Here is a 41,702-nt window from a genome sequence, read left to right as displayed (position 1 = left end):
CTCCCACGGCTTCCGCCGTGCCACGGGCCACCCCCACAAAGACGGAATCACTTCCATCTCCACCGTGCCACAGGAAGATCATTCTGCAAGGACCCCTGAGGACAAGCACCTCGAGCGGCGAGCGGGTCGGCAGGCGCACACCATGGGGCGCCCGGTAGGACGCCCTCACCGGGCCTGCGGCGATCTCATCAACCAGACCGCGTACGGGGTGCGGGCGAACGGTCGGTCCAGCGAGGCTGCGCTGACTCCTGCGTCCTGTTCGAGCGGCACTACCAGCAGATCATTCAGCAACACGAGGCCTCGACAGGCGGCAGCGAGCCTCTCACGACCCGGCGATGCTGCCGAGATCGAGGCCATTGCCGACGCGATGATCCGCCTCTTGGTGGGTACGCCGCTGCGCTCCGATGGCCAGTCGACCATCAAGTCACTCGAGGGTGATTGCAGTGGTTGAGGGGTGGGTGTGAGTGGCCTGCAGGAGTGTGGCGGCGCCGCGGACGGCGGCGGTGTGCGGGGCGGGCACGGGCTTGATGGAGGCGTGCAGTTGCTCGGTGAGGCGGTGGGTGATGTCGGGGCGCAGCGCGCCTCCACCGGCCAGGAGCACGCCTCGCTGCAGGGCGTCATGCGTGTGGGTGGTGGGGTCTTGTTCCAGCATGGTGGTCACCATCGCGATGACCGCGTCGGTGATCTGCGTGGGCGGGGTGAGGCCGTCCAGGTCGCTGGTGCCCAGAGTGGTGCGGCGCGCGTCGGTCACGGTGCCGTCGATGAGAAGGACTACGTCGGTGACGTGGGCGCCGATGTCGACCACGAGCAGGGGCCGGGTCAGGTCGGCGTCTGCGGCTACGGCCACGGCTCGTGCGGCGGGGACCGTCAGCACGCTGTGCGGCCGCAGGGCCTCCACCGCGGTGCGGGCCTCGGTACGGAAGGCGACTCCGCCGAGGACGGGGGCGGCCAGGATGAGCAGGGGGCGGGTGAGGCGGGGCAGGCGGTGGTCGAGCAGGCGGGCGGTTCCGGGCGTGTCGACAATGGCGCCGCGCCGGATGGGATAGACCGTGCCGTCGCCGAAGGTCACCGTCGGCACATCGAAGATCACTCCGCGGCCGGACATCCAGACGCGGGTTCGGGCGCTGCCCAGATCGAGGGCGATGCCGCAGCACTGCCGGCACCAGGGCCACGGCCGGTGCCGGGCATAGACGGAGCGTGGGCGGGGTGTGGTGGTCACCGGCGGCCCTCCCTGACATGGCAGTGTGCGCAGTAGCGGGCCTGCCTCACGACCATCAGGCGCTCGCGGTCCATGGGCCGGTGGCACCGGTGGCAGGCGCCGTAGGGGCCTTGGTCCATGCGTGTGAGAGCCGCTTCCACGTCGGCGAGGACCATGCGGGCGGAGGCGGCGAGCTTGACGCGGACCTCGGTCTGGGAGGCGGCCTGCCGGTCGAGCAGCGCCTCGATGCGGGGCGCGGCGGCGGCTGCGAGCTGCCGCAGCTGTTCCTGGCGGAACAGGCGCTGTTCGTGCAGGTTCTCACGCGGCGCGGCGAGGTCCTCGATCGACGCGGTCTGGTTGCGGTCGCCGATGATCTGCTGGTTCACCACTTCACCCCTTGGGCAGGGCAGGAGACGGAGACTGGAGGGCCGGTTTGGTCAGGTGGCGTTGCGCTGGCAGGCAACGCAGAACCGCGTGTAGGGGAGGATTTCCAGACGCTCGACCGGGATGGGCCTGGAGCAGCCCTGGCAGATGCCGTAACTGCCGTCCTCGACACGGATGAAGGCGAAGTCGATCTCCTTGAGGGCCCGCTCGATGATGTCTTTCTGCGCCGACATCAGCTGTTCCGCCGTGTCCTGCCCGGCCTCGTCGATGGCCTGCAGCTGCGTCAGCCGGGTGCTGCGTTCGTGTTCCAGGCGCTGGCGGGCCTCGTGCGCCGTCAGACGCTCGAGCCGGGGCGTATCGAGCGACATGGTGGGTCCTTCCTTCGGGCGGGTGGCGTACGGAGAGGGGTGCAGGGGGATGAGGCCCAGCTTGGGGCGATCGGCCGGGGATCACGGTGGGTGGGTCATGCCCTCACCGTGGCCGACGCGCCGCGCGAAACCCATCGGGCGCGATACCCATCCGCGGCCTGATCGCGGCCCTCCAGGGCGTGCGCAGGCCAGGGGGCGGAAATGGGCATTGGAGCCCATCGACGGATCCAGCGGGACGCGGGCAGGCTGGCCGCAGGCCGGTCGAGGGCAGTGGTCGCAGCTCATGACCGGGGTACGTGGTGACCGACAGTAGAGACAGAGCCATGTGACCAAGAGGAAGGCGTCATCGCGGTGTCCCTGTTCTGGCGGATCTTCGCTCTCAACGCCGTGGTGCTGGGGACCGCGACGGCGCTGCTGCTGTGGGCTCCCGTGACCGTTTCCGTACCGGTCCTGCTGACCGAGGCGGTCATCCTCGTGGCCGGCCTGGTGGTCATGCTGATCGCCAACGCGGCCCTGCTGCGGATCGGCCTGGCCCCGCTGGACCGGCTCACCAACCTCATGACCACCGTCGACCTGTTGCGCCCCGGGCAGCGGCTGCCGGAGCACGGTCGCGGCGGGATCGCCGAGCTGATCCGCACGTTCAACGCCATGCTGGCCAGGCTGGAGCACGAGCGGGCCGCCAGCAGCGCCCGCGTCCTGCTCGCGCAGGAGGCCGAGCGGCGCCGCATCGCCCAGGAACTCCACGACGAGGTCGGCCAGAGCATGACCGCGGTCCTGCTGGCGCTGAAGCGGGCAGCGGACGAGGCGAACGAGCCCCTGCGCGGTGAGCTGCACCAGGCTCAGGAGATCACCCGCGAGAGCCTGGACGAGGTACGCCGCCTGGTACGCCGGCTGCGGCCGGGCGTCCTGGAGGATCTCGGCCTGGTCAGCGCCCTGACCTCGCTGACCACCGATTTCGCCACCCACACCGGACTGCGCGTCGTGCGCCGCTTCGGCGCAGCCCTGCCCGCGTTGGATCAGCAGACCGAACTGGTGCTGTACCGCGTCGCCCAGGAGGCCCTGACGAACGCGGCCCGCCACGCCGAGGCCGGCCGGGTGGAGGTGAGCCTGCGCCACACCGACGGCGCGGTGGTGCTGGCCGTCGCGGATGACGGCCGCGGCACCGGGGTCGCACGGGAAGGTGCGGGGATCCGCGGGATGCGTGAGCGGGCGCTGCTCATCGGGGCCACGCTGGACGTCATCTCCCAGCCGCAGGCCGGTACGCAGGTCCGACTGGCCGTGCCCGTTTCCAGGAAGCAGCCATGACCACCACCGACACGTCCACGATCCGTATCCTCCTGGCCGACGACCATGCGCTGGTGCGGCGCGGTGTGCGGCTCATCCTCGACCGGGAGCCGGACCTTCAGGTCGTCGCCGAGGCCGGTGACGGCGCGGAGGCCATCGCCCTGGCCCGCGCCCACGAGGTCGACCTGGCCGTGCTGGACATCGCCATGCCCCGGATGACCGGTCTGCGGGCCGCACGCGAGCTGAGCGGGCTGAAGCCGGAGGTGCGTGTGTTGATGCTGACCATGCACGACAACGAGCAGTACTTCTTTCAGGCGCTGAAGGCCGGCGCCAGCGGTTACGTGCTGAAGTCCGTGGCCGACCGCGATCTGGTCGCCGCATGCCGGGCCGCCATGCGCGACGAGCCGTTCCTGTACCCCGGCGCGGTCACCGCCCTCATCCGCAACTACCTGGACCGCGTCCGCCACGGCGAGGAACCCCCCGACCAGGTCATCACGCCCCGCGAGGAGGAGGTGCTCAAGCTGGTCGCCGAGGGGCACTCCTCCAAGGAGATCGCCGAGATGCTCTTCATCAGCATCAAGACCGTGCACCGGCACCGGGCGAACCTGCTGCACAAACTCGGCCTGCGCGACCGCCTGGAACTCACCCGCTATGCCATCCGTGCCGGCCTCATCGAGCCGTGACCTTGCTCGGCTTCTGACTGCCTCAAGGTTTCCGGTCCCAGCCAGGACCTCAAGGCCCCGGCAGACCCGCTCCCGCCCAGCCACCGAAGAGACAAGAAGGGGACGGCGCATGGCACGCTCCTTGCACACCGTCCCCCGCGCGGGCGCCCTCGCCCCAGCAGCGATGCTCGCTGTCCTGCTTGCCGTCCTCACCGGTCTGATCGGCCCACCAGCGCAGGGCAGCACCTACGTCACCGACGGCGTGGCGCCGGCTTCCGGTGCCGTACATGTACGGGCCAGCAGCGCACCGTCCGCAGACGACGGGCACCCCGCCGCCTGCGATGTGCTGGTCCGAAGCCCTCGCGATACCCCCGGCGAGCGTCTTTCACCGCCGACCACCGCCACCCTCGCCTCGTCCTGCAGGGCCTACAGCCCGCCGTCGTCGCAACACACGCCCCTGTCGGCGGTGAGCCCGCCAGCCTCCACGCACCCGGCGGGCCGTCACCAGGGGCGGGCACCGCCTCCAGTCCCAGGCACCTGAACCTCTCCCCTTCTTTCCGTTGACCGCAGCCACTGTCCTGGCCGCGGTGTGCCTGCCGGAGGCCCACTTTGACCCGCGCCCTGCGCATCCGAGGGCTGCTCGCCCTCGCTGCTGTTGCCCTGTCGCTGTACATCGCCCTCACCGTGCCCGTCCACCTCGGACTCGATCTGCGCGGCGGCACGCAGATCGTGCTGGAAACCCGCCCCACCGCCACCGCCGACGCCGACAGCGAAGCCACCGACCGCACCCTGGAGGTACTGCGCGGGCGCATCGACGCACTCGGCGTCGCCGAACCCACCCTCGCCCGCTCCGGCAGCAACCGGATCGTCGTCGAACTGCCCGGCGTACAGGACCCGGCCAAGGCCGCGGACGTGCTCGGCCGCACCGCCCAGCTCACCTTCCATCAGGTCCTCGGCACGGCCACCAGCGCCAACGACACTGCCGAACCGCTGCCCAAACGGCCCCGCCAGCAGGTTCTGCCCGACGAGTCCGGCCGGCTCCTGCGCCTTGAGGCAGCCGAGCTGACCGGCAAGGATGTCAAGGAGGCCACCGCCCGGTTCGACCAGCAGGGCGGCGCCGGATGGCAGGTCACCGTCGACTTCAAGGGATTCGGCCGCGACGGCTGGGCCCGCCTGACCGGCCAGGCCGCCTGCCACCCGGCGGGCGACCCGTCCCGAAGGGTCGCCATCGTCCTGGACAACAAGATCATTTCATCGCCGCAGGTCGACGCCTCGGTCGGCTGCGGCTCGGGCATCAGCGGCGGCTCCACGCAGATCACCGGATCCTTCAGCGCCGACGACGCCAAGGAACTGGCCCTGCTCATCAACGGCGGCGCCCTGCCCGTACCCGTCGAGACCGTCGAGCAGCGCACCGTCGGCCCCACCCTGGGCGCTCAGGCCATCACCGCCAGTGCCTGGGCCGCCGCCGTGGGCACCGCGCTGACAGCGCTGTTCATCATCACCGTCTACCGGCTCCTGGGCGCCCTGGCCACCGTGGCACTGGCCTGCTACGGCCTGATCTCCTACGCCGCCCTGGCCGTCCTCGGCGCCACCCTCACCCTCCCCGGGCTCGCCGGCTTCGTGCTGGCCATCGGCATGGCCGTCGACGCCAACGTGCTCGTCTTCGAACGGGCCCGTGAAGAGTGCGCCTCCCGCCTCCGGCCCAGCCCGCGCTCCTCGCTGACCGCGGGATTCCGCGGCGCCTTCAGCGCGATCGCCGACTCCAACATCACCACCCTCATCGCCGCCGGCCTGCTGTTCTTCCTCGCCTCCGGGCCCGTGCGCGGCTTCGGCGTGACCCTGGGCATCGGTGTCCTCGCCTCCATGTTCAGCGCCTTGGTCATCACCCGCGCCCTCGCCGAGTATGCGGTCTCCCGGCCCTGGCTTCGACGCCGCCCACACCTGACGGGCATCGCCCACACCGGCACCGTCCGCGACCGCCTCACCCGTACAAACCCCCACCTGATGCGCCGTCCCCGGCGGTGGCTGGCCGCCTCCGCCACCGTCCTGGTCCTGGCGGCCTCCGGGATCGCCGTGCGCGGCCTGGACTTCGGTATCGAGTTCACGGGCGGTCGCCTCATCGAATACGCCACCGCCACCCCCGTCGACACCGACCGGGCCCGTGCCGCCCTGGCCGACGCCGGCTTTCCCCGTGCCATCGTCCAGACCTCCGGCGACAACCAGCTCACCGTCCGCACCGACCAGCTGACGAATGCACAGGCAGCCAAGATCACCGAAACCATCAGCACTCTGACCAGCGACGCCGACAAGCTCCGCGACGAGGCCATCGGCCCAAGCCTCGGCAAGGAACTACGCCAGGGCGCCCTCATCGCCCTCGCCGTCGCCCTCGGCGCCCAGCTGCTCTACCTCGCGGCGCGCTTCCGTTGGCTGTTCGGCACCTCCGCGGTCGCCGCCCTCGCCCACGATGTGGTGATCCTCATCGGCATCTTCGCCTGGCTCGGCAAACCCATCGACGGCGTCTTCCTCGCCGCACTGCTGACCGTCATCGGCTACTCGGTCAACGACTCCGTCGTCGTCTTCGACCGCATCAGGGACCTGAACCGACGCGACCGCGCGGCACCCTTCGCAGCCATCGCCAACCGAGCACTCCTGCAGACCCTGCCCCGCACCGTCAACACCGGCATGGGCGCCGCCTTCATCCTCACCGCCCTGGCCGTCCTCGGTGGCGACTCCCTCACCGACTTCGCCCTCGCCCTGCTCATCGGCGTCGCTGTGGGCACCTACTCCTCCATGTTCACCGCGACCCCCCTCGCCATCGAACTGCACAAACGCGCGTAGGCAGGGCTTGCTGCAGCGGGTGGCCCGGACACTGACGTGATTGCAGGGGAGCCTCGCTGATGTCGCGCAGCGCGAGGATGCCGCGCATCTTGGCCAGCCTCGCGCTTTCTTGAGCACGCTCGTCCATACCTTGATCAAATAAACGGAGAGTGCTTCTGACCTGCAACGATGGGACTTGTCTGGGGTCCTGTCAGCTACACGGAAAGAAGCACTCTCCAGGTGAGCAAGCGTATCGGGTTGTACCCGCGTTTCCGCGTCGAGGGCGGTGGCAGAGGGGCGGTCTCGCAGGCCGGGGCCGTGCTGTTGGTCGAGACGGTCCGCAAGTCCGGACCGGACCCGCGATATCGGCGGCAATGGCGCCGGACGGTTCACGACCCGGGCAAGGTCCTGCTGGATGTCGCGCTCGCGACGGCTCTGGGCGGGGGCTGCCTCGCCGGTGTCGCCATGCTGCGGGCCGAGGCCGACGTGTTCGGCCCGGTGGCATCAGAGCCCACGGTCTCCCGGCTCATCGACGTCCTCGCCGCAGCCGGGCCGAAGGCGCTCACCGCGATCCGCATGGCGCGAGCCGAAGTTCGCAAGCGGGTATGGGAGTTGGCCGGTGAGGACAGTCCGGCCGCCGGTGACAGCGTGATCGTGGACATCGACGGCGTGCTCGTCCTCGCACACTCCGAGAAGCAGGACACCGCGAGTGATCACATCACTACCACCCAACTCGCCCTGGCCCAACTCCCCGAACACCTGCGACGGGGACGACAGACACTGATCCGCACCGACTCCGCCGGCGGCACCCACGCCTTCCTCGACTGGCTCTCCCGCCGTGGCCAATGGCTGTCGTATTCCGTCGGAATGACCATCACCGACGCCATCCACCAGGCCGTCCTGCAGGTCCCGAAGAAGGCGCGGACACCGGCCTACGACGCCGACGGCACCGAGCGGCCCGACGCCTGGGTCGCGGAGGGCGCCGACATGCCCGACCTGAGCACGTGGCCGAAGGGCATGCGGCTGATCGTCCGCAAGGAACGGCCGCATCCCGGCGCCCAGTTACGCTTCACCGACGTCGACGGGCTACGGCTGACTTGCTTCGCGACCAACACGAAGGGTGGCCAGCTCGCCGATCTCGAACTGCGTCACCGCGGGCGGGCCCGCTGCGAGGACCGCATCCGAGGCGCCCGCGACACCGGCTTGCGCCACCTGCCCCAGCGCCGAAAAAGGACCGCACCTCGCAAACACAGAGTCCCCGTCAGCACACCAACGAGGACTCATGAACGTTCTGCGTTTGACGATGGCCCGCCACGGGGCTGCACTGGATTCATGGGTGCTGCGCGACTCCGTTCCAGGGAGAGCAGCGATGACGACCATGGAAACGTTCAACCTTCTGCAGCCGTACAAGATCGCCGAGGAGACGTTCGTCATCCCGTGGGCTCTCGAGGCCCCGCCGGTCGGCCACTTCCCGATGAACTCGATGGTGATCCGGGGAGCAGAACCGGTCCTCGTGGACACCGGGGCGCCCGCCGTGCGCTCCCAGTGGCTGGAGGCAGCCTGGTCCGTCGTGGATCCCCTGGACGTACGGTGGATCTTCCTCACCCACGACGACCGCGACCACGCCGGCAACCTCCTGGCGGTCCTCGCCGAATGCCCGAACGCGACCCTGCTGACGACATGGTTCTCCATCGGCCGCATGGCCGAGGAGTGGGAGACCCCCGTCAACCGGTGCCGCTTCATGACCGACGGCGACACGATCGACGCGGGCGACCGCACCCTGGTCGCCAAACGACCGCCCCTGTACGACAACCCCACAACCCGCGCCCTCTTCGACCCGAAGACCAACGTCCTGTGGGCCGTCGACACCTTCGCCACGAACGTACCCACCCCGATGCCGGACGTAGCGGCGCTGTCCGCGGACGAATTCCGCGACGGCCAATTCTTCGGCGGACGCCTGGTCTCGCCCTGGGTCGCGTTGCTGGACACCCAGAAGTTCCGGACGGTCGTGGACGACTTCCAACGTCTGAACGCCGAGGTCATCGCCGGCTGCCATTCCCCGGTCCTGCGCGGCCCCAAGATCTCCGAGGCCTACGACCTCCTCCGCCAGCTCCCCGAGATCCCTCCGTGGGCAGAGTTCACCCAGGCCGACCTGGACCAGTGGATGGCGGTCGCCGAGAGCTCGGTACCACCGGAACAACCGCGACCGTCGGGGACGTGACTGTGGCCGTGGCCCTCTAGGTGTGTTGTCCGGACATCTTGGTGTACGGCCCAAGGAATTGTCCCGGTGGGATCGGACTGGTGCCCCGCGATTCCCGCCACGACCAGGCCCGCTGCGATGAGCAGCCCGTTCGGCAGCACCATGCTCGTGACCAGCATGGCCAATCTGCTCGGCGGCGAACTGTTCCCGGCCCCGATCGTCGTGTGGTGGAACTTGGTCGCGGCACCCGCGCCGAGATCGACGCCGCCCCATGCCTCATGGGGGACGGCCCAGGACGACCGCTTCGGCCGCTTCCGATCCACCCTGCCGCGCATCCCCGCAACGGCCCCGTACTGGCAGCGGACCGGAGAGAACCGATGACCGAGCCGCTGGCCGGCAGGCGTTCGGACTCATGGGGAGGTGGTCCACCGGCGGGCGGTCTGCCGCCATTCGGTCTCCCATGCGCGCATGCGGCGATGGTCCAGGGCGCGTGCGGTGAGGCGGTAGGCGAGTGCGGCAGCGGTGAGCACCGTGATGGCGGTGAGGGCGCCGACGCCGACGGAGCGGTTGCGGATCTCATCCGGGGGCGTGGGCGGCTCGGTGAGCGTTCCTTCGGCGTTGGTCCACACCCGTACGCGGTGCCCGGCCGGAAGACCGGGCTCGACATCGGTGGTGGCGGTGCGGGCGGTGCCGTCGGGTGCGGTGTAGCGGACCTTGACCGGGTACTGGGTTTCTCTGGCCTCTGCTGAGCCGGGCTCTGGGTGGCCGGGCGCGTCGCTGAGGAGCACGGCCGTGGTGTGACGTCCGGTGCGGGCCTGCTCAGAGGCGGTGGCCGTGAGCGCGTCGTGCACGGTGGTGCCGACCGCCCACGCGGCCAGGGGGGCGGTGATCACCACCGTGATGGCGAGGATGAGGCCGATCCATGCCTCGAACAGGTCGCTTGGGCGGCGCAGCGGGTTGCGCCGCCAACGCCACCAGAGGACGGGGCGTGTGGGCGGCGGCTGAGCTCGCGGAATCGGGTCGGGCACGTCGCCTCCAGCCACGAGTCGGGGGAACGGGGCTGCCGGAACCGCTTGGGAGCAGCTCCATCAGGGGGTGGGGTGCAAAGGGGATCCCAGACAGGGGTGGTGCTGGGCGGAGCGCAGGGCCTGGGCGGCTCCGCGCACGGCGGCGGTGTGCGGCTGGGGCACCGGCTGTACCGGGGCGTGCAGTTGCGCGGACAGCTGGGAGACCAGCTCCGGGCGCAGGGCCCCGCCCCCGGCGAGCAGCGGCCCGCGGTCAAGGGCGTCGACGAACTGCGGCAGGGGATCGTCGCGCATCATGTTCGTGATCACGGCGGTGATGTCGGTGACCAGATCCGCCGGGCTGCTCTGCTCCAGGTCGCGGGTGCCCATCGCTTCCCGGCGAGCGGTAAGGATCTCGCCGTCGGCCAGCAGTGCCACCTCGGTCAGGTGGGCGCCGAGGTCGATCACGAGCAGCGGGCGGAACGGGTCAGCGCCTGTGGCCAGGGCGATGGACATGACGCTGTCGAGAGCCAGCACGGTACGCGGGCGCAGCACCTGAAGGACGCCCACGGCGGTGGTGTAGTGGTGCCGGCCGCTGAGGACCGGCATGGTGAACGCGATCACAGGCTGAGCGTTCTTCGGGATGCGGTGGGCAAGCAGGCGGGACAGCATCCGCGCGGTACCGGCCGGATCGACGATGGTGCCGCGCTGGACGGGGTGGGCGGCGAGGTTGTCCGGGTCGGTGACGGTGGGCACGTCCATGATGCCGTGGCGGCCGGCCGTCCAGGCACGGGTGCGGGCGCTGCCCAGGTCGATGGCGATCGCGGGGCAGCGTCGGCAGGCCGGCCACGGCCAGCGGCGAACTGCGGCGATCATGAGCGGGCCTCCCTGATCCGGTGGCAGCGCCCGCAGTAACGGGCCTGCGGCACGATGCGCAGCCGCGCCGGCTCGATGGGGTGCCGGCACCGCTGGCAGCTGCCGTACGTGCCCTGATCCATGCGCTCCAAGGCGGCTTCGACATCGGCGAGGACCATGCGGGCCGAGGCGCACAGCTTGATGTGGACCTCCAGCTGGGAGACCGCAGCCTGTTCGCGGGCGCGCTGGGCCCGGGCGGGAGCGCACTGCCAGAGCTGGGCGAGCTGGTCCAGACGAAAGGCACGCTGCTCGTTGAGGTTCTCCCGCAGCGCAGACAGTTCGGCCGCGCTCAGGTCCGCATTGGTGACGGTACCGACGACCTGCTGGTTCACGACTTCACCCCTTCAGGAAAGAAGCAGGGGGCGGGGCGCACAGAAGGCTCCGGCCGCAGCCGGAGCGGGCTGGCGACGATGGGCCCGTGCCCCTGTGGCACCGGGAAGGCCGCGCTGATCAGCCAGCGCGCTGCTGCTGGCAGGGCACGCAGCACCGCGCGTACGGCAGGATCTCCAGCCGCTCCGCCGGGATCGGCCTGCCGCACCCCTGGCAGATGCCGTACGTGCCCTGCTGCAGCCTGGCGAAGGCGGCGTCGATCTCCTTCAGCGCCTGTTCGATCGCTCCCCTCTGCACGACCTGCAGATCATCGGCCTCCGGAGCACCGCCGGAGGCTTCGTCGACGGCCTGCAGCTGGGCGAGACGGGCGCTGCGCTCGTGCTCCAGGCGCTGGAGTGCCTCAGGCACACTAAGGCGTTCGACAGCGGAACCGGCGCGGGCAGCGGAGTCCAGCGACATCACGAAACAGTCCCTTCCCACATCAGCCGAGCAGGGAGACCACCGCGTTCACCGGCACTCTCCCCTTGGCCTTCCACCCTCATCGCCCCGGCGGCAGAAGGCCATCGGGCGCAGGCCCCATTTCGGTGGGGGCACGCAGTGCAGACGGTCCACCGTGTGCCGGGCCGGCACGGTCCAGATGGGAGCCTGGAACGGATCGACCTGCCCATGAAGCTCGAACCGGCCGGTCCGCCGGGTGCCACGGCGCAGGACGCCGGGTACGGCACGAACAACACCTCGAGACTCACCCCGGTCCGGCCCGCTGGAGAACGACCAGCCCTCCCATGAATGGCCCGCGCCCAGGCCGGCGTGAGCAGGCCGGCGAACCTGCTGCTCGTTGTCCGGGGTGAACCATGACCGCCTCCCCCGATCGACGGCCGCGTCGTTACTGAGGTTGAACTCGTGACGTCGCATGGTTGCTCAGGTGGGTCGGATGGTCAGGCCGGTGTCGGCGAGGCAGCCGTCTATGAGGTCACTGCGGTACGGGATGTGCCGTAAGCCGCGTCGGATGCGCTGGACGAGGTGTTCGGGGGTGCTGAAGGCGACGTTGGAGAGCCAGCTGCGCCGCAGCAGTGACCAGATCCCTTCGACGGGCTTGAGGTCGGGTGCGTAGGGCGGCAGGTAGTAGATGGTCAGCCAGTCCCGGGCCGTGGCCCACTCCCGCAGGTCGGCGGCCTTGTGGACGTTGAGGTTGTCCCAGACGAGCACGATCGGGCAGCCGAGCTGCTGATGGGCGGCGATCAGCAGGTCCCGGTAGTCGCGCCAGGAGAATCTCTTGCGTCCGTCGTGGCGGCCGTCGTCCCGGCGCGGCCGGTAGATCAGCCGGGACCGGTGGCCGGGCTTGTAACAGGTCAGCGCCGCGATGGAGACCCGTCTGCGGGAACGGCCTCGCACCCGCACCACCGGGATCCGGCCGCGCTGTGACCAGGTCTTCGCCTGCTGCGGCGTCATGGAGAATCCGGCTTCGTCCTCGAAGACGAGCCAGGCGCCAAGGGCCGCCGCGAGTCTTCGCGCAGGGCCAGACCTCCTTTACCCAACCGGCCACCGCCTCGTCATCCCGCTCAATGGCGCGTCGGGCAGGGACCTGGCAGGACCAGCCGTTGCGCACCAGCAGTTTCCGCACGCCCTGGATGGTGTACGTCACATGGAAGCGCCGGCCGATCACCGTCTTGATCCGCGCGAGCGTCCACCGCTGGTCCTCCCAGCCGTGCGCGGCAGGCCCCCTGGCCAGCTCCGCCTCCAGCTGGGCGAACTGCTTCTCGCTCAGCCTCGGCAGCGACGCAGGCCCCTGTGACCGCAGAGTCCGCGGGCCGCCCTCGTCCCACATCTGCCGCCATCGCTGCACGGAGCGGACGCTGACCCGCAGATCCTTGGCGATCACCGAGCTCGCCTCGCCTTGGGCGAACCGCTCGGCAGCCTTCAGCCGTAACTCCTCGCGGAAGTGCTGTCGTTCGGCGGTCAGCCCGCCCCCTTGTGGGGGCCTTGCGGAAAAATACGAACCCGCAGGTCAGGCCCTCACCGGAGCGAGCCCTCGGAACGCCCCTCTTCGACTCTGGGAACGCAGCCGACGTCCTCGCAGGTCAGCCGGGATGCGCAGAGACGAGATACGGCCATCCGCGCATCCACAACCCGGCAGCCGTCCGCAGCAGGTCGATCCGGAGACGTTCCGCGCATCAGCGTGCGGGCCCACACGCCACAGGGCCGGCGCGTAGGCATGACGCAGCGTCACGCCTCGTCGGCGTCACCGCCTGCGGCGTCGTCGCCGTCGGGAACACCGTCGTTGAAGGCGATGGTGAGCGGCGTGGTGCCACCTCCTTGCGCAGCTCGGCGGTTTCCCCCGAGGCCCGGGCGGCCTGGGATGACGCGCTTCCAGCGTGATCCCAGGTCTCACTGTGGTCCTGCCGGATCAGAGAGACCGCGTTCGCGAGCTGTTGCCCCAGCTCACATGTCCTCCACCTGCGTCCCGAGACCGTCGACCGACTTGCCGATGCTGATCTTCGTGTCCACCAGCAAGGTGACGATCTCGTTGCTTCCTCGTGCCACAGCCCCTCGAGGATGCGATTGATCGACTTCGCTGCGTAGTTCGCCTGCGGGGCTGCCGACATGCGTGCCAGTGGCTGAACATCATCGACGGGCTGGCTGAATCGTGTTAGGACGTTCGAGCCGCAGCAGAAGAGGGGCGCCCCCCGGGCCCGGCCCGCACGGGACTCCTCCTGGCGTGTGCTGCTGTGGGGGATACCTCAGTGATCGGCCGGACGATCTCGGCCTCCGGCCGGTATACCGCGACGCGGCGGCCGAGCTCAAGAAGGCCATGGGCGCCCTCTGACGCGGACGCCTGTTGCGGCTGTGGCCCATGTCAGCGCTTCGCCTCCCGCGCCGCCTGCGCGAACGAGATCATGTCCGGAGAACTCAAGAGCGTAGGAGTACTCCGCCGCGGGCTCGGGAGTGGCGCCCCAGCCCGGACGGTCGTGCCGACGATTGATCCACACCGACGGCAGACCATGTCGCTTGGCAGGCACGTGGTCGTGGAAGAGGCTCTGCGCGACATGCAGCACCCGCTCGCGTGGGACTCCCATCTCCTCCAGCGCCTCGTCAAGGGCCTCGAAGTGGTTCGGAGCCGGCTTGTACGCCTTGACGTCCTCGGCCGTAATGATCCGGTCGAATTCAACGCCCAGACGGTTGTTCGACCCCGGGAAGCCCGCCCGGTGAACGTTGGACAGGATGATGAGCTTGTAGTCCTCGGCCAGGAGGGCGAGCGCTTCGGCCGAGTCGTCGAAGGCCGGCCAGTCCGGAACAGAGTTGCCCAGTCGCTGCGCCCACTCCTCGCTCACGGGCCGTCCGAGCTTGTCCCCGGTGCGTCGGAACGCCTCGGCGAGAACCGCCGAGTAGAGGGCATCGGGCATGTCCACTGCGGCCTGGGCCTCGTTATCCGCGTAGGCGAGCAGCAGTTCCTCGTCGGAGAGGTCGAGAGCAGCTAACAATCGAAGCTCAGCGCGCCGTAGTCGGCGAGATTCATGGATCCTCCTTGGAGTGTGGTTACCGTGCGCAGACGATGTCGAGGGCGGCGGTGCCTGCAGCGTGTCGGGCCCATCGCGGCCAGCCGGTCAGCAAGCCGTAACGCGGGCTCGTTCGCGAACCGCCCGAAGACGTGGTAGGTCTCCAGCGTCTTCATCTGCCCTGTCTTTTTCTGAGGGCAACTGCACATGTTCGGGACTGGCTTTCAGGAATGCCCGTGACGGGCTTCCCTGAGGTGCGCGACGACGTCGTCCAGGCTCACGGTCAAGGAACGCTCGATATTGATCCAGTCGTCCTTGGCGTGACCGAGGAGGTACTCGCGCCGTTCGGGTGCGCGCTCCGCGCGCCAGTTCGTGATCAGCGCACGCAGTGTGAGTCGTGCCAACGCGGCAACCGGGAGCAGCGGGAGTTCCGAGGCCTGGATCGGCCGCTTGCGTTGGTAGCCGGCGGCGAACGCGCAGGCGTCCCGCCAGGGATGATCCGGCGTCCTGCCGAGCAGGTTCGCCATGGGAACGGCGGGGTCGAAGATCACCGCACTGCGCACCGTGTCGCCGAAGTCGATGACACCGGTGACGAAGTGATCGCTCTGTGGATCCACCACGATGTTGTAAGGGCTGAAGTCGCCGTGGATCACTTGGGTTTCGAGATCACTCAGCCTCGGGACGACGTTTTCGCCGAAGAGCCGGAAGACCGACTGGGCCAACTGGCGGTGCTCGGGGCTCGGCGTGTGCTCGACCAGTTGGGTCAGCTGGTGGAAATGGCGGATGTCCCACGCCAGACCTCGTCGGTCCGCCGGGTGCGTGAACGGCCTGAGCGCCACGTCGATCAGCCCCAGCATCTCGCCCGCCTCGGCGAGCCGCTCCGCGTCCGGGTTCGCATCGGCCAGGACCTGGCCTTCGACGAAGTCGAACACCCGCAGGGTGCGAGTCCTGCCGTCGTTCAGCCTGATCGTGACATGGTCGTCTCCGTCGGCGGTCAGCTTCACCCGCTGGACAGGCAAGTGCGGAGCGGTGGTTTCGAGGTGGCGCATCGCGGCGGTCTGGAGGGCGACGACCGCCTCCGCCTCGTCAGGTGGTGAGACCTTCACGAGGTAGTTGCTCGAGTCGGTGCTGAGTTGGAACGTGTCGTCCTTCTCGGTCGCCAGTCGCCCCAAGCGCCCGGTGAGGCGGTAGTGCTCCTCAAGGAAAATGCTCACCAGCATCACGTCGATGGGCTCGTGGGACGACGTCAGGCCGCTCTCATGGAGGAGCCGCTGAGCATAGTTCGTAGCTGGTGAGGTGTTCACGGTCAGTCCCTTCGGTCAGCCTGTCACAGACGGTTCTTCGCGACCTCGGCGAAGGTCTCGAGGAATCGCGTTACATCGGCGGAGTCGAAGGCCAGCGGAGGGCGGATCTTCAGCGTGTTCGCCGACGTGCCCGTGCCGCTGATCAGGACGCGGCGATCGCGCATGTCGTTGATGACATCTTCGGCACGTGCGCGGTCGGGCTCGAGGGTCTGGCGGTCCTTGACGATCTCCACGCCGACGTAGAGACCGGCGCCGCGGACTTCGGCGACGTAGGGGGAATCCTTGGTGATCTCCCGCAGCCCCGCGCGCAGAGCGTTGCCGCTCTCCAGGACGCGCTGCTGCACGTTCTCCTTCTCAAAGACGTCCAGCACCGCGGCGCCTGCGGCCACGGGGATGGAACTGCCGCCGAAGGTGTTGAAGTAGCGGACGTTGCGTCCGAACTCCTCGCAGACCTCGGGGCGGAAGACCACACCCGAGATCGGCAGGCCGTTGCCCATCGGCTTGCCCATGGTGACGATGTCCGGCAGCACACCGTGGCGGCTGAAGCCCCACATCGACTCCCCGAGCCGGGCGAATCCCGACTGGACCTCGTCCGCGATGTAGACACCGCCGGCCGCGTGTACCTCCTCCACCACGGCCTGCATGTAGCCGGGGGGGTCGGTGAAGATGCCATCGCTGCTGTAGGCGCAGTCGGTGATCAGGGCCGCGAGCCGGTAGCCGTGGCGCTCGAGGTCGTCGATCGCGCCGCGCACCTGCTGCCGCATGTGCTCGTCGAGCGTGGATCCGGGCGCGACGAGGCGCGGGTCAGGAGCGTCGATGAGCCGGACGTTCGGGCCCAGCGGCGAGCCCGCACCGAGGGTCGGTGAGAAGCTCGCCACCTCACGAGTGAGGCCGTGGTAAGCCCAGCGGGTGACGATGATGCCCTCACCGCCCGTGTGGAACCGCGCCACCCGAACCGCCAGGTCGTTCGCCTCCGACCCGCTGCACGCGATGCTCAGCTTGGACAGCTCCTCGGGGAACGTCGCGAGAAGCCGCTCCGCGTAGTCGACCAGTGCTTCCTGGACGTAACGCGTGTTGGTGTTGACCACCGCCATCTGGCGGGCGACGGCCTCGACGACGTGGGGGTGGGCGTGCCCGACGCAGGGGACGTTGTTGTAGGCGTCGAGGTAGTCGTTGCCGTCACGGTCGATCAGGTGGGCGCCGCGGCCGGAGACGAACTCGACCGGCTCCCTGTAGATCAGCGTGTAGCCAGGGCCCAGCACCTTGTTCCGGCGCTGGATGGTCTCTCGGAGGTGCTCGGGGAGCTCGCCCAGTACCCCGGGGTCGAACCGGTTGGGGTAGTGGGCTATCGCCCGACTCAGCGTCGAAGTCATCGGCAGGCACACCTTCAGTCTCGTTCCGGGGTTGCTCGCTGCGTTGGCCGGAACCATACCATCATTAATTCCAGTTCCAGTCTGAAACTAGAAACTTTTGTGTCCGCCCCGGTGATCGCCACGTCGACATGTCCAGGCGCCAGACCCGCGCCGCCTGCTGTCTCGACGTCCCGGCCGACGATGCCCTGCCCCAGCAGCACACCGTCCTTGTACGGCAGCTGCCCCGACACGTAGCGGATCGTGCAGATGCTGGTCTTCGTGGCCAGTACGCCGGAGTTCGGTGAGCGGCGATGTGGGGCGAGATCGGCACTGCCATGAGGCGAGAGGCGCCGGCCGGCTGTTGCTGTCGTGGGCTCTGTCTGATGGCGGGCCCCGTGTCCTGACCTGCGGCCCGGAGCGTCTCGCCTGCCGGCGGTCGGCTCAGAAGGCCGGTGTGGACTTCTCCGAGAGCCGGTTCTGTTGCCGTGCTCCGAGCACGGCGTCGCGCAGCCGTCCCTGAGCGATCGTCAGGCATGCGTAGACCGCGCCTTGTGCCGTCGACAGACCGATCTGATGCGGACCCGTCCTGATCTCTGGCACCGCCGGAAGGCTCTGGTCGAGCCGCCCGCGCACCTGGGGAAGGACGACGTCGACGAGCGGGCGCAGCCGGCCCACGAAGTACACCGACTCCGGGTCGAGCGTCACGGCGACGACGCTGACAGCGGTCACGATCGCGGTGGTGAACGCCTGCAGCACTTCGGCGTGCGGCGCCTCTGTGTGCGGTTGCAGCCAGAGATCCTCGATGCGCTCCAGGTCGAGCCCCCGCTTGCGAGCGAACCGGAGGAGACCTCGGGTGCTCAGCAGGTCGTCGAGGTTCTCGTCGCCGACTCCGGAGGAGAGCACACCGATGTCGCCGAAGGTGGGTGTACTTCCCCGGGCGAGCTCGTGATCCGTGCAGCTGGCGAAGTTCAGTATGGTACTGACGCTGAAAAGCGCGGCGTTCCTGATGGTGGCGTCGTTCGTGAGGATCCCGAGCAGGGACGCGTTGGCGTCGCTGTCGAGGAGCACGGGGGCCTCGATGAGGTTTTCGACGGCTTGCTGGAGGCCTGAGCCCGCGAAGATTTTCATCGACTCCGCGGGGCCGAAGATCTCGGTGCCGCCCCGGACCCGGCCGGGCACTGCGGCGACGATCTGACGCAGAGGACCCTGCGCAGATCGGGCGGCCTCCGCGATGAGGTCGACCAGCCATCGCGCGGCGTCCTCGACCTCCTGGTGATCGGCGGTGGGAGCCGTCACGTGCTGGATCTCACGACCCCTCAGGTCGGTCACCAGCACGCCGGTGGTCTGGGCACCGAAGCTGACACCGGCGACGTGCCCGGTCGTGCCGGGCAGGTCCAGATAGGTGGAGCGGCGGCCGCGGCCGGTGATCTCGTCGACCCCGCTGTCGACGACGAAGCCGTCAGCCCGCAGCTCCTCAACCGCTCTGGACACCGTGGCCTTGCTCAGGCCCGTCAGCTCGATGAGCTGGTTCCGCGTCAAGGGCGCGTGGGAGAGGACCACGTCGAGGACTGATGCCTTGTTGTAGTCGCGTGAGGTCGGATTGGTCACGCGATGACCATAGCGAGCCCGGTACGCCGATCGGGCAGGGACCGGTTCGGGCGGTCCGACCAGGGGTTTCGACGCGGTGAGAAGCGGGTGCTTCGGCGGATCCGCCGCTCCCGCCCGGGCACGCTCGAAGGGGTCCGTATCGGCGTCTTCCGCCTTGCCGGACGGTTCTCGACTCATCTGTCATGAACTCCGCAGGTCCCCAAGCACTCCAGGAGCGCATCGCCGCGTTGCGGCGAAGGGCAGGAAGCCCGGGGATCGACGACCAACTGACTGCCACAGCGAGCATTCGCGGACCAGTGCAATCCTGTGCGGCCAGCCGCTCGTCAACGGCCGAAACGACCTCGACGTCGCCGGGCCGACGCCCTGCCTTGGAGCGGCTTGACCGCATACCGCGAGCGTAACAGGTTTTATTTCAGGCTGGAACTGCAACAAATCGCGTTGGCTGAGCCCAGCAGCGAGCACGGTAGATGCTCGCGACGGACGGGCTCTCCCGCTTGCAGGTGATCAGGTCGGGCTGGATCCGCTCGACAGGCTCGCCGAGCACCCGGCGGCGCAGGACCGCGTGCGGCATGTCGTCGGTGATGACCGGCGGCCGGCCGCCGTACCGCGAACAGCAGCTCGCCCCGTATGCCCGCGCCTCCCAGCGGCAGGTCCCAGGTGACGGGTCCGCTCGGACCACCTCGGTGAGACCGCGGTGCACCGGCGGTAACGAGAAGCCGGTGCCCGGTGTGGGGCGGCCTCACCGAGGTCGGAGGATCAGTGGCCCGCGACGACGCCGGAGAGTTCGTTGGTGCTCTTCGGCAGGGTCACAGAGGTGACCTTCTTGCCCGATTCGATATCGACGGCGTGCAGTTGGCGCTTGCCCGGCTCGGAGACGTACGCCGTGTTGTCGCGGACGAAGAGGGTGGGCCGGGGCTGCTGCCAGTCCAGCGGCTCCTGCCACTCGTCCACGACGGGGATCTTCTGGTCCACCTTGCCCGTCTCCGGGTCGATGACATGGAGGGCGCCGTTGGTGCCGAGGAGGAGTGCCTCGCCGTTGGGTCCGCGGCCGAGCGAGCGGAAGGAGTAGCTGGTGCCCAGGTCGACCAGGCGCAGCTTCCCGGTCTCGGTGTCGATGAGGGAGATGCGGGTCGGCCGCTCCAGTTCGGCCTCCGGGTCGGTCTTGTAGTCGCCCAGGAGGATGGGGGATGCGTCGCTGCCGCGCTGGTTGCCGATGCGGCCGTAGTCGTCGGGGGCTTGGACCTTGGTGAACTTGCCGTCCTTGTAGATCAGGAGGCCGTCCTCGCAGCCGATGCCGATGGCCTCGTCCTTGGCCGCGGCCTCGCCGTGGACACCGGGGCAGTTCTCGTTGCGCTTGATCTCCTTGTTGTTCTTGTCCAGGACGAGGGCGCCGGTGCGCTTCTCCTCGGTGCCGAGGGTGGTGAGGAGTTCGCCGTTGTTCAGTTCGATGGCGACGCCGTGGTGCGGCTCGGCGGAGGTGTAGGTGCGGCCTTGCGGTTTCTTGCCGTCCTTGAGGTCGGCGGGGTCGAAGACGTTGACCTCGCCGGTGCCGTCGGTGAACAGGACCGTCTTGCCGGCGTGCTGGACGACGTGGCCGGGCTTTGCGCCCTTGTACTCGATGTCGGTGAAGGTCTGCTCGGTGGCGTTCAGGACGCGGAAGCCGGCGTCGGTGGAGACGATGACGTGGGAGTCGTCGCCGGCGGGGTTGAGGCGGTTGAAGCCGGGCAGCTCGATCGTGTTGGCGAGCTTCAGACTCTCGCCGTCCAGGATGTACAGTCCGCCGTCGAACGTGGCGACCAGCGGGTCCTTGACCGCCACGGCCTTCTTGCTCGGTGCCGCCTTGGCCTTCGGGTCGGACGAGGAGCTGTCCTCCCCTCCGCAGGCAGTCAGAACCGCGGAGGCCGCCAGGGCGAGGGCCGTCCCCGTGAAGGCTCTGTTGCGTATCGGCTTGTTCACCGGTGTGTTCCTTTCTGTGCCGCGCGAGCGCGGCGTCGGGTGGGGAGTGTGTGATGGCCGTGGTCGGCCGGTGTCCACGTCAGGGGCGCTGGTTCAGGCGCCGGTCAGGCCGTCGGTCATGGCGGTGGTGTTGGCGCGCATCATCTGCAGGTAGGTGCCGGCGCCCTTGCCCTTCTCGGTCAGCGATTCGGAGTAGAGCTCGACGACCCGCACCTGGCCGCCCAGTTCGGTGCGCAGGACCTCGGCCAGCCGCTTGGGCTGAGAGGAATCCGCGAACACGGTTTGTACGCCTGCCTTCCGCATCGCCTGGGTGAGCGAGCGCAGGTCGGAGGAGCTGGGCGAGGCCAGCGTCGTACCGCTCGGGATCACCGCGCCGATCACCCGGAAACCGAAACGCTCGGCGAGGTAGCCGAAGACGTGGTGGTTGGTCACCAACGCGCGCCGCTGTTCGGGTACGCGGTCGAAGGACTTCTCCATCCAGGTGGTGAGGTCGGCGAGTCGGCCGTCGTAGCGGTCGGCGTTGGCGCGGATCGTTTTCTCGTCCACGCCGTCCACGTGCTCGACGACCTGGTCGGCGATCAGGCCCACGGCTGTGCGGACGCGGTCGGGGTCGGTCCAGAAGTGTGGATCGGGCTGCCCGGCCTCCTCCTCGGGGCCTCCGTCGTCGTGGGCCTGGAAGGTGAGGGGGTCCACCGCCTTGCCGGCCTCGAAGGTGGCCACTCCTGCCTCGCGGGCGGCGTCCACGTGCCGCAGTACGTTCTCCTCCAGACCCAGTCCGTTGAAGACCACCAGGTCTGCGCGCTCCAACTCGGCGGCCTGCACGGCCGACAGGCCGAAGGAGTGCGGGTCGGCGTTCGGCTTCATCAGCACGGTGACGTCGGCTTCGTCGCCGACGATCTCTTGGGTGATGTCGCCCAGGATGTTGGTCGTCACGACCACCCGGGGCCGGTCGTCGCTGCTCGTACAGCCGGTGCCGGCACCGGCCAGGGCGAGGGTGAGCAGGACCAGCAGGAGGGTGCGCAGCCGCCGCGGCTCTTGCGTCTGTCTCGTCATCGTCCGGTCTCCACCATCAGGGCCGGCTCGATGTCCAGGTCGAAGGTGCGCGCGATGCGCAGGTTGTCGTTGTAGTCGATCTCGTACACGCGTTTGCCCTTGGGGTCGTTGAGGTAGGCGCGGCTGCGGTCGACCTCGATGACCGGTTCCGCGTTCGCGTCGGTACGGGTCTCGGGGGCGCCCTTCAGGAGGGGCTTTGTCTTGGAGACCTGCTTGCCGGTGGCGATGTCGTAGCCGTGGAGTGCTCCGTCGGTTTCCAGGACGATCAGGACGGAGCCCTCGCCGGCGGTGTTGGCGGAGACGAGGGGCCCGGTCTTCACCCGTGTCCAGGTGCGCTCGGTGACGTCCAGGACCCACACGGCCCGCTTCCCGGCCGGTGCTGTGAGCGTGTCGCTGCCGGGCCGGTGCCGGAAGGCCGTGGCCCGTTCCGTTTCGGGTACGTCGCTGCCGTACGGGATCTTCTCGGCGGTGAAGGTGCCGTCGGCCTCACGGACGAGCAGGGCGCCGTCGGCGCAGCCGAGGACGACTCCGCGCCGGGTGACGACGTCGCCTCGCACCTCCTCGCAGCGGGCGTCCGGCGACGCGGCACGCCGACCCTCGCGGTCGTACACCGCGACCGTCCCGTCGTCCGTGACGCCGAGCAGGTGCTCCGAGTACGGCACGACAGCTCCCGCGTGCGTCCCGGGAAGCGTGCGGGCGGAGCCGATCTTGCCCTTCTCCAGACCGGCCCGGTGGTAGATCCTGGCCCGGCCGTCCTCGCCGGTCACCGCTGTCACGGCGGCATCGCTGCGGACGCGGGTGCCCGGGCCTGCGGGCAGCCGGCCCACGTCACGTATCGCCGCGCGGTAGTAGTGGACGTGGTCGCCGTGGTCCACCATCCAGGCGCCACTGTCCAGGACGCGCGTGCTGCCCGCGGTGTGGAAGTAGCCGAAGCGGCCGTCAGTGGTGAGTTCGGTGGTCCCCGTCATCCGGGACACCTCGTGCGTCTTCCCGGTGATCAGATCGAGGACCCGGGTGCCGCCGGTGGCCGGGTCGTTGAGCAGCAGCCGGGACTGCTGCTCGGCCTTTTCCTGGGCCCCCTCGACGTAACCGTGCGGAGCGGAGGCCGAGGCGGTGGCCTTCGGGGCTGACGCGGTGTCGTCGTGGCTCGCGCAACTCGTGGTGAGCAGCGAGATCGCCACGAGCGCGGCGGGCGCCCAAGGCATGACGTTACTTCGGACGAGCAAAGGGATCGCCTCGGGTTCTTTCAGTCGGTAGCCGCGGCGTGAGCGCCGAGGAGGCGCGCACTACGGCGGTGACGGAGAGCGGATGCCAGGTGGGAGAGGAAGAACAGGCTCACCGCGAGGGCCGAGATGGTCGCGCCGGCCGCGGTGCTCAGGTGCCAGGACAGCAGCAGGCCACCGAAGGTGGCGGTGATGCCGAGGAGCGCCGCGAGGGCCATGACGCCCCGCACACTGCGCGCCCAGGGCAGCGCTGCGGCCGGCGGAGCGATGAGCAGGCCCAGCACCAGCAGCGTGCCCACGATGTGGAAGGAGGCGACGATGGCCAGCGCCAGCAAGCCGAGCAGCACGGCGTGGGCCAGGCGGGGCCGCAGGCCGAGCGTCTGGGCCTTGCGTGCGTCGAAGGCCAGGACGAGGAAGGCCCGGTGGCCGAGGACCGAGACGGCCAGTGCCAGCAGCAGCGCCACACCCAGCAGCAGCAAATCCTGCTCGCGGACGGCGAGGACGTCACCGAAGAGGAACCCGGTCAGGTCGACCGCGAAGGACTGCGACCGCGAGACGATGATGACACCGAGCGACAGCATCCCCACGAACAGCAGCCCAATCCCGGTGTCCTGGGACAGCCGCGAGGCGCGGCCGAGAGCCGTGACGCCGGCCGTCATGACGGCCGCGCTCAGCAGCGCCCCCAGCAGCAGGTTGCCGCCGAACAGCGCGGCGAGCGCGACTCCGGGCAGCAGCCCGTGCGACATGGCGTCACCGAGGAAGGCCATTCCCCTGAGCACCACCCAGGTGCCGGCCAGGGCACAGATCGCCGACACCAACATTCCGCCCCACAGCGCCCTCTGCACGAAGGTCACCTCGAAAGGGCCCGTCAACCACTCCATGTAAACGCACTATAATGAAAACCATGTTCAGAACACAGGGGTCCTCTCCCGCCCTCGCCGAGGCCAGGACGCCCCGGGTCCGCTTCACGGAGCTCTCCGCCGGGTATCCCGGCCGCCCCGTTCTGCATCAACTTGACGCGGAGATACCGGCGTTGGCGATCACGGCGCTCGTCGGCCCGAACGGCAGCGGGAAGTCCACCCTGCTCGGAGTAATGGCCGGAGTGATTCAACCCACATCAGGCCGGCTCCACCACGCCGGCGAGCGGCCGCCGGCGTTCGTCCCGCAGCGCGGCGCCGTCGCTGACGCACTGCCGCTCACGGTCAGGCAGACGGTGGAGATGGGGCGCTGGGGCGACCGCGGGCCGTGGCGCCGACTGACGCGGCAGGATCGAGCCACCGTGGACCAGGCCATGGAGAGGCTCGGCATCACCGATCTCGCCACCCGCCAACTCGGAGAGCTCTCCGGCGGACAGCGGCAACGCGCCCTGATCGCCCAAGGACTCGCCCAGGAGTCGGACCTGCTCCTCCTGGACGAACCGACCACGGGCCTGGACCCCGAGGCAAGGGACCGGATCGCCGCGCTGCTGACGGAGCTGGTCGCCGACGGCAGGACCGTCGTCCAGGCCACACACGACCTGGAAGCCGCCCGCTCGGCGGACGCCTGCCTCCTGCTCCGCGACGGTCAGCTGGCGGGGCAGGGACGCCCCGAGCAACTTCTCACCGCCTCAACGCTCGCCCAGATCTGGCAACCGGCGTGAGGCGACGGCCCTTTCCTGTCTCACGGCCATGGTGCTCACGTGCCGCTGTCGCACGTAACTGCGGCTGCCACAGGTCAGGCCCGGCCCAGGGCTCTCGCACGTCGATGGGTCCACGCCGATCAGAGCCGACGCACCCTGCGAGCGCTCTCCCGCAGTCCCGCATGGAGTCGGTTCACCGAAGCACTGACTACCGGTAGATCCTGGGGGGCACTAGCGTGCCGCCTGGAACGTACGCCGGTAAGCCTGCGGTGAGACGCCGATCGCCGCGTGCAGGTGCTGGCGCAGGGAGGCGCCCGTGGCGAAGCCGACCCGGCTGGCGATCTGGTCCACCGACAGGTCGCTGGACTCCAGCAGGTCCCGGGCTCGGGCTACACGCTGCTGGATGAGCCAGCGGCCGGGGCTGAGGCCCACCTCGTCGTGGAAGCGGCGGGCGAAGGTGCGCCGGCTCATCCGAGCGTGGGCGGCGAGGTCGGCGAGCGTCAGCGGTTCGTCGAGGCGTTCGAGAGCCCAGGCGCGGGTGGCGGCCGTGCTCGCGGCCCCGCTTTCCGGGACTGGCTGCTCGATGTACTGTGCCTGGCCGCCGTCCCGGAACGGCGGAACCACGCAGCGGCGGGCGACCGTGTTGGCGAGTCGGCTGCCGTGGTCCTTGCGCACGACGTGCAGGCAGACGTCGACGCCGGAGGCGGCTCCGGCCGAGGTCAGGATGGGGTCGTCGTCGACGAAGAGCACATCCGGGTCGAGGGCGACGTGCGGGAACATATGCCGGAACCGGTCCGCCTGCCGCCAGTGCGTGGTCGCCTTGCGGCCGTCCAGGAGCCCGGCGGCGGCGAGCACGAAGGCGCCGGTGCAGATGGAGACGATGCGCGTGCCTGGCCGGATCCACGCGAGCGCGACAGTGACCTCGTCCGGCAGCTCTGCGGTGACACACGACGGCGAGATGGGCGCGACGACCACGGTGTCGGCCGTGGCCAGGAGCTCGGGGCCGTGCTCGGCGGTGATGGTGAAGTCGGCGTTGCTGCGCACCGGACGCCCGTCGACGGTGCAGGTCATCACCTCGTACCGGCCGTCGGTGGCGCCGAAGATCCGGCTGGGGATGCCGAGTTCGAAGGGGTAGACCCCGTCGAGCGCCAGGACCACGACCCTGTGCACATGCTGCATGGCACGATCCTATCGAAGACTGGCTATCAGGCCATTTTCCGGGCGGACGCGCTCGGGCAGGGTGGGACACCATGAGCACTCAGCACACGATGCGCGCCATCAGCCAGGACGTCCTCGGTGGTCCCGAGGTCCTCAAGGAAGTGGAGGTCGAGCGCCCCGCGCCACGTCCGAACGAAGTACTGGTCCGGGTGCGCGCCGCCGGGGTCAACCCGACGGACTGGAAGCACCGCGCCACCGGCCGCTTCCTCGGCGAGCCGCCCTTCGTCCTCGGCTGGGACGTCTCCGGCGTGGTCGAGGCGACGGGCACCGGTGTCGCCCTCTTCAAGCCGGGTGACGAGGTCTTCGGCATGCTGTCCTACCCGTTCGGTCACGGCTCGCACGCCCAGTACGTCACCGCCCCCGCCCGCACCTTCGCGCTCAAGCCCTCGAACATCGACCACACACAGGCGGGCGCGCTTCCGCTGGTCTCACTGACCGCCTGGCAGGCCCTGGTCGAGACGGCGAACGTTCAGCCCGGGCAGCGGGTCCTGATTCACGCGGCGGCCGGCGGCGTCGGACATGTGGCCGTGCAGATCGCCAAGGCGCGGGGGGCTTACGTGATCGGCACGGCGAGCGCCGGCAAGCACGAGTTCCTCGCAGAGCTGGGCGCGGACGAGCTGATCGACTACCGGGAGACCGACTTCGCCACGGCCGTACGGGATGTCGACGTCGCGCTGGACACGATCGGCGGCGACTACCTCCACCGCTCGCTGCGGATCCTGCGCAAGGGCGGATTCCTGGTCACCCTCGTGCCGCGGGGTTCGAAGGAACTGCCCCGGGAGGCCGAGAACCTCGGGGTGCGTGCGACCGAGATGCTCGTAGACGCCGACCACACCGGGATGAAGGAGATCGCGGCGCTCGTCGAGGCGGGCCGGCTACGCGCCACGATCGCCGGCACCTTCCCGCTGGCCGAAGCCGCCAAGGCGCACGCGCTCGGCGAAACCGGCCGGACCACGGGCAAGCTGGTCCTGGTGGTCGACTGACTCAGATCCGACCGCGTGGGTGCCGTAACTCCCGGCACCCACACGCAGTGCGTGCCTCACTCACCGCTGGGCACAGACGGCACGCCACCCTGCGCGAGCGTCTATCAAGCGCTTGGCCACCACCTGCGGCCACAACTGGGATTGTCGCCCTGCGGTAGCGGCTGCCACCCCCGGGACAAAACAGCACGGTCGCGGCCTCGGGCAACTCGGCACGGTTGGTGTAGGTGGCCAGCCGCAGGGTCTTGCCCTTGGTCTCGGCCTTCACCTGCGCGGTGGTCGCGGCCTTCGCGCGGCCCGTCACCGTGACGCGCGTGTCGGCCGCCCACGGGACCGCCGGCCCGAACAGGCCCTGCGCGCGGTCGGCGTACCCGCCGAAGAGCGAGTCGACGACGGCCGAACCGTCCACCGCCTCGCGGACGGACGCCCGGAGCGCGGCGTCGGTGAAGATGCCGCTGCGGGTGTTGAGGATCAGGCTGTCGGTCCGCACGGAGGGGACCTCGTGGCGGGTGTCCTTGTCCAGCAGCTTCGCCTGGGCGGTGGGGATCCACTCGGCGATGTCGGCGTCGCCGCTGCGCAGGGCGTTGGCATGGGCGGTGCCGTCGGCGATACACGTGACGTCGATGCCGGACGACTTGGCCTTGCCGCCCCAGTAGCCGTCGTAGCGGTCGAGCGTGGCCTTGGACTTCCCGGTGAGCTTGGTTGTCTCGAAAGGACCGGTGCCGGTGCCGACCGGGGTGACGGTGCCGTCCTTGCCGTACGCCTTGGGGGCGAGGATGCCCAGCGCGGGGCTGGCCAGGCGCAGCGGGAGCACCAGGTCGGCCGTCTTGGTGCTGATCGTGACGGCATCGGCGTCCTCGGCCTTCGCGGTAAGAGGCACGTCGCTCAGGACACGGGGCATGGGCTCGGCGGCGCCCGCGTGGTTGAGCGCGTTGACGACGGACTCGGCGGTGACCTCGGTGCCGTCCTGGAAGGTGGCCTTGCGCAGCTCGAAGGTCCAGGTGGTGTCGTTCGTCTGCTTCCAGGACTTCGCCAGCGCGGGTGCGGCGGCGCCGTTCTTGTCCAGCGCGGTGAGGCCTTCGTCCACGGAGAGCTTGCTCAGCACGGTGGCGTAATTGCTGTACCGGGCAGAGCGCCTGTACGGGCGGCACTGCGAGGGCCACCCCAGCCGACCGCCCGAAGCGCCCTTGTCGCCCATACCCGAGCCGCCTCCCCTGACACGAAGCAGCCGGCCAGCAACGAACTGAGAGCGGGCGCCGCGACGAGACGGCGGGAGGTCGTACGCATGGAGGTCCCGTCGCGCGGGATAAGGGGGGACCTGGCCCCCGTGCACGCCAGGCGGCTCGAGGGGGCTGCGTCGGCTCTTATGGAGGGCCGTTCGGCATGCCTGCGACCAGGACCGGACATCGCCTCGATGTATCCGCCGACGTCCTGTCGCAGCCGCGGAGTGCCAGGTCATGGCGTCCGTGACCGCATGGTCCTACCATGACGTGACCCGGCTCACCGTCGCCCCGGCTGACCCATGGCCGGCTTCCGCCCATACGACGAGCGTCGGCGGCGTCCCGCGAACAGCCCGCGCCGACGGGCCCCGCACCCGGCTTCGCAGGAGGCATACGGTGATGGACCTCAAAATCGACCGCAGGGCGTTCCTACGCGGGATCGGCTCGGTCGCGGCAGGCGCCGCCGCCACTTCGTTCACCGCATGCGGAGGCCGTGCCGACCGGAAGACCGAGGGCGCCGGGAGCGGCAAGACGCTCGTCGTCCGTGACATCGGCGGCGCCTACGGTGAAGCGAACCGCAAGACGGTCTACGAGCCGTTCAGCAAAGAGACCGGCATCCAGGTCAGCGTGGTCAACATCCCCTTGTACGCGCAGATGCTCGCGCAGATCAAGGAAGGGCGCCCAGAGTTCGACGTCATCGACATCGACATGAGCGCACTGGCACGCTTCGAGGGGGCCGGGGCCACGCAGGAGCTCGACTACGACCGGCTGAAGAACGCGAGGAACGCCGGTATCGCCGAGTCGCTGCTCACCTCGCACGGCGTCGGCAAGAACTACTGGGCAAGCGTCATGGCGTTCCGCACCGACGCCTTCGGCGGGAAGACGCCCGATTCCTGGGCGGACTTCTGGGACACCGGTGCGTTCCCGGGCAACCGGGCCTTGCAGGGCCCGGACGCGGGCCCACCGGAGCTTGAGTTCGCCCTCCTCGCTGACGGGGTGGCCCAGGACAGGCTCTATCCCCTCGACGTTGACCGCGCCTTCAGAGTTCTCGACGAGATCAAGAGCGCCGTGCGCGAGTTCTGGGTCGACGGCGCTACGCCGGGACTGCTGCTGCAACGCGGACAGGCCGTGGCCTCCAGCGTCTGGCACGGCCGCCCCAACCAGCTCATCAAGCAGGGCGCACCGCTCGCCTACCAGTGGAACGGCGCCCGTCGGCAGAGCAGCGGCTTCGGTATCCCCAACGGCGCCCGGCATGTCGATGCCGCCTACAGGCTCATCGACTTCGCCCTGCGCCCCGAGGTGCAGGCCGACTTCGCCGAGGCCTACCCATGGGCCCGGTCGTGCCCGCAGCCTACAAGTACCTGTCCAGGGCCGCCGCGGACCTGGCCAGCTCCCCGGAGCACCTTTACACCGGCTTCGACCTGGACGTCGACTGGTGGGTGGAGAACAAGGACGCCGTGACCAAGCGCTGGCAGGAATGGGTGCGGTCCTGAGACGACGCGGAAGAGGGCCGGGCCCGTCCGGTCCTGCCCTCTCCGCCACCGACTCCTGCCGGGCGACGGGAGGGACATCCCCTGAATATGACCAGCATCTTCGGTCGGCACGAGCGGCCCCGAAAGCCCCCTGCCTGGCCGCCCGGAACCCGTGTGCGCTCCCTGCTGAACGCGCGCAGCGTCGCAGGTCAGGTGTTCCTGTGGCAGCTGGTTCTGGTGATCCTGTTCGCCGCTGCCGCTGGGGTGGCGCTCGTCCTGCAAGCCCGGCACTCGAGCACGCAGGACGCCCGCCGGCTCTCGTTGGGAGTCGCCCAGACCTTCGCGCGTGCCCCGGGCACGGTGGACGCCATGAAGTCCGCCGACCCGACGGCCGTGCTGCAATCCCGCGCGGAGGAGACGCGCAAGCTGACGGGCGTCGACTTCGTCGTGGCGATCGATCCACGGGGCTACCGCTGGACCCACCCGGACCCGAATCTGATCGGGGAGCACGTCTTCGCGCTCCGCAAGGAGGCAGCCGCCGGCCGGCCCTTCACTCAGGATTTCGAGGGCAGCCTGGGCCTCGCCGTGGCATCCACGGTCCCCGTCTTCGACACCGGAGGACAGAGGATCGTCGGCCTGGTGTCGGTCGGGGTCACGGTCAAGAACGTGAATGCCGTGGTGCAGCGCCAGATGCCGCTCCTGCTCGGTTCCGTCGGCGGCGCGCTCGCGCTGGTCACGGGCGGTAGGGCACTGGTGTCGCGGCGGCTGCGACGGCAGACCCACGGACTGGGTCCGGCCGAGATGACCCGGATGTACGAGCACCACGACGCGGTGCTGCACGCGGTACGGGAGGGAGTACTGATCATCGGCGGTGACGGACGGCTGCTGCTGGCCAACGACGAGGCACGGCGACTGCTGAATCTGCCCGCAGACGCCGAGCAGCGCCACGTCACCGAGCTGGGTCTGGAAACGGGCACCGCCGAACTGCTGCTCGCGGGCCGGACCGCCACCGACGAGGTCCACCTGGCCGGGGACCACCTGCTGGCGGTCAACATCCGGCCCGTCGACCAGCGCGGCGGCAGGACTGGCAGCGTGGCCACGCTGCGCGACACCACGGAGTTGCAGGCGCTGACGGGCCGGGCGGCCGTGGCCAGAGAGCGGCTGCGCCTGCTGTACGAGGCGGGGGTGCGGATCGGCACCACGCTGGATGTGACGCGCACCGCCGAGGAACTGGCCGAGGTGGCTGTCCCTCGATTCGCCGACGTCGCCACGGTCGACCTGCAGGATCCGGTCCTGGAGGGTGACGAGCCGGTCGGGCCGAACCCCGAAATGCGCCGCACGGCGGTTCATGGTGCCGAGGGCGCCTTGCCCCTCTTCCCCGTGGGAGAGCTCATCCGCGTCGTCCCCGGCAACCCCGTGGCCGTCAGCGTCCAGCGCGGCCTGCCCGTCCTCGAGGCCGACCTGACGGTCTCCCATGGGTGGCGGGCCCAGGATCCCGAACGCGCCCGGCGCATCCTGGACTCCGGCCTCCACTCCTTGATCACCGTGCCGCTCCAGGCTCGCGGCGTGGTACTGGGTGTGGTCAACTTCTGGCGTGCGGAGCAGGACGCCTTCGAGGAAGAGGACCTGGCCTTCGCCGAAGAACTGGCCGCCCGGGCCGCGGTGACCATCGACAACGCCCGCCGCTACACCCGCGAGCACGCCCTGGCCGTGACCCTGCAGCGCAGCCTGTTGCCTCGTTCCCTGCCCGACCAGTCCGCCGTCGAGGTCGCCCACCGCTACCTGCCCGCCCGGGCCGGGGTCGGCGGCGACTGGTTCGATGTCATCCCGCTGCCCGGGGCCCGGGTCGCACTGGTGGTGGGCGACGTGGTCGGCCACGGCCTGCACGCCGCGGCCACCATGGGCCGACTGCGCACCGCGGTGCGCACCTTCTCGTCCCTCGATCTGTCCCCGGACGAGCTGATCAGGCACCTGGACGAGCTGGTCGCCCGGGTCGACAGCGAGGGGGACGGCAGCCAGGGAATCACAGGGGCGACTTGCCTGTACGCCGTCTACGACCCGGTGTCCGGCCTGTGCTCGGTGGCCAGGTCCGGGCATCCAGGACCGGCCCTGGTACACGCGGACGGCACGGTCGAGCAGTTGCAGGTACCCGTCTCCCCGCCGCTGGGGCTGGGCGGCGGCCTTCCCTTCGAGAGTGCCGAGTTCACGCTGTCCGAGGGCTCCCGGTTGGTCCTGTACACCGACGGTCTCATCGAGGACCGGAACCGGGACATCGACACCGGCCTCGCGATGCTGCACGACGCCCTGACGGGGCCCGGCCGGACCCCGGAGGAAACCTGTCAGGCCGTCCTGGACGCCCTGCTGCCGGCCCGCCCGAGCGACGACATCGCCCTGCTCGTCGCTCGGTCCCGCATGCTCGATCCCTCCCAGGTCGCCGACTGGGATGTGCCCGGCGATCCTGCCGCAGTCGCCGGAATCCGTGCCGATGTCGCCCGCCGTCTGGAGGAGTGGGGGCTGGAGGAGCTCGCCTTCTCCACGGAACTGGTGATCAGCGAGTTGGTCACCAATGCCATCCGCTACGGCACCGGCCCGAGACGGCTGCGGATACTGCGCGACGGCACCAGTCTTATCTGTGAGGTCGCCGACGGCAGCAGCACCTCACCGCATCTGCGCCGGGCGGCCGACACCGACGAGGGCGGGCGGGGATTGTTCCTCGTGGCCCAGTTCACGCAACGGTGGGGTACCCGCTACATGCCTCGCGGCAAAGTGATCTGGACCGAGCAGTCGCTCCACAGCACGACGACCGAACCTGACGCAGACACGGCCGACGCCCTGCTGGACCAATGGGGCGACGCGGACTGGTGACTCAGAACGCCGTGTAGCCGCCGTCCACGGGAAGCACGGCACCGGTGATGTACGACGACTCCGGACAGGCGAGGAAGACGAGCGCGTCGGCGACCTCCTCGGGTCTGGCGAGCCGGCGCAGCGGTGTGGAGTCCTCTCTCTGGCGCGCCGGTAGGCAGCGAGGTCGGGGCGTCGCTGGAACGAGGCCTCGATGAGCGGCGTCACGGTCAGACCGGGGACGACCACGTTGACGCGGATGTTACGGGACGCCCATTCGATGGCAGCGCCGCGGGCGAGCGCGATGAGGCCGCCCTTGGCGGCGGAGTACAAGGTCGGTTCGGCATGCCGACCATGCCGAGGCGGGAGCTGACGCACACGATCGACGCCCCCGACTCGGGAGCCAGCGGCATCAGGTGCTTCATGCCCAGGAAGGCGCTCAGGAGGTTGCTGTGGAGCAGGTCGCGTGCGTCGTCGGCAGTCGTCTCCGCGAGCGGGCTGGACTGCTGGAGTCCGTGGCAGAGGACGACCACTCCCACTTCCCCCAGGTGATCCGCCGCTCGGGCGGCGAGCTCGCAGACGAAGGTCTCGTCGTTGAGGTCCCCCGCAAGGTGGAGATCGTCCGGATGGTCCTCGGGCAGCTCGGGTCGCCGTCCAGTGAGCAGGAGGTTGGCATTCTCGCGGCGGAAGTGGGAGGCGACCGCCTGACCGATGCCGCTTGATGCTCCGGTGATCACGGCGTCGGCATTCTGGAGTCCCATATTCGTTCCCTGTCAGGCCAGCACCTGACCGCTGCCCGCCACGGCCTCGGGCCGCAGCAGGTCGGCGAGGGTCTCGGCGGGCAACAGGCCCTTCTCCAGGACGAGTTCGGCCACGCCCCGGCCGGTGGCGAGGGCCTCCTTGGCGATGTCGGTGGCCGCCGTGTACCCGATGTACGGGTTCAACGCGGTCACCAGACCGATGGAGGTCTCCACCGCCGCGCGGAGTTCGTCCTTGTTGGCGGTGATGCCGTCCACGCACCGCTTGGCCAGGGTGAGGCAGGCTGCCCGGAGGTGGGTGAGGGACTCCGACAGGGAGTGCAGGATGATCGGTTCGAAGGCGTTGAGCTGGAGTTGTCCGGCCTCGGCGGCCATGGTGATGGCGACGTCGTTTCCGATGACCTCGAAGGCGACCTGGTTGACGACCTCGGGGATCACCGGGTTGACCTTGCCGGGCATGATCGACGAACCGGCCTGCACGGGCGGCAGGTTGATCTCGTTGAGGCCGGCCCGGGGACCGGAGGAAAGCAGGCGCAGGTCGTTGCAGCTCTTCGACAGCTTCACCGCGATGCGCTTGAGCACGCCCGACATCTGGACGAAGGCGCCGCAGTCCTGCGTGGCCTCGACGAGGTTGGCGGCGGTGACCAGCGGCAGCCCGGTGATCTCGGCGAGGTGGCGGCGGGCCGACTCGGCGTATCCGGCGGGGGCGTTGAGTCCGGTGCCGATGGCGGTGGCGCCGAGGTTGATCTCATGGACAAGCTCCACGGCCTCGGCGAGGCGGCTGCGGTCCTCGTCCAGCATCACCGCGAACGTGGAGAACTCCTGGCCCAGAGTCATCGGCACGGCATCCTGGAGCTGGGTGCGCCCCATCTTCAGCACATCGCGGAACTCCACTGACTTACGGGCGAAGGAGTCCTGCAGGACCGCCATCGCCTTGAGCAGCTCACGCACCGCGAACACCGTCGCGATCTTGACCGCGGTCGGATAGACGTCGTTGGTCGACTGCCCGAGGTTGACGTCCTCGTTGGGGTGCAGGTACTCGTACTGGCCCTTGGCGTGGCCCAGCAGCTCCAACGCCCTGTTCGCCACGACCTCGTTGGCGTTCATGTTCGTCGAGGTGCCGGCACCGCCCTGGATGACGTCGACGACGAACTGGTCGTGCAGCTTGCCGGAGCGGATCTCCCGGCACGCGGCGACAATCGCGGCCGCCTGCTCCGGCTCCAGCAGCCCCAGCTCCTCATTCGCCAGCGCGGCGGCCTCCTTGACGGCGGCCAGGGCGTCGATCAGGTGCGGATAGGCGGAGATGGGAGTGCCGGTGATCGGGAAGTTCTCCGTGGCACGCAGGGTGTGAACACCCCAGTAGGCGTCGACGGGAACATCCCGGTCACCGAGCAAGTCGTGCTCAATGCGGGTGACGGCGTTCATGAGGCTGGGGCCTTCTCTCGGGAGGCATGGTGGGGGGCCTTCCACGCTGCTGCGCGGAAGGCCCCCCGCGGTGTCACCGGTGTCGGTACCTGCTCAGAGCAGGCGGTCCTTGGCCTTGTAATAAGCACCTCCGAACGGAAGGAACCAGGCGGTGCCGTTGTAGAAGGGGACGGGGACCTTCGGGAAGCCGAGGCCGCGCAGCGGGTTGGCCTCCGGCTTGCCGTCCATCATCTCGGCGACCGCGCGGCCCATGTAGGTGGCCATCTGGACGCCGTGGCCGCAGTAACCCATGGAGTAGTACAGGCCGTTGACCTCGCCGGCGTGCGGGATGCGGTCCCAGGAGAAACCGACCATGCCGCCCCACACGTAGTCGATGCGCACCCCAGCCAGCTGCGGGAAGATCTCGGTCATCTCCCGCTTGAGGATGTCGCCGCTCTTGATGTCGGAGGCCGGGTTGGAGGGGGCGAAGCGGGCCCGGCCGCCGAAGGCGAGGCGGTTGTCCGGGGTGAGGCGGACGTAGTGGCCGACATTCTTGTGGGCGACCAGCAGGCGGCCGTTCGGGATGAGCTCCTTGGCGCGCGCCTCCCCCAGCGGCTCGGTGACGATGATGAAGCTGCCGACGTTGATCAGCCGCTTGCGGAACCACGGCATCGACTTGTCGGTGTAGGCGTCCGTCGCCGCCATGACCTGCTTGGCACGGATGGTGCCGTGCATGGTCTCCACCAGAAAGCCGCCGCCGTGGAGGCGGGTGAGGCCGGTGGCGGCGTTGCGCTCGTGGATCTCGGCGCCGGCACGCTCGGCGGCTTCGGCCAGGCCGCCGACGAACTTGCCCACGTGCAGGCCCGCGCTGAGCGGGTCGAGCAGGGCGCCGTGGTAGTAGTCCGAGCCGAGCTCGGCCCGCAGCTCGCTCTTGCTCAGCACGATCGTCTCGTGGCCGAAGTTGTCGGCCAGGTCGCGCTGCTTGGCGCGCAGGCCCTCGAAGTGCTGGGGCTTGCAGACCAGGCCGAGGCGCCCGGCGCGGTTGAAGTCGCAGTCGATCTGTTCCGTCCGCGTGAGGTCCTCGACGACGTCGACGGCCTCGCGGAAGGCGTTGTACAGCTCGAGTGCGCGCTCCTGGCCGTAGCGCTTGCGGGCCTCGGCAGGGCTGATGGTGATGCCCTGGGTGCACATGCTGCCGTTGCGCCCGGAGGCGCCCGAGCCGACCTTGTCCTTTTCCACGAGGACGACCCGGGCACCCTTGCGGACGGTGTGGTAGGCGGTGGACAGGCCGGTGAGGCCGCCGCCGATCACCACCACGTCCGCCTCGTCGGGCAGGTCCTTTCCGGAACGGTCGGGCAGGGCGGGGGCTGTGTCCAGCCAGTAGGGGATCTGCTTCATGGCGTGCGTCCTCTGTGTTTCTCGGTCCTGTGTCGCCGGTATGCCGTAGGTCAGCAGCCGAGCAGCTTCGGCAGGCCCGACAGGTCACGCAGCTCGTCGTACGGCTGGTAGTCGGCGCTGCCCTTGCGGCCGTAGCGGTTGATCCACACCCGGCGCTTCAGGCCCAGGTCGCGGGTCGGGATGTGGTCGTACTCCCAGCCCTGGGCGACGTGGATGACCTGCGAGGGCTCGACGCCCATGGTCTTGAACGCGTACTCGAAGGTCTGGCGGTCCGGCTTGTAGGCGCGCGCCTGCTGGGCGGTGATGACGTAGTCGAACTCGACGCCGATGTTCTCGACGTTCCGCGCGATCAGGTTGTCGTCGGTGTTGGAGATGATGGCGATCTCGTACTTGGTCTTCAGGGCGCGCAGCGCGTCCGGGACCTCCGGGTGGGGACCGAAGGTGGGGACGGCCTCGACCAGGGCGTCGCCGTCGGACTCGCGGTACTCCAGGCCGTGCAGGCGCATGGCGTTGCGCAGGCTGGAGTGCAGGATCTCGTGGTAGGGGCGGTAGGCCTCCAGGACGGCCTGAAAGCGCATGACGCGGAAGTCGTCGAGGAACTCGTCGACATCCAGGTTGTCCAGGTCCAGCCGGTCTTCGAGGACCTTCAGGGTCGTCGGGGCCAGCTCGAAGTTGATCAAGGTCGCGTAGGCGTCGAAGGTGACGATCTCTCTCATGATGTTCAGCCTCAGTCTCGCGGGTTTCCAGAGTGAGTGGGGGCTTCAGACGATGCGTTCGCCGGGGGCGACGATCGCGTCGAGCACGGCCAGATCGGCCGGGCTCGGTATCCAGTCGGCCGCCGCCGCGTTGGCGGTGACCTGTTGAGGTGTCATGGCGCCGCAGATGACGGAGCCCACGGCGGGCAGGGCCGCCAGTGCGCCGACCGCGACCTGGAGGAGGGTCAGTCCGCGGTCGGCGCCGTATGTGGTGAGCGCCTCGACCCTGTCGAGGGCCGCGTCGGTGAGCCAGCCCTGCCGCCAGGACAGGCGGCTGCCGGGCGGGGGCTCCTCGCCGCGGCGGTACTTCCCGCTGAGCAGGCCGTTGGCCAGCGGGTAGTACGGCAGCAGGCCGACGCCGTGATGCAGGCAGGCCGGGATCAGGTCCCGTTCCGCACCGCGGTCGAGCAGGTGGTAGCGCGCCTGGGTGGACACGAAGGCGTCCGTGACGTGCTCGGCCGGGAGGTTGGAGCAGCCGATGTACCGGATCTTGCCCTCCTCGACCAGCTCCCGGAGCGCGGCGACCGTCTCCTCCAACGGCGTGACGCCGTCCGGCTCGTGGTACTGGTACAGGTCGATCCGGTCGGTGCCGAGCCGGCGCAGTGACGCCTCCACCGCGTACCGGATGTAGGCGCGGGATCCGCGCGGACCGCACAGGTCGGCATCCCTGCTCATCTCCATGCCGAACTTGGTGGCGAGCACGATCTCGTCGCGGTGGCCCTTGAGGGCGGCACCCAGCAGGCGTTCGCCGTCGCCGCGCGAGCCACCCCGCTCACCGGACCCGCCGTACATGTCGGCAGTGTCGAACAGGGTGATCCCGGCGTCGAGGGCGGCGTGGACGACGGCCTTCGTGCCGTCCTCGTCGAGACGGCTTCCGAAGTTGTTGCCGCCCACGCCGACCACCGAGACGGTCGGGCCGCGTGCTCCGAGCGAGCGGTACCTCATGACCGGTTCCCGAATCCGATGCAGACGTTCTTGGTCTGCAGATAGCTGGCCAGGCCCTCAAGGCCCTTCTCCCGGCCCCAGCCGCTGTGCTTGTAGCCGCCGAAGGGAAGCTCGACGCCCGTGCCGACGCCGGTGGCGTTGACATAGACCTGGCCGGCCCGGATGCCCTCGGCCATCCGCATCGCCTTGTCGATGTCGCGGGTCCACACGTACGAGGCGAGGCCGTACGGACTGTCGTTGGCGATCTCCAGTGCCTCGTCCGCGTCGTCGAACTCGATGACCGTGACGACGGGACCGAAGATTTCCTCGCGGGCGCAACGGGCCTGGTTGTCGAGCCCGGTGAGGACGGTCGGCTCGACGAAGTAGCCGTCGGCCAGCTCGGGGTCCGAGGGGGCGCCTCCGCCGGCCCGTGCCACGGCACCCTCCTCCCGCGCCAGCTCCAGGTAGCCGAGGACCCGGTCCCGCTGCCGTGCGGCGACCAGCGGGCCGACGTCGGGGTCGGTGAGGCCCGGGCCGACGCGCAGGGAGGCGGCGTGCGCGACGAGCTTGTCCAGGAATTCCTCGGCGCCTCGCTGGAGGAGCAGCCGGGTGCCGGCGGAGCAGGTCTGCCCGGCATTGCCGAACGCGGAGGCGGCGACCGCGCCGAGCGCCAGGTCGAAGTCGGCGTCCGCGAAGACGACGACCGGCGACTTGCCGCCCAGTTCGGTGACCGAGGGCACCACGTTCGCGGCGGCGGCCTGCGCCACCTTGATGCCGGTCGGCACGGACCCGGTGAAGGTGACCTGGTCGATGTCCGGGTGACCGGCGAGGGCCGCGCCGGTCTCGCCGTCACCGGGGACCACGTTCAGCACGCCCGGCGGAAGACCGCACTCCAGGGCGATCCTGCCGATCTCCAGCGGGGTGAGCGGCGCCTCGGGGGACGGCTTGAGCACCACCGTGCAACCTGCGGCCAGCGCCGGTGCGGAGCCCCTCGCGGTGTTCTGCAGCGGGTAGTTGAACGGGATGATCTGGCCGGACACGCCGATCGGCTCACGGACCGTGTAGTCGATCAGGCCGGGGCCGAGCGGGATCGTCGAGCCGCCGAGCTTGTCGGCGACGCCCGCGTAGAACTCGAAGTAGCGGGCGGCCGCCTCGACATCGGCCTTCGCCTGGCGCAGCGGCTTGCCGACGTCCTGGCTCTCCAGGCGGGCCAGCCGTTCGCCCTGGTAACGGATGGCCTCGGCGATCCGGTACAGGATCCGGCCGCGATCGGCGGCACGCATCCGGGCCCACTCGGGTGCGGTGAAGGCCGCGCGCGCCGCCGCCACTGCCTGGTCCACATCGGCCTTGCCGCCCAGCGCCACCTGGGCGATGGCCGTGCCGTTCGACGGGTCGAGGACGGTGAAGGTGCGGCCGTCGGCGGCGGGGACCTGCTTGCCGTCGATCAGCAACTCGCTCAGCTGCAGTTCGCCGCTCATGGCCGGATCTCCCCCAGCACCTCGCCGAAGATGACGACCTCGTCGCCCGGACGGACCGTGCGGATCCGGCGCACCCAGAGCACGATGCCCTCCTGCGGGGCAGTGACCTCCTCCAGCGTGTTGCCATAGTGGTCGGTGATGGTGGCGATTCTGTCGCCTTCCTTGCAGGTCTCCCCCGGCTCGGCGTGGGCGACGAAGAAGCCGCCGGCGGCGGAGCGGGCGAAGGTGCCCGAGACGGTCGTGTAGGTGTCCCGCAGCTCCGTCGCGCCGTCGATCATGCCGAGGCTGCGCAGGATGTTGCGGATCGAGTTCATGTGGTGCTCGACGTTGGTCTCGCGGTACGTGGCGCCACCGCACTCGATGGTGATGGCGGGCTTGCCGGCTTCGAGGACGGGGTGGCGGACCGTGCCGCCCCACTTGCCGCCCTTCCAGACCAGCTCGTGCCCGGCGGCGAGCGCCAGGTCCGTCGCCAGGTCCTCGTAGCCGCCCTGGAGGATGACCAGCGGGGCGATCTCGCCGTAGGCGCCACCGGTGTGCAGGTCGACCACGGCGTCGACGGCGGGGACGACCTGCTCGACGAAGGTGGCGGCCAGACGCTGCGAGTACGAGCCCTCCGCGTCACCCGGGAAGATGCGGTTGAGGTTGAGGTGGTCGATGCCGCTGGCGCGGGCGGCCGCCTCGAAGGCCGGGGTGTTCATGCAGGGGATGCCGACGACGGTGCCGCGCAGGGTGGCCGGGTCGATCTCGGCGAGCACGCGGCGGATGGCCTCCTGGCCGTCGTACTCGTCGCCGTGCACGCCCGCGTCCACACACAGGACCGGGCCGTCCTGCGCGCCGTTGACGACGATCAGCGGTATGCCGAGCTCCACGCCGTAGCTGCTGGTGCCGACCGGGATCAGGCCCTGGGCGCGCTCGCCCGGGGCGACGGTCAGCGGACCGATGGAGTACATGTGGTTCCTTCCCAAAACGTGGGCCAGATGCGGAACGTGGATCAGATGCGGGCGGACGCCTCGGCGAGGGTGCCCGCGATGATCGCGGCGATACGGTCGAGGACGGCGCGGTCGCTGATCAGCGGGGGCGCGATCTGGACCAGGGGCCTGGAGCGGTCGTAGACGCGGGCCAGCAGGCCGGCCTCGCGCAGCCGGCGCGGGATCAGGTCGCCGATCAGAGCGGCTCGGGCGTTGGCGCTGAAACCGCCGTCGTCGAGGTCGCCGACGAGTTCGCAGGAGTAGAAGAACCCGGTGCCGCGGACGTCGCCGACGATCGGCAGGTCCTCGAGGGCCGCCATGCGCCTGGCCAAGTCCCCCTGGAGACCGCGGACGTTGTCCAGGATGCGGTCCCGCTCCATGATCTCCAGGTTGCGCAGGGCGATGGCCGTGCTCAGCGGGTGTCCGGCGAAGGTGTAGCCGTGGTTGAGGACCGCGCCGGGCCGGTTGATGACCTCGGTGACCTTGGTGCCGACCAGGGTCGCGCCCAGGGGGGCGTATCCGGCGGTGATGCCCTTGGCGACGGTGACCATGTCCGGGCGGGCGCCGTAGCGGTCCCCGCCGAACCACTCCCCGATCCGGCCGAAGGCCGTGATGACCTCGTCGGCGACGAGCAGGAAGCCGTACCGGTCGGCCAGCGCCCGCAACCCCTGCCAGTAACCCTGGGGCGGGGTGATGCAGCCGCCCCGGTTCTGCACCGGCTCGGCGATGAACATTGCGACGGTCTCCGGGCCCTCGGCCAGGATCGCGGCCTCCAACTCCGCGAGCAGCCACGCCGTGTAGACCTCGTCGTCCGCGAACTCCGGTGCCAGGCCGCAGCGGTTGGTGTTCGACACGAACCGGGTGTCGATCGCCGGCGGGCCGTACGGCTCCGTCAGGCCGGGGTCGTCGTTGAACGACAGGGTGCCGATGGTCAGGCCGTGGTAGGCGCCGCGCCGGGCGATCGCCTTGGTGCGGCCCGGCTCTCCGCGCAGGGCGTGGTAACGACGGGCTATCTTCCAGGCGGTCTCGACGGCTTCGGCGCCACCGCTCGAGAAGAAGGTGTGCTCGATGTCGACGGGGGCGATCCGGGACAGCCGCTCGGCGAGTTCGATGGCCGAGGGATGCGCGGAGCCGGTCCACAGCGGGCTATAGCACAGCTCGCTCAGCTGCCGTTCGGCGGCCTCGGCGAACTCGGGGCCGTAGGAGTAGCCGAGCTGGCAGCAGTACAGCCCTGACAGGCCGTCGATGTAGCGCCTGCCGTCCGCGTCGTCGACGTACGGGCCCTCCCCTCGCTGGACGAGGAGGAGGTCTTCGCCCTGGTCGCCGAGCGATCCGTTGGCAGTCATGTTCAGCAGCAGGTGCCGCTGAGCGGTGGCTGCGGTCAGCTGAGCGGCGGCGGTGGTCATACGGCCTCACCTCCGGGGTTGGCGACGCCGACCGTGTTCTCGACCGACAGCAGGGATTGCTGTCGTCCGGAGCCGATCCAGCGCACGAGGGCGACGAGGCCGAGGGCGAG

General features: G+C 69.7%; 37 protein-coding genes and 2 pseudogenes. 11 read left to right on the top strand and 28 right to left on the bottom strand.

What is annotated here, in order from left to right; all coding sequences use genetic code 11:
• The coding region (locus ACYVMZ_RS36765; RefSeq protein WP_461087232.1) for a hypothetical protein at positions 1-451 on the top strand (451 nt) is incomplete at its 5' end.
• On the opposite strand, the gene ACYVMZ_RS36760 is transcribed toward ACYVMZ_RS36765, so the two are convergent.
• From ACYVMZ_RS36760 to ACYVMZ_RS36750, 3 genes are read right to left on the bottom strand one after another with little or no spacing between them, the layout of a single operon-like run.
• The gene (locus tag ACYVMZ_RS36760) at positions 425-1,219 is read right to left on the bottom strand and encodes a rod shape-determining protein (RefSeq protein ID WP_461087231.1); all 795 of its coding nucleotides are present in this window, start codon (positions 1,217-1,219) and stop codon (positions 425-427) included. The two genes, ACYVMZ_RS36765 and ACYVMZ_RS36760, sit on opposite strands and share 27 nt — an antisense overlap.
• A complete protein-coding gene (locus ACYVMZ_RS36755) occupies positions 1,216-1,587 on the bottom strand; it encodes a TraR/DksA family transcriptional regulator (RefSeq protein WP_461087230.1) in 372 nt (123 codons plus the stop codon). Before ACYVMZ_RS36755 ends, ACYVMZ_RS36760 begins: the two co-directional genes overlap by 4 nt.
• A gap of 48 nt (positions 1,588-1,635) precedes the next feature.
• Positions 1,636-1,950 carry a TraR/DksA C4-type zinc finger protein gene (locus ACYVMZ_RS36750; protein WP_461087229.1) on the bottom strand — a complete coding sequence of 105 codons (315 nt, stop codon included), beginning with the start codon at positions 1,948-1,950 and terminating at the stop codon, positions 1,636-1,638.
• A 351-nt stretch (positions 1,951-2,301) separates the two neighbouring features.
• On the opposite strand from ACYVMZ_RS36750, the gene ACYVMZ_RS36745 reads away from it, so the two are divergent.
• The 6 genes and pseudogenes from ACYVMZ_RS36745 to ACYVMZ_RS36720 all read left to right on the top strand — a co-directional run bounded on the left by ACYVMZ_RS36745 (position 2,302) and on the right by ACYVMZ_RS36720 (position 9,294).
• Positions 2,302-3,255, top strand: coding sequence for a HAMP domain-containing sensor histidine kinase (locus tag ACYVMZ_RS36745; protein WP_461087228.1), 954 nt, complete (start codon positions 2,302-2,304; stop codon positions 3,253-3,255).
• Entirely contained in the window at positions 3,252-3,917 is a 666-nt protein-coding gene (locus tag ACYVMZ_RS36740; RefSeq protein ID WP_461087227.1) for a response regulator, read from the top strand. Before ACYVMZ_RS36745 ends, ACYVMZ_RS36740 begins: the two co-directional genes overlap by 4 nt.
• A 588-nt stretch (positions 3,918-4,505) precedes the next feature.
• The gene (gene secD, locus ACYVMZ_RS36735; RefSeq protein ID WP_461087226.1) at positions 4,506-6,734 is read left to right on the top strand and encodes a protein translocase subunit SecD; all 2,229 of its coding nucleotides are present in this window, start codon (positions 4,506-4,508) and stop codon (positions 6,732-6,734) included.
• Positions 6,735-6,953: 219 nt separating this feature from the next.
• Positions 6,954-7,931: pseudogene (locus ACYVMZ_RS36730) on the top strand (transposase); the annotation flags it as partial.
• 151 nt (positions 7,932-8,082) lie between these two features.
• The gene (locus ACYVMZ_RS36725) at positions 8,083-8,934 is read left to right on the top strand and encodes an MBL fold metallo-hydrolase (protein ID WP_461087225.1); all 852 of its coding nucleotides are present in this window, start codon (positions 8,083-8,085) and stop codon (positions 8,932-8,934) included.
• 117 nt (positions 8,935-9,051) lie between these two features.
• Positions 9,052-9,294 carry a hypothetical protein gene (locus ACYVMZ_RS36720; RefSeq protein WP_461087224.1) on the top strand — a complete coding sequence of 81 codons (243 nt, stop codon included), beginning with the start codon at positions 9,052-9,054 and terminating at the stop codon, positions 9,292-9,294.
• 29 nt (positions 9,295-9,323) lie between these two features.
• On the opposite strand, the gene ACYVMZ_RS36715 is transcribed toward ACYVMZ_RS36720, so the two are convergent.
• The 14 genes from ACYVMZ_RS36715 to aztB form a co-directional block, all read right to left on the bottom strand.
• Complete coding sequence (locus ACYVMZ_RS36715; protein WP_461087223.1) at positions 9,324-9,941, bottom strand: Rv1733c family protein; 618 nt, start codon at positions 9,939-9,941, stop codon at positions 9,324-9,326.
• Between the two features lie 60 nt (positions 9,942-10,001).
• Positions 10,002-10,793: a hypothetical protein gene (locus ACYVMZ_RS36710; RefSeq protein ID WP_461087222.1), complete on the bottom strand. Its 792-nt coding sequence runs from the start codon at positions 10,791-10,793 to the stop codon at positions 10,002-10,004.
• Complete coding sequence (locus ACYVMZ_RS36705; RefSeq protein WP_461087221.1) at positions 10,790-11,164, bottom strand: TraR/DksA family transcriptional regulator; 375 nt, start codon at positions 11,162-11,164, stop codon at positions 10,790-10,792. The genes ACYVMZ_RS36710 and ACYVMZ_RS36705 overlap by 4 nt, the downstream gene beginning before the upstream one ends.
• A gap of 118 nt (positions 11,165-11,282) precedes the next feature.
• Entirely contained in the window at positions 11,283-11,621 is a 339-nt protein-coding gene (locus tag ACYVMZ_RS36700) for a TraR/DksA family transcriptional regulator (protein ID WP_461087220.1), read from the bottom strand.
• A 459-nt stretch (positions 11,622-12,080) separates the two neighbouring features.
• Positions 12,081-13,122, bottom strand: a protein-coding gene (locus tag ACYVMZ_RS36695) for an IS630 family transposase (RefSeq protein WP_461087236.1) whose coding sequence is annotated in 2 segments (ribosomal slippage) — positions 12,081-12,662 and positions 12,664-13,122 — 1,041 coding nt in all. Because the reading frame shifts where the segments join, the coding sequence is not laid out codon by codon here.
• An 838-nt stretch (positions 13,123-13,960) separates the two neighbouring features.
• Positions 13,961-14,641, bottom strand: coding sequence for an HAD-IA family hydrolase (locus ACYVMZ_RS36690; protein ID WP_461087219.1), 681 nt, complete (start codon positions 14,639-14,641; stop codon positions 13,961-13,963).
• A 239-nt stretch (positions 14,642-14,880) separates the two neighbouring features.
• Positions 14,881-15,876, bottom strand: coding sequence for a phosphotransferase (locus ACYVMZ_RS36685; protein ID WP_461087235.1), 996 nt, complete (start codon positions 15,874-15,876; stop codon positions 14,881-14,883).
• Positions 15,877-15,983: 107 nt separating this feature from the next.
• Entirely contained in the window at positions 15,984-17,333 is a 1,350-nt protein-coding gene (locus tag ACYVMZ_RS36680) for an aspartate aminotransferase family protein (protein ID WP_461087218.1), read from the bottom strand.
• A 14-nt stretch (positions 17,334-17,347) separates the two neighbouring features.
• Positions 17,348-17,563, bottom strand: a complete 216-nt coding sequence (locus tag ACYVMZ_RS36675; protein ID WP_461087217.1) for a hypothetical protein — start codon at positions 17,561-17,563, stop codon at positions 17,348-17,350.
• A 190-nt stretch (positions 17,564-17,753) separates the two neighbouring features.
• Positions 17,754-18,920: an ROK family transcriptional regulator gene (locus ACYVMZ_RS36670; RefSeq protein WP_461087216.1), complete on the bottom strand. Its 1,167-nt coding sequence runs from the start codon at positions 18,918-18,920 to the stop codon at positions 17,754-17,756.
• Positions 18,921-19,676: 756 nt separating this feature from the next.
• Positions 19,677-20,876, bottom strand: a complete 1,200-nt coding sequence (aztD, locus tag ACYVMZ_RS36665; RefSeq protein ID WP_461087215.1) for a zinc metallochaperone AztD — start codon at positions 20,874-20,876, stop codon at positions 19,677-19,679.
• Between the two features lie 93 nt (positions 20,877-20,969).
• Positions 20,970-21,929, bottom strand: a complete 960-nt coding sequence (aztC, locus tag ACYVMZ_RS36660) for a zinc ABC transporter substrate-binding protein AztC (protein ID WP_461087214.1) — start codon at positions 21,927-21,929, stop codon at positions 20,970-20,972.
• Entirely contained in the window at positions 21,926-23,134 is a 1,209-nt protein-coding gene (locus ACYVMZ_RS36655; RefSeq protein WP_461087213.1) for a hypothetical protein, read from the bottom strand. Before ACYVMZ_RS36655 ends, aztC begins: the two co-directional genes overlap by 4 nt.
• Before the next feature lie 41 nt (positions 23,135-23,175).
• Positions 23,176-24,033 carry a zinc ABC transporter permease AztB gene (gene aztB / locus ACYVMZ_RS36650; protein ID WP_461087212.1) on the bottom strand — a complete coding sequence of 286 codons (858 nt, stop codon included), beginning with the start codon at positions 24,031-24,033 and terminating at the stop codon, positions 23,176-23,178.
• Between the two features lie 14 nt (positions 24,034-24,047).
• On the opposite strand from aztB, the gene aztA reads away from it, so the two are divergent.
• The gene (aztA, locus tag ACYVMZ_RS36645) at positions 24,048-24,791 is read left to right on the top strand and encodes a zinc ABC transporter ATP-binding protein AztA (protein ID WP_461087211.1); all 744 of its coding nucleotides are present in this window, start codon (positions 24,048-24,050) and stop codon (positions 24,789-24,791) included.
• A 210-nt stretch (positions 24,792-25,001) separates the two neighbouring features.
• On the opposite strand, the gene ACYVMZ_RS36640 is transcribed toward aztA, so the two are convergent.
• Positions 25,002-25,949: a GlxA family transcriptional regulator gene (locus ACYVMZ_RS36640; protein ID WP_461087210.1), complete on the bottom strand. Its 948-nt coding sequence runs from the start codon at positions 25,947-25,949 to the stop codon at positions 25,002-25,004.
• Positions 25,950-26,020: 71 nt separating this feature from the next.
• Between ACYVMZ_RS36640 and ACYVMZ_RS36635 the strand changes: the two genes are divergently transcribed.
• Positions 26,021-26,971, top strand: coding sequence for an NADP-dependent oxidoreductase (locus tag ACYVMZ_RS36635; protein WP_461087209.1), 951 nt, complete (start codon positions 26,021-26,023; stop codon positions 26,969-26,971).
• Position 26,972: 1 nt separating this feature from the next.
• On the opposite strand, the gene ACYVMZ_RS36630 is transcribed toward ACYVMZ_RS36635, so the two are convergent.
• Positions 26,973-28,073, bottom strand: coding sequence for an ABC transporter substrate-binding protein (locus ACYVMZ_RS36630; RefSeq protein ID WP_461087208.1), 1,101 nt, complete (start codon positions 28,071-28,073; stop codon positions 26,973-26,975).
• 514 nt (positions 28,074-28,587) lie between these two features.
• Here ACYVMZ_RS36630 and ACYVMZ_RS36625 point away from each other — a divergent pair.
• A complete protein-coding gene (locus tag ACYVMZ_RS36625; RefSeq protein ID WP_461087234.1) occupies positions 28,588-29,649 on the top strand; it encodes an ABC transporter substrate-binding protein in 1,062 nt (353 codons plus the stop codon).
• Between the two features lie 119 nt (positions 29,650-29,768).
• Positions 29,769-32,525: a SpoIIE family protein phosphatase gene (locus tag ACYVMZ_RS36620; protein ID WP_461087207.1), complete on the top strand. Its 2,757-nt coding sequence runs from the start codon at positions 29,769-29,771 to the stop codon at positions 32,523-32,525.
• Between the two features lies 1 nt (position 32,526).
• Here ACYVMZ_RS36620 and ACYVMZ_RS36615 read toward each other — a convergent pair whose 3' ends face one another.
• The 9 genes and pseudogenes from ACYVMZ_RS36615 to ACYVMZ_RS36575 all read right to left on the bottom strand — a co-directional run bounded on the left by ACYVMZ_RS36615 (position 32,527) and on the right by ACYVMZ_RS36575 (position 41,592).
• A complete protein-coding gene (locus ACYVMZ_RS36615) occupies positions 32,527-32,646 on the bottom strand; it encodes an SDR family oxidoreductase (protein ID WP_461087233.1) in 120 nt (39 codons plus the stop codon).
• A 92-nt stretch (positions 32,647-32,738) separates the two neighbouring features.
• A pseudogene (locus ACYVMZ_RS36610) lies at positions 32,739-33,262 on the bottom strand (SDR family NAD(P)-dependent oxidoreductase); the annotation flags it as partial.
• 12 nt (positions 33,263-33,274) lie between these two features.
• Complete coding sequence (gene aspA / locus ACYVMZ_RS36605; RefSeq protein ID WP_461087206.1) at positions 33,275-34,684, bottom strand: aspartate ammonia-lyase; 1,410 nt, start codon at positions 34,682-34,684, stop codon at positions 33,275-33,277.
• 93 nt (positions 34,685-34,777) lie between these two features.
• On the bottom strand, positions 34,778-36,061 hold the full coding sequence (locus ACYVMZ_RS36600) for an NAD(P)/FAD-dependent oxidoreductase (RefSeq protein WP_461087205.1): 1,284 nt from the start codon (positions 36,059-36,061) through the stop codon (positions 34,778-34,780).
• A gap of 50 nt (positions 36,062-36,111) precedes the next feature.
• Entirely contained in the window at positions 36,112-36,777 is a 666-nt protein-coding gene (locus ACYVMZ_RS36595) for a haloacid dehalogenase type II (protein ID WP_461087204.1), read from the bottom strand.
• Positions 36,778-36,822: 45 nt separating this feature from the next.
• Positions 36,823-37,761, bottom strand: a complete 939-nt coding sequence (locus ACYVMZ_RS36590) for an aldo/keto reductase (RefSeq protein ID WP_461087203.1) — start codon at positions 37,759-37,761, stop codon at positions 36,823-36,825.
• Positions 37,758-39,218, bottom strand: a complete 1,461-nt coding sequence (locus ACYVMZ_RS36585; RefSeq protein WP_461087202.1) for an aldehyde dehydrogenase family protein — start codon at positions 39,216-39,218, stop codon at positions 37,758-37,760. The genes ACYVMZ_RS36590 and ACYVMZ_RS36585 overlap by 4 nt, the downstream gene beginning before the upstream one ends.
• Complete coding sequence (locus ACYVMZ_RS36580; RefSeq protein ID WP_461087201.1) at positions 39,215-40,168, bottom strand: succinylglutamate desuccinylase/aspartoacylase family protein; 954 nt, start codon at positions 40,166-40,168, stop codon at positions 39,215-39,217. Before ACYVMZ_RS36580 ends, ACYVMZ_RS36585 begins: the two co-directional genes overlap by 4 nt.
• Positions 40,169-40,209: 41 nt before the next feature.
• Positions 40,210-41,592: an aminotransferase class III-fold pyridoxal phosphate-dependent enzyme gene (locus ACYVMZ_RS36575; protein ID WP_461087200.1), complete on the bottom strand. Its 1,383-nt coding sequence runs from the start codon at positions 41,590-41,592 to the stop codon at positions 40,210-40,212.
• Positions 41,593-41,702 lie beyond the last annotated feature (110 nt).

The sequence above is a fragment of the Streptomyces deserti genome (genome assembly GCF_054782695.1).
Note: the sequence above shows the minus strand (reverse complement) of the source record. Positions and strands in the feature narration are given on the sequence as shown.

Coding starts and splice junctions, on each gene's coding strand:
- ACYVMZ_RS36750 (WP_461087229.1), bottom strand. CDS start 1,950: ATGTCGCTCGATACGCCCCGGCTCGAGCGTCTGACGGCGCACGAGGCC.
- ACYVMZ_RS36740 (WP_461087227.1), top strand. CDS start 3,252: ATGACCACCACCGACACGTCCACGATCCGTATCCTCCTGGCCGACGAC.
- ACYVMZ_RS36725 (WP_461087225.1), top strand. CDS start 8,083: ATGACGACCATGGAAACGTTCAACCTTCTGCAGCCGTACAAGATCGCC.
- ACYVMZ_RS36720 (WP_461087224.1), top strand. CDS start 9,052: ATGAGCAGCCCGTTCGGCAGCACCATGCTCGTGACCAGCATGGCCAAT.
- ACYVMZ_RS36710 (WP_461087222.1), bottom strand. CDS start 10,793: ATGATCGCCGCAGTTCGCCGCTGGCCGTGGCCGGCCTGCCGACGCTGC.
- ACYVMZ_RS36700 (WP_461087220.1), bottom strand. CDS start 11,621: ATGTCGCTGGACTCCGCTGCCCGCGCCGGTTCCGCTGTCGAACGCCTT.
- ACYVMZ_RS36685 (WP_461087235.1), bottom strand. CDS start 15,876: ATGCTGGTGAGCATTTTCCTTGAGGAGCACTACCGCCTCACCGGGCGC.
- ACYVMZ_RS36680 (WP_461087218.1), bottom strand. CDS start 17,333: ATGACTTCGACGCTGAGTCGGGCGATAGCCCACTACCCCAACCGGTTC.
- aztC (WP_461087214.1), bottom strand. CDS start 21,929: ATGACGAGACAGACGCAAGAGCCGCGGCGGCTGCGCACCCTCCTGCTG.
- ACYVMZ_RS36655 (WP_461087213.1), bottom strand. CDS start 23,134: ATGCCTTGGGCGCCCGCCGCGCTCGTGGCGATCTCGCTGCTCACCACG.
- aztB (WP_461087212.1), bottom strand. CDS start 24,033: ATGGAGTGGTTGACGGGCCCTTTCGAGGTGACCTTCGTGCAGAGGGCG.
- aztA (WP_461087211.1), top strand. CDS start 24,048: ATGAAAACCATGTTCAGAACACAGGGGTCCTCTCCCGCCCTCGCCGAG.
- ACYVMZ_RS36640 (WP_461087210.1), bottom strand. CDS start 25,949: ATGCAGCATGTGCACAGGGTCGTGGTCCTGGCGCTCGACGGGGTCTAC.
- ACYVMZ_RS36635 (WP_461087209.1), top strand. CDS start 26,021: ATGAGCACTCAGCACACGATGCGCGCCATCAGCCAGGACGTCCTCGGT.
- ACYVMZ_RS36625 (WP_461087234.1), top strand. CDS start 28,588: ATGGACCTCAAAATCGACCGCAGGGCGTTCCTACGCGGGATCGGCTCG.
- ACYVMZ_RS36620 (WP_461087207.1), top strand. CDS start 29,769: ATGACCAGCATCTTCGGTCGGCACGAGCGGCCCCGAAAGCCCCCTGCC.
- aspA (WP_461087206.1), bottom strand. CDS start 34,684: ATGAACGCCGTCACCCGCATTGAGCACGACTTGCTCGGTGACCGGGAT.
- ACYVMZ_RS36600 (WP_461087205.1), bottom strand. CDS start 36,061: ATGAAGCAGATCCCCTACTGGCTGGACACAGCCCCCGCCCTGCCCGAC.
- ACYVMZ_RS36595 (WP_461087204.1), bottom strand. CDS start 36,777: ATGAGAGAGATCGTCACCTTCGACGCCTACGCGACCTTGATCAACTTC.
- ACYVMZ_RS36590 (WP_461087203.1), bottom strand. CDS start 37,761: ATGAGGTACCGCTCGCTCGGAGCACGCGGCCCGACCGTCTCGGTGGTC.
- ACYVMZ_RS36585 (WP_461087202.1), bottom strand. CDS start 39,218: ATGAGCGGCGAACTGCAGCTGAGCGAGTTGCTGATCGACGGCAAGCAG.
- ACYVMZ_RS36580 (WP_461087201.1), bottom strand. CDS start 40,168: ATGTACTCCATCGGTCCGCTGACCGTCGCCCCGGGCGAGCGCGCCCAG.
- ACYVMZ_RS36575 (WP_461087200.1), bottom strand. CDS start 41,592: ATGACCACCGCCGCCGCTCAGCTGACCGCAGCCACCGCTCAGCGGCAC.